The sequence below is a fragment of the Enterobacter cloacae complex sp. ECC445 genome (assembly GCF_021892025.1).
GTDB classification, from domain to species: Bacteria; Pseudomonadota; Gammaproteobacteria; order Enterobacterales; family Enterobacteriaceae; genus Enterobacter; species Enterobacter chengduensis.
Window position 1 is genome coordinate 1 of the sequence record NZ_JAKLRZ010000032.1, and the last position, 57,047, is coordinate 57,047.

The window sequence follows — 57,047 nt, forward strand, 5'->3', positions numbered from 1 at the left end:
TAGCGGGTTCTTATGCCTAAGTTGTAAGTGTCTACCATGTCCCCGAACAAGTGTTCACTATGTCCCCGGACTGTACACCCTCAAGGGAGAGGGGGTTGTCCGTGCAGGTATTATTTGTGGGCATTCCTCAGCCCCGTGGGAGAGGGTCAGGGTGAGGGCATCAGCGCACGAACCCCTCACGTAGGCCGGGTAAGGCGCAGCCGCCACCCGGCAAAGATCTCAGCGCTGCGCGTTCAGCTCAGCAATGTCCTTCGGCGTGGTGCGGCAGCAGCCGCCAATCAGCTTCGCTCCGGCGTCCAGCCACTGGGGCAGATACCCTGCCAGCGTCTCGCACGCTTCGCCGTGGTGGTGCCAGGTTTTGGTCACCGCGTCATAGTGCTCGCCCGAGTTGGGGTAGACCACCAGCGGCAGCGCCGTCAGGCTTTGCAGGTGCTTCAGCGCCGCGGTGGTGTTTTCCAGCGCGATGCAGTTGATGCCCAGCGCGACAATGTGCGGCGAGTTTGCCAGCGCGCTGACCACCTCGCGCAGCGGCGTACCGTCGCTCAGGTGCTCGCTGTCCCGCAGGGTAAAGGAGAACCACGCCCGGGCGCGGGGATACTCCGCCAGAAGGGCCGCCAGCGCCTTAATCTCTGCAAAAGACGGCAGCGTTTCGCAGGCCAGCAGGTCAGCGCCCGCGTCCAGCAGCGCTTCCACGCGCGGGCGGTGGAAGGCGGTAAACTCCTCGGTGCCGCGCACGTAGTCGCCGCGATACTCCGAGCCATCCGCCAGATATGCGCCGTACGGCCCCACGGACCCCGCCACCAGCAGCGTCCCCGCCTGCGGATTTTCAGCCAGATACGCTTCGCGCGCCTTACGCGCCAGCTCCACGCTTTTTCCAACCAGCGCACGAGACTGCGCCTCGTCCAGCCCGCGGGCCGCGAAGCCCGCCGGCGTGGCCTGATAGCTGGCGGTAATCGCCACCTGCGCCCCTGCGCGGTAGTAATCGAGGTGCACTTCGCGGATAAGCTCCGGGTTTTCCATAAGCACTTTGGCAGACCAGAGGCTGTCTGCAAGGTTACACCCGCGCGCTTCCAGCTCCGTCGCCATTGCGCCATCCAGCACCACAAACGGCTGTTTTTCAAGGATGGCGGTAAGCGGATTATTCTGCGACATGTTCAGGCTCCTGCGATGTCATATTTCGGGTCAGGTAGTAGGCACCATAACACAGGGCGACAAACGGAATCCCACAATAAAGGGCAATGCGCTGGCTGGGGTCAAACCACAGGCCGACGCAGGCCACCACGCAGAGGATAAACCCAAGCACCGGCACCAGCGGATACCACGGCGCCCGGTACTGCAGCGCAGAGAGCGGCTGGCCGGACTGCAGATGACGACGGCGGAAGACAAAGTGTGATGCGCAGATGCTGATCCAGACCGCCACTACCGCAAAGCCGGAAATCGCCGAGAGCGCGACAAACACCGTATCCGGCGCGATAACGCTCGAGAACAGCGCCAGCACGCCGCCGAGCATGGACACCGAGAGCGCCGTCAGCGGCACGCCGTTTTTATTCACCCGGGCAAAGCAGCGCGGCAGCGTTTTCTCATTCGAGAGCGACCACAGCATGCGCCCGGAGGCATACAGCCCGGAGTTCGCTGCCGAAAGGATCGCCGTCAGGATCACGAAGTTAAAGATATCTGCCGCGTAAGGAATACCGACCTTTTCAAACACCAGCACGAACGGGCTCTTTTCCACCCCTGCCTGCTGCATCGGGATCAGCGCCGCCAGCACAAACACGGTGCCGATAAAGAAGATAATGAGGCGCGCGATGGTGGTGCGGATCGCCACCGGAATCACCTTGTGCGGGTTTTCCGTTTCGCCCGCCGCAATGCCGATAAGCTCGGTGCCGGAGAAGGCAAAGTTCACCGCCACCATGGTCATCAGAATCGGCAGGCCGCCGTGCGGGAACCAGCCCTCGGCGGTGATGTTGCTTAAGCCCGGCGCGGGCGAACCGTCCTGCATCGGGATAAAGCCAAAGACCGCCGCGCCGCCAAGAATAATAAAGGCAATGATGGTGATGACTTTCACCAGGGAGAACCAGAATTCGCCTTCCGCAAAGAAGCGCGTTGAGATGACGTTGAGGCCAAAAATCACCACGCAGAAGACCACGCACCACGCCCAGACGGGCACCTGCGGGAACCAGTACTGCATGCAGAAGCCTGCGGCGGTAAAGCTCGACCCGAGCGCCACCGTCCAGGTAAGCCAGTAGAGCCACGCCACGGCGTAGCCCGTCGCCGGGCCAAGATAGCGGGCAGCATAGACGTGGAACGCGCCGGTTTCCGGCATCGCCACGGAAAGCTCGCCCAGACACTGCATCACCAGCCAGACCACCAGCGCGCCGATCAGGTACGCCAGCAGCGTGCCCGCCGCCCCGGTCGTGGAAATGATGTATCCGGTATTGAAGAATAACCCTGTCCCAATCACGCCGCCCAGCGAGAGCATAATCAGGTGGCGTGTTTTCATGGTGCGCTTAAGCTGCCCATTTTCTTGTTGTGTTTGCATATTACCTTCTATACGTATGGACATCTAAACATCCAAAGAAGGTGTGTTATACCGCGATTGTTAATAAAAAGCTAGATGACCAGACGCAAACGGGCGCGCCGCGCGCTGAGTCTGGGGTGGGTGGTGAGGATCACGTAGAGAATCGGACGCCAGGCCATAAGCACCTCCGCAGGCAGATACTTACAGCATGGTGCGGAAGAGGGCGAACTTCGTTCAGTCGAAAGTGGTATCCGTGAATAGCGGATTCATACCACAATACTGTCCCGAGGCCGGGTAAGCCGCAGCCGCCGCCCGGCGCGAGGGTTGGTAATTCTCAGAATCAGTTCTATAGTCGAGACAGTTTACCAGTAACCAGGACTGACTGATGCGCTTTAACGGACTGACCAAAGGTTTCTTTATCTTTATTCTCGCCCTTGTGACCTGGGCCTTCTTCGACGTGCTGTCGCCCTACTTCTCCGCGATACTGTGGGCCGCGATTCTGACCGTCATTTTCAACCCGGTAAAAAACAGGCTGCGCACCGCGCTGGGGGATCGCAACGGGCTGGCCTCGCTGTTAACCATTGGCATTATCTGCCTGATCGTCTTCATCCCGCTGATGGTGATCCTCTCCTCGCTCGCCATTGAGCTGAACGTGGTTTACACGAAGCTTCAGGAGAACAACACCCAGTTCCCGGAAGTGGTGGCGAGCATCTTCAACCACCTGCCGGACTGGGCCAGCGGCTTCCTGGCGGATCACAACCTGAACAACGCGGCGCAAATCCAGAAAAAACTCTCCGACGTCGCTCTTCAGGGCGGGCAGTATCTGGCGGGCAGCGCGTTCCTGATCGGCAAAGGAACGTTTGGCTTTGCGATTAGCTTCGGCATCATGCTGTATCTGCTGTTCTTCCTGCTGAAAGACGGCCCCTATCTGGTGCGCCAGATCCTTGACTCCCTGCCGCTGTCTGATTTCGCCAAGCAGCATCTGTTCGCCAAATTTGTCGGCGTCTCGCGCGCCACGGTAAAAGGCACGGCGGCGGTGGCCGTGGTTCAGGGCGTCCTCGGCGGGATCGCGTTTGCTATTGCGGGTATTGACGGCAGCGTGCTCTGGGGCGCATTGATGGCATTCCTCTCCCTGGTGCCCGCCATCGGCTCGGCGATCGTCTGGGTGCCCGCCGCTATCTTCCTGTTCGCCACGCACCAAATCTGGCAGGGGCTGTTCATCGTCGGGTTCTTCGTGATCGTCGTCGGGCTGGTGGACAATATCCTGCGTCCGCTGCTGGTGGGTAAAGACACCAAAATGCCGGACTACCTGATTCTGATCTCCACCCTCGGCGGCATGGAGCTGTACGGCATTAACGGCTTTGTCATTGGGCCGCTGATTGCCGCGCTGTTTATCGCCTGCTGGAACCTCTTCTCGGGACGCGATCACGCCGGAAACGCCGAAGAGCTGGATCCCGACTTCATTGAAGAAGGAAGAAATCCTCCAGATTTGTAAGAGCGTGACGATAAAGAACACACCAGGCGGCACCGTGCCGCCTTTTTTTTCGACTTAAATCAAACGTTTTCTATAATTTGAAGAACGCCATCCTACTCATGTCGTAAAAGGATCATCTGGTGCGAATCGCGACGATAACAAACTGGGCCTATGGTGCCACGGTCTGCCTGACCCTCGCCTCCGGCATCATCATGCTGTTGGCATCCAATGCTGACACGGCAGAGCGTAACGCCGTTGAACAACGCCAGCGATTCGATCGGCTTACGGAAGATGTCGAGACTGACGCATGGGCACAGTCCGATTTAGCGCGCCTTTACGTCATCAAAAAAGATCCCCAAACGTTAAAGGAATACGGTCAGTCAGAGAGTGGCCTGAAGAATATTGAGATACGGCTGGAAAAATTGCGCGATTACGGCGCATCGGATGATGAGCTCTCCCTGCTGCGTGAAGGGATAAAAATCATCGATGAGCTGCAGGACGAACAACAAACCGCGTTGAACAGCATTGAGCAAGGGGAAGACGCGCAGGCCGTTGCCCTGCTCTATGGCGCACCGTACGAGAAGGAGCTGGAGCGCGCGCAAAACCAGATCGATCGTTTTCGTCAGATACTCGACAAGCGCGTCATCGCCTCCGTTCAGGAGGCGACAAAAAAATCGAAAGCGCTGCGGACGGCCTCTGAACTGATGGTCGGCCTGACCGCCCTGCTGTTCCTGTTTGTGCTTGGCTTTATCTTAAAACGCCGCGTGCTGCGCCCCGTGGTGCGCCTGAGCGACGTGGTGCATCGTCTTGCATCCCAGGACTACGCGGTGGAAACGCCCAACTTCAACCAGATTGATGAGATCGGCGATATGGCGCAGGCCATCCGCATATTCCGTGAAAACGGCCTTGCGCGCCAGCGTCTGGAAAAAGAGCGCGATGCCGACTGGGCCATCCGCGAGCTGCTGGCGCGCATGACCCAGCGGCTGCAGGGGTGTGAGAACGTGAACGATGTGATTAACGTGGCGGAGCTGTTTGCGCCGAATATCGCGCCGGGGATAGCGGGCCGGCTCTACGTGCTCGACCGCGATCCGTGGCAGATGCGCTGCGTCGCACAATGGCTTTCGCCGATCGGTGAAGAAACCACGTTCCACCCTGACGAGTGCTGGGCCGTGCGGCGCGGTCAGAGCCATCCTCCGGTGAACGGAGAACCCGATATCGCCTGCTACCATCTTCCGGCATCCCAGGCCGAAAGTGCGCTGTGCGTGCCGCTTATCGCCCAGGGGGAGGCTATTGGCCTGCTCTCCTTCCAGAATATCACGGCGGACAATGCCCCTTCCCGCGCGTATCTGGAACTGATGGCCGAAGCGCTCGGGCTGGCGCTGGCCAACCAGCGTCTGCGCGACGCGTTGCTCGAAAAAGCCCTGTTTGACCCGCTCACCGGCCTGCGTAACCGCCATCATCTGGAAGATACCCTGCAAACCCAGCTGTCGCAGGCCATGCGTAACGATGAACCGGTTAGCTGCCTGATGATCGATATCGACCACTTCAAGACGATTAATGACCGCTTCGGCCATGAGGCGGGGGATCAGGTGATCAAAAGCGTGGCGTCAATTGTTCAGAGGGCGATGCATGACAGCGGTCTGGCATTCCGTTACGGGGGGGAGGAGTTTCTGGTCCTGCTTCCCGGCGCCGATGAAGCAGAGGCCCACGCCTGTGCGCAGAAGATTTACGACGGCGTGCACGATCTGTCGCTTCGTTACGGGCTTACCGAGATTGGGCCGGTGGACGTCTCGGTTGGTATCGCCAGCTATCCAGAGCATGCTCAGAATGACAACCTGCTGCGCGCTGCGGATGTGGCCTTGTACCGGGCGAAAGAGCTGGGCCGGGCGAGGATCGTGAGTTTTGGGATGCTGGAGGCAGGTTAGCCCGATAAACGAATCCCCAGCAGAATAAAAGCAGTCCCTATGTAATGTTCAGATTTAAAAAAACCATCAAGGAAGGCGATCGCATATTTTAAGTCGATTTGTCCTTTCTGTGCCCACTCGCCTGTGCATTTTCACCACAGGCGGTAGCAAGCGAACATTTTTTAAGCGAAAGAAACGCTATTACCGTTCCTTCGCTGGCCTTAAAAAAGTGAGGACTCATTTAACTCACACATACGCGATAACTCAAAACAATCAACTTATTGATTTTAATGAGTTTAACAAAGAAAAGGCGCTAAAACCACGACTGCTTAACAAAATATATAAACTAGTAGGATAACTAAATTATAATTCATATACTTCTGTTAAAAAGTGGAGGCTAAGATGCGAATAATCCTAATGCTGGCATGCTGTTTGGTACAGAGTTTAGCCTGGGCAGGTGAACTGCCAAAGCCCGTTGGAAAACCTATTTTGACGATTTACGGTAATATAGAAAATACCAACGAAGAGGGAAAAGCAGTGTTTGATCTCGCCAGCCTTGAAAAACTGGGCATGGTGAGTTTCGAGACGACATCCCCCTGGTATAATGGCCGCACTAAGTTTGAGGGTGTCCCCATGAGTAAGCTCATGGATTATGTGGGCGCAAAAGGAACAAACGTGAATGTGATTGCGCTCAACGATTACTCTACCGTGATCCCGCTCAGTGACTTTAAAAAATACAACGCCATACTGGCCCTAAAAGTCAATGGCGAATATATGCGCATTCGCGATAAAGGCCCCTCATTTATTGTTTACCCCTATGACAGTCTTCCTGAGTTGAATAATCAGATTTATTACTCGCGATCGGCATGGCAGGTTAGCAAAATGAAGATTGAGTAGCCGTTCAGGAGAACATAATGAACAGGATACTGGTTGGTATCATTTTTTCTCTTTTTATCACGACAGGATATATTGCATACCTTGTTTACGATCGTCAGCAGGAATTGCAAAAACTGACTCAATACACCGAGTCCTGGTCCGTGGCACAACTGGTATCAGAGTATTACCGTTTTGAATCATGGCTTGGTCTATACGCAACCGATACCGATGACGTTACGATAGACCAGGTCCGCATGCGTCTTGAAATTATGCTCAGCCAGAGCGATTTAATGAAAGGAGGCGACCTGGGTCGCTACATTGACAGCGATAAAACGCATCAAGAAATTGCTTTACGCTTAGAAAAGATACTGGCCTATCTGGACAGCCATCTTGAAAAAATGACGCATACGGAGTTACAGGCATACCTGAAAGATATGCATGATCTTGATGCACCGCTTAGCCAGCTTTCTGCCACAGCATTAACAAAAGACATTAATACAGTTAATGAATCAAATAACAAAATACAAATCCTTTATTATATTTATTCGGCACTTTCGTTACTCCTGGTAATATTAAGCTTCATCCTTGGTTTCTTAATGATCTACCAGAATAAAAATATTCTCAAAGCACACATGCAGGTGAAAAGCCTTGCTGACGAGCTTCAGGTATCAAAAGAAACGCTGCAGCTTCAAAACGCCAAGCTGGAATATGATGTTTATCATGATTCCCTCACCGGTATGAAAAACCGCCTGTTCTTCTGGGACGATCTTAACAAAATTAATCTTCAGGCGGATAAAAACCATACTCCCGTCACGGTGATGCTTTTTGATTTAGACCGCTTCAAAGAGGTCAACGATACCTATGGCCATGACACGGGCGATTTGCTGTTGAATCAGGTATCCCGACGACTGACCTCAATGAGCAGCGCCACGGATACGTTTTACCGTTTGGGCGGAGACGAGTTCGCCCTTCTCTCCAGCGGACTGACGGAAACCGCTGCCGTTTCGCGTGCCAAGGAAATCAGCGATCGGATCGGCCAGCCCTACACCATTAATAACCAGCTGATAAAAATTGCCACCTGTGTGGGTATCGTTTTATCTGATAACGAACGACGCTCTGATTACCTGTATAAATTTGCCGATCTGGCCCTCTACGAAGCCAAAAAAGAGGGTTCACAGCAGATTAAAGTCTTCCGTCAGTGGATGCTGCAAAAGTTGCAGGAAAGCAGAACCCTTGAACATGATATGGCCCTGGCGCTCGATCACAATGAGTTTGTTGTCTATTACCAGCCTATTGTTGATTCGTTCAGCAATGACATTTACGGCTATGAGGCACTTATTCGCTGGATGCACCCGGTAAAAGGGATGCTGTCGCCTGATTACTTTATTTCTGTCGCTGAAAAAACCGGGATGATTAATGCGATCGGCAAAATCGTGCTGGAGCTAGCCTGCCGGGAAGCGGTGTCCTGGGCGGTTCCGGCGAGGATCTCGGTGAACGTTTCCCCTATTCAATTGGGTAATAAATCATTTACCACGATGGTGCAGACTATCCTGAAAGAGACAGGGTTACCGGCTAGCCGACTCGAGCTGGAGGTGACAGAGTCTTCACTGTTCAGTGACAGCAATATGCCGATCACGATCCTCAAAAAGCTCCGATCGCTGGGTGTCAAAATTTCCATCGATGATTTCGGGACGGGGTATTCGTCGCTCTCCAGGCTGAGTGAACTCAATTTTGATAAAATCAAAATCGACAAATCCTTTGTGAATCCGATATCCACGCAAGACGATGCGCTTAATATCGTTAAATTGATTACCGGTATGGCCAAGAGCCTCAATATGAGCGTCATTGCAGAAGGCGTTGAAACCGAAGCGCAGCTTGAACGCCTTCAGGCGCTTGGCTGCGATCTGGTCCAGGGATACCTGTTCGGAAAACCCCAACCTGCGATTGACAGCAAGATTAGATACGGTTGAAATGGTGTTGCGGTTTTTTCTGGCCCAACACTATTATTGTGATAGCGAATCAAAGGTTAACAAATGAAAAACGCAGTCCCGGAATATACGCCTGTTGATTTATCTCGTTGGGCCAGGAAGGAGCATTTTGAGGTATTCCAGTCGTTTGCCGAGTGCACAATTAACCAAACGGTTCTGATAGACATCACCGCGCTGCGAAAACATATTAAAGAGGTCGGCTGGAAGTTTTACCCAACGATTATTTTTCTCCTGTCTAAAATCATGAACAGGCATTCTGAGTTCCGTATGGCCATGAAGGACAATGAGCTTGTTATATGGAATGAAATTCACCCGAGCTATACCATTTTCCATCCTGAAACGGAGACGTTTTCGTCCTTGTGGAGCCATTACGATGGCAACATTCACCACTTTCAGAAGACGTATGCAGAAGATACGGCCCGCTATGGCAATAACCTGTCTTACTGGCCTAAGGGAGAGTCACGGGAAAATGTCTTTTTCGTTTCATCGATTCCATGGGTAACGTTTACTAACTTTAATATGAACATTGCTCATATGAAGAACTTCTTTTCGCCGATGTTCACCTTTGGAAAGTACTACGAGCAGGATGGAAAAGTGCTGCTGCCGCTCGCGGTGCAGGTCCATCATTCGGTGTGCGATGGTTTTCATGTGGCAAGGATGTTTAATGAGTTGCAGGATATGTGTGATGGTTTGTTGGGAGGGGCGGGGGAAGCCTGATGCGCGAGAAATCTCTTTGTATGGCGTAGGTATCATTTTATTTGAATTATGGAGGTTCTGTATCTGTTGGCGATCTTAGGGTTGCTTCAAATGGGATGTTGTCCCATTCAGTTCATACAGGAACCATTGTTCAGCGCTGTTCATGAAAATCCTTGATTCAGTTCGCAAAATGACACCTGGAGCATTCATGATTACAAACGAGACAACGTAAAGAAATTTGCTTTTGATCGCTAAATAATAGGAAACTAAACCGCCGTTCCATCAAATCTCCCTGCTTGCGCCGTTCATCCCCTGAGTGGTCGGGGTTGTTTGCGGATTGCGGCGTGGCGATGGCTGTCACAACAAACAAATTTTGATTAAAGGTAATCAAATTGTTGTCGATGGTAATTTAAATGCTGATTAATATATTCAACGGGTAAAAATATGTCCTGGCTTAATTCATTTTTAGTGACGCTTACATCTGTAGAGCCCCTTAATGTGCCCTTCACCGTAATCAGCATCGTTGGCCTGGCCGTTGCCTGCTTTATTTTCTTTTATTTATTTCGGGCCATTAAAATTGTTAACAGCCTGAAAAAATACACCCTGTCAATTAATAGCATTGAAAACAGTTCCCCAGAGGAACAGCTTGCCCATCTTCAAAATCTGTTTAAGCGCCCTGAACTCAAACACGCGTGGAATGAGTTTGAAGAGTCGTTACACCCGCAGAGTGAACTGGAAGGTGGGGAAGAAAAAATCGTCCGCATTCGTGCCACGGCGCCAAGCTCGAGCTACTTCTCAGAGCAACAGCTAGTCGATATTCCACTCAATACTGAATTCTTCAAACACCTGCCCGGTATTTTGACCGGCGTGGGGATTATCGGTACGTTTTACGGCCTGATGATTGGCCTTAACCACTTCGACCCCAGTACTCCAGAACAGGTTACCAGCAGCGTCAATAATTTGCTGCACGATGTGTTGTACGCATTCCTTGGTTCTGCCGTGGCTATTGCCGCCTCTATTTTCGTCACCTGGCTGGAAAAACTGTCCATCGCCAAATGCTATAAGTATCTCGAAAAATTTACCGCTGCGATCGACAAGTTGTACGTTAGCGGCGTGGGTGAGGAATACCTCGCCTCGCTGGTGAAATCCAGCAACGAAAGCGCAACCCAGGCACGCCACCTGAAAGAGAGCCTGGTTACCGATCTTCGTGACATGCTGCTGCATCTCGCCGAAAGCCAGAAAGTTGAAAATGAACGCCTCGCGAATACATTGAGTAACACCTATCGCGAATCAGGCGCGCAATTTGCCGACCAGGTTAGCGGCGCAATCGAAAACAGCCTGAAGTCACCGCTGGATAAAATTGCAGGCGCTGTACAGACCGCCAGCGGCGATCAAAGCGGCATGGTACAGAACATGCTGCAAGATGTGCTGACCGCATTTATGGCAAAGCTTGATACCACCTTTGGTCAGCAATTTACGAACCTCAACGAAATGATGGGACAAACCGTTGGCGCTATCCAGACGATGCAAAGCGGGTTCTCCGCCCTGCTACAGGATATGCGTCAGCTCAGCGACGATTCCCGTCAGGGAAGTGCACAGCTGATTGAACAGCTTCTCTCTGAAATGAAATTCGGGCAAAAGGCGATGCAGGCTGGTATGAATGACATGCTGACGAGCTTACAAGCCTCTGTCGCGAAAATTGGTGCTGAGGGTGAAGGCGCCGGTGAACGGATGGCACGGCAGCTTGAGAAAATGTTTGCCGACAGCGAAGCGCGAGAAAAAGCGCAGGCAGAACATATGTCCGCCTTTATTGAAGCCATTCAGAACTCAGTGCAGCAGGGACAAAGCGCCACTATGGAAAAAATGGCGGCTTCTGTCGAGGCTCTCGGGGAGCAGTTGGGCAGTCTGTTTGGCCAGATAGATAAGGGTCAGCAACAGATATCAGCGAACCAGCAGGCTAATCAGCAATCCCTGCACGAACAGACCCAGCGTGTGATGAGTGAAGTAGACGATCAGATCAAACAGTTGATTGAAACCGTTGCCAGCCAGCATCAGGGAACCACCGAAACGCTGAACAAACTCGCAGAACAGACCAACCGACAGATTCAGGATATGCAAAATGGCGCGGATAAAATGCGTGTTGCCGCCGAGCGTTTTGAACACGCAGGAGATAAGGTGTCGGAAGCGAATCACCTGACCGCTGACATATTGAATAAAGCGCAAACTGCAGGTTCATCGCTCTCCCTTGCTACCAGCGAACTCGCTTCAGTAGTGGCCGATTATCGTAACAATCGCGAAGCCATCAGTAAATCCATTGCCATGCTCGAATTGCTCGCAGCAAATACCCAGTCAGAACAAACCACCCGTAGTCAGTTCATCACCGATCTGAAGCAGCACGGTGAGCGCTTGCAGAGCTATAACCGCGAAGCGCAGACCTTTATGGAAAATGTCAGCGATGTGCTTGGGAAAGGCTTTGAAGACTTCTCAGAAGGTGTTTCACACAGTCTCGATAAGACGCTGGGCAAACTGGACGTCGAAATGGCGAAAGCCTCTACTCTGCTTGCGGGATCCGTCGAACAGATCGGTGAAAGCGTCAGCGAGCTTGATGATGTTCTGTCTCGCGTGCGTGCCTGAGGGGATGACAGCTGATGTTTGGGAATGCATTTGGCGTTAAAAAGCGCCGCAGTGATGAAGCTGAGAAGCCCTTCTGGATTTCTTACGCCGATCTGATGACCGCCATGATGGTGTTATTTCTGGTGGTGATGGTCGCGTCGTTAAGCTCTGTTACACAACGAATTCAACGCGCGGAGCAAGGGGAAAAAGTCAGGGGACAGGATATCGCCAGATTATGTGAGCGCCTGGAGCTGCATGCACGCAGTGTAAACAAAACCATCGTGGTGGATTGCCACGATAACCGCATCAGCTTTGGTGAAGCTGGGCGTTTCGATCACAACCGATTTTTCCTGAATGCCGAAGGACAAAAGGCATTACAGGATGTGGTTCCACTTGTACTTGAAGCCTCCGACAGTGAGGAAGGCAAAAAGTGGTTTAAGCAAATCGTCATTGAAGGTTTTACCGACACCGACGGTTCGTATCTTTATAATCTGCACCTCTCCCTGCAGCGTTCTGAGTGGGTCATGTGCAGTTTGCTTGACAGCCGCAGTCCTCTGCAAAAAAGCATTTCTGCAGAACAGCAAATCCAGATTCGTAAGCTTTTCCTGGCAGGGGGCGTCTCGTTTAATAACGCGAAAGAGAGCAAAGAAGCCAGCCGCCGCGTCGAGTTGCGTATGCAATTCTTCGGGCTGAAAGATAAGCATGCTACTGCAGACGAGGTGGATTTCCCACCAGTTGTGAATAAAGAAGTTTGCCAGCTGGTAATGCCGCAATGACGCCCGCGCTGAGTTCTCTATCGCAGCGTATTGCAGCGAAGCTGTCTTCCAGCCAGCAGGATGACAGTTACCTCCGTAACGATTTCCAGGCATTGGCTTCCGCGGGCCGCGAGATGGAAAAACGGTTTGATAAAGCAGAAAAAATACCGACACCGCCACATGAAATGCGGCTTGCAGCCCTGCGTCGTTTTCGTCTTGCAGAAGAGCTGACAGAACGTGAGTGGCGGATGGTATTTTATGGCCTAGCCGATACAGATCCGCTCTACCCTGACCGCCCAGTATTGCTGGAAGATGATACTTTCTTCCCCCGTGTCGACAGCGCTATCAAAAAACAGATTCAATCCAGGACACTTAAGCGGAAGGACTGGGCGGCGCTTTGTTCAAGTTATTTTGCCTACAAAAACGAATCGCCAGAAATAAACCCACACTGGTGCGTACTGCGAAGTCATATCGCCCATGGATACTACGTGGTAAAAGCCGCTATCCGCAGAGAAAAATCGTGGATGAAAACCATTGAGTTTTACCATGACATTTTTACGCCTCAGGCTGGCGGTGTGATATCCCAACAGCTACTTTCCGGTGAGAGTAACTCTTTATCATCATTAGAGAAAATAGCGCAAATTCCCGACAGCAGCTGGTTGTGGAAGCGTATTTTCACGGTGCTGCTGGCGCAGCTTGATACTCTGGACGATCCTCAATACCTGGACAAAATCAACTGGTTATTGAGCCTGGCCGCGCAGTGGGTACGTTTTCGTGATGATATTATGACGGCAACGCTGACTCGCTATTACCATTCAACCTATCGCGATCAAGCGCATTCAGCCCTTAAACAGGCCGCCCTTGAATACTGGGATAACCCGCAGCTCAAAAGCCAACAGAATAAGTGGCATCAGTATGTTTCTGAACCCGTCGCGGCGATGGTGCGGGGCTGGTTAGCAAAACAGGACCTGATGCACTTCTTTGAGCTACTACGCGGGAACGGCGATGTCGATCAGGCAAGGCTGCATTATTGGCTACGTTTCGCGAATCAGATGGGATTCACCCGTATCGTGATGGGGCCAGATGCCTGGCACGATCGTAGCAGCGACTTTGTGAAATTCCGCGAGGAGAATCGTGGAAGGCTGAGCCATCTGCGCGGTGGGCGTAGTTTCGATAATGCTATGATCATGCAGATAAACGATTACATCTTTGTTGAATTTTCTGGAACGGGAAACGCGATGTATTACTACCGCGTGAATCAGGCTCCATTTAATCCAGAATCTGAGTCGCTTGATATAAAAATACAATTAAAGGACAGAGAATTATGTCCGGATCCTCTCAAACATATGCCACGCGCTGAAGGCTATAACAAAACCCGCATCACCGGCTGGATGCTGAAATACGACGATGAATTGCGTCAGTTGGGTATCCGCTGGATGGCTGAAGAGCCCGTTAAATTTGTTGATAAAAAAGCGCCCTCACCCGCCTCAGTATCTGACATCAAAATTATTAACCCATTGCGGGATACAGCCATACAGCGCCTGGTTGAACACGCTTCATGCATCGTCAGCGATAACCGACAAAAAGGGGGCGTGCTCTCTATACAGCTCAAAGCCCCCGACGACACAACGGAAAGAGAGTTGCTTCGACTCGGTTTCTCCCCCGTGACTAAAGAACCTCATCGCTACTGGATCAAATAATGTTGAAACGTCTGTTAAGTAAACTGACGGGAAACCGTCAGCTGATAGAACGCCACCTGAAGAATCAGTATCTGGTTGAGGAAAACGGACTCAGTTTTCAACAATCCTTGGTTGATGACCCGGATCTCTGGGCGCTAGCATCCTGGCTCGAGCAACTGGCTGAAGAAGATTATCTGATATCACTAACAGACCGATGGTTATTGAGCTGGGATGCATTGTATCGGCTACTGGAGAACGAGGAGCATTCCAGCAGTCTGCCTCTTATTGGTGTCCCAGAGGTATTACCACTACGCGCAAGCCTCAGTTCACGTGGGGCATTAAGCGACAGTGATTTTCGCGTCTGGATTGCGGAATGGTCTTCGATGCCTGCGCGAGAGCCGATTCGTTTCCATCGTACCGGCGCTATTATTACTTATGAAAATCAACATTATTTGTTATCACGGGAAAATTGGCCGCTCTTGAAGGCAGTTGAGCAGCTTAGTACCCAGCAAGCTCAAGCGCCTGGCGAAACCACTAACCAATTGGGATGGGCCGCTATTCGCAAATGTGCGAAACAAGCTGCCGCAAAATTTGATGACTACTTAGAAAAAACGCACGTTATCAAACCAACTTCCTTGTCTCTACGCCTGCGAAAGGCAACGATTGCTGATACTGCCGTCATCGAAATTGAGCCTCACTTCGAAGATCAGCCCGCTAACTGGCTCGGCAGTTTTGACAAGAACGCTCAGGTTCACGATAGCTACCGCATACCCGGAGAAAACGGGGAACTCAGCCATGTCATCATCCCACCTGAAGTGAAAGACGTTCTGAATTCAATACACGCAATCCCAGGCCGTCGGGTGGCCGGTAGTGAAGCGCTTTCCTTTGTTCGCAATCCCTATACTTTCCTGGGCGAAGATGCCGCCAGTGTTATTGCCCCAGAAGAACATGAGCAGGCACTTTTTGATGCCCGTATTTTCTTTCATCACTTCAGGCTTCAACCCCATATCAATGATGAGAATAAGATAGAGACGATTACGCTGGTGCTGGAGCCTGTCTCACCGATACCGCAACCTGAAGTAACATTCCCCTTTTCTGCTCCATGGGAACTGGAAAAATTTGTTGAGGCCGTGGGAATCAGCGTAGCCGCACAAATGCCTGCTGGTTCCTGGCAGGGTTACGAGCTGGAACTAAGTCAATTCACTGAACGGCAATGGCATGATTGCCAGTCGCTGTTGTCGCGCTGGCAACAGGAAGTCGAAGGTAAAGAATTTACCGATGTCCTTGATCTCGGTAAATATGGCGATCGCGTTATCGGCATTGGTGAATTTGAAAAAATATCCTCGCCATGGCTGACCAAAGCGCAAAGTGAAAACTGGCTCCCTGATGGGATCGACTTTTCCGCATTTTCGGTAGAAGTCCTGGATGACTGGCAACCAGATAACCTGCAACATTTCGATGAACTGCAGGAAAGAATCACCCAGGCAGAAGCGACTGGCGAAACGCATATCACCTCCCCCTGGAATGAGACTGAACTGCCATTGGATGCGGCGAAAATCTTCAGCAAGAACTGGGAAAAACAGCAAAATGCAGCTCATGAATCAGAGGGGAACGTTGTTGAAAAAGCGGCCCGGGCCGTGCTCAAAATTGAGCAGAATATTGAAGAAGCTGTTTACATTAAACAGCGGCGAGATTCACTCCTCAATGCACGCCATGTTGAACCTGAAATTCCACTGAGCCTGAAAGAACATATCAGACTCAAAGACCATCAGCGTGAAGGTGTGGCCTGGCTCCAGCAGCTTTTCCTTCGTTCGCCTCAGGAAACTGCAGGTTGCCTGCTCGCGGATGATATGGGGCTTGGGAAAACGCTGCAGATACTGAGCTTTCTGGTCTGGTTCATTGAAAAATTTCCTGACGAGCCACCAAGCCTCATCGTTGCCCCCGTCTCTCTTCTGGATAACTGGGAGCGTGAACTGGACAATTTCTTCTATACAGCCGGAATTCCTGTGATGAAATTGTATGGTGACACCATTAAAGCCGTGAAATACCCGAAACAGGCTATTCCTGCTCATCTACAGTCTCAAGGGATCAAAAATCTGCTCAAACCCGGCTGGCAGGGCGAGGCGAAAATTATTCTCACAACCTATGAAACGCTGCGCGATCAGGAGTTTTCTCTGGGGCGTCTGCCCTGGTCCATTATGGTGTGCGACGAGGCACAAAAAATAAAGAACCCGGCTGCACTAATCACTCATGCCGCCAACGCGATACAAGCAAGATTCAAAGTAGCTTGTACCGGCACACCAGTTGAAAACACACTTGTGGACCTATGGAGCTTATTTGATTTTGCTCAGCCGGGTTTATTAGGCGCACTCAATGAATTTGGAAAACACTATGTTCGCCCTATCGAGAACGAAACAGGTCGTGATACAGGACGTCTTGAACGCTTACGAGCGTTAATAGAACCACAGACATTACGCCGAACCAAAGAAGAGGTTGCGCGAGATTTGCCGCAAAAAATCGAAGTAATCAGCTGTAAGCGACTTCCTTTTTCTGGCTCTCAGAAGCAACTGTATCTTTCTTCGATTGCAAACTGGCAAAAACAACAGGCGCTTAATGAAGGCATTCAGCAGTCAGGTGCGGGAATGCTGGGGTTATTACATCGCCTTAAACTCATTTGCGCACATCCGGCAGTCGTTAACCCGGAGCCTCGGTATCGAGAAGAATCACCAAAGCTTAACTGGATGTTGAAAACGCTGGATGAAATTAAACGCACCAATAAAGACAAAGTGATTATCTTTACGGAGCTGCGAGATCTTCAGCGTGAGATCCAACATGCAGTTCAGCAGAGATTCGGCATCCGCCCGGTAATCATTAACGGGGATACCAGCACGAATAGTCTGAGCCAGAATAGCCGTCAACGATTGATTGATGATTTCCAGGCACAACCCGGCTTTGGTGTGATTATCCTCTCCACGGTCGCTGTTGGTTTCGGGGTTAATGTCCAAAAAGCCAACCACGTTATTCATTTCACCCGCTGTTGGAATCCGGCAAAAGAAGATCAGGCAACAGACCGCGCTTACCGTATCGGCCAGACAAAGGATGTGTATGTGTATTATCCCACGGTAATGGACTCAGAAATCACGACGTTTGAAGAAACGCTAGATGAACTTCTTCAGCGTCGTCGGGCATTAGCCAGAGATATGCTGTGCTCTACCCCGGATCTAAGCAGCGCTGATTTTGATAGTATTTTAAAAAGGACATAACTGCTCAAATTTCGCACTGAAAAGATGCTTAGGTTCATTTCACAGCGAAAAACTATTACTGACCACCTCCACAAGAGGTGTTGTAAATGCAGAGATAAAAAAAAAGCCTCAATAGGTTGAATATATCATTAATATTCTGAAGATTGAGTGGTAATCGCTTATCTATCAATTGGCCGTTTGACAGAACACGAGTGCTAAATTGACGCGATTAGTGGTCGGAATTTCTCAAGCACGGCGCAAGGGAAGAACGTAACTTACTTGAATGTGGGGTAAGCGTCTGAAAAAGTGGTGCCGATAATAGGAGTCGAACCTACGACCTTCGCATTACGAATGCGCTGCTCTACCAACTGAGCTATATCGGCCCTGAGAGGCCGGTTACGAGTGTAACCACGGGGCAAAAGGTTAGATCTATCCGGGTGATGCGTCAATGCCCTTTTGAATCAAACGGCTATTTTTGCATCACCCGTGATTATTTACGCACGAATCGTATCGTCGCCGAAGCCGATCCACTTGTAGGTGGTCAGCGCTTCCAGCCCCATCGGACCGCGCGCGTGCAGTTTCTGCGTGCTGACCGCCACCTCGGCGCCAAGGCCAAACTGGCCGCCGTCGGTGAAGCGGGTGGAGGCATTCACATACACCGCAGAGGAATCCACCTCATTCACGAAGCGATCGGCATTGCGCAGGGTGCGCGTCAGAATCGCGTCAGAATGCTGCGTGCCGTGTTCACGGATGTGCGCAATGGCGTCGTCGAGATCGCTCACGATTTTCACGTTCAGATCCAGCGACAGGAACTCGTCGTCGTACTGTTCCGCTTTTACAGGAACCACGTTTGCCGGGCCATCCTGCAGCAGTGCGAGCGCGTTAGCATCAGCGTGCAGCGTCACGCCGCTCTCCGCCATCTGTTTGCTCAGGGCTGGCAGGAAGGTGCTCGCAATACCCTGGTGCACCAGCAGCGTTTCTACGGTGTTACAGGTGCTTGGACGCTGGGTTTTCGCGTTCACGATAATCTTCAGCGCCGGTGCAATCTCAGCGCTGTCGTCCACCACGATATGGCATACGCCGATACCGCCGGTGATCACCGGGATCGTTGACTGCTCGCGGCACAGCTTGTGCAGGCCCGCGCCGCCGCGTGGGATCAGCATGTCGATGTATTTGTCCATGCGCAGCATTTCGTTGACCAGCGCGCGGTCCGGGCTCTCGATCGCCTGCACGGCCCCCGCCGGTAAGCCACACTCTTCCAGCGCCTGCTGGATGACTTTCACCGTCGCGGCGTTGGTGCGCCAGGTCTCTTTCCCACCGCGCAGAATGGCGGCGTTGCCGGTTTTCAGGCACAGAGACGCAACATCCACCGTCACGTTGGGACGGGCTTCATAAATCACGCCGATGACGCCGAGCGGCACGCGGCGGCGCTCCAGGCGTAAACCGCTGTCGAGCAGCCCACCGTCTATCACCTGCCCTACCGGGTCGGCCAGGTTGCAGACCTGGCGGACATCGTCGGCAATGCCTTTCAGGCGCGCCGGGGTAAGCGCCAGGCGGTCAAGCATCGCTTCGCTCAGGCCGTTTTCACGCGCCTCAGCTAAATCCTGTTCGTTGGCTCGCAGGATCTCAGCGGATTGCGATTCCAGATAATCAGCGATTTTTTCCAGCACGCGGTTTTTCTCGCGGCTGGAAAGGAGCGCCAGTTTGTAAGAGGCGGCCTTCGCGGCAGCGCCCATTTGTTCCAGCATGTTCTGGCTCCTTAACGAATAATCATGTCATCGCGGTGGACGGCAACCGGGCCATATTCATAGCCCAGAATGGCGTCGATCTGCTGCGAATGGTGGCCCGCGATGCGGCGCAGGGCATCGCTGTTATAGCGGCTGACGCCGTGGGCGATGTCGCGACCTTCGAGGTTACGGATGCGGATCACTTCACCACGGGAGAAGTTGCCTGTCACGCTTTTAATTCCTTTAGGAAGTAATGAACTTCCTCGTTCCAGAATCGCGGCGGTTGCCCCTTCATCCACGACGAGTTCGCCCGCAGGCGGCGCGCCAAATATCCAGCGCTTGCGGTTTTCCAGCGGAGATTCCTGGGCGTGGAAGCGGGTGCCGACGGAGAGGCCTTCCATCACGTCACCAATCACGCCCGGGCGGCTGCCCGCTGCGATGATGGTGTCGATACCGGCGCGGCACGCCACGTCAGCGGCCTGCAGCTTGGTTCCCATGCCGCCCGTTCCGAGGCCGGACACGCTGTCACCGGCGATGGCGCGCAGCGCATCGTCGATGCCGTGAACGTCGGTAATCAGCTCGGCTTCAGGGTTGGAGCGCGGATCGGCAGTAAACAGCCCCTGCTGATCGGTCAGAAGCAGCAATTTATCCGCACCGGCCAGAATGGCGGCCAGCGCGGAGAGGTTATCGTTATCACCCACTTTAATTTCAGCGGTGGCGACGGCGTCGTTTTCGTTAATAACCGGAACGATATTGTTGTCCAGCAGCGCGCGCAGGGTATCGCGGGCGTTGAGGAAGCGCTCACGGTCTTCCATATCCGCGCGCGTCAGCAGCATCTGCCCGACGTGGATGCCATAGATGGAGAACAGCTGTTCCCAGAGTTGAATAAGGCGGCTTTGCCCCACGGCGGCCAGCAGCTGTTTGGAGGCGATCGTCGCGGGGAGTTCGGGGTAACCCAGGTGTTCACGCCCGGCGGCAATCGCCCCGGAGGTCACAATCACAATACGATGCCCTGCGGCATGTAACTGAGCGCACTGACGTACAAGCTCAACAATGTGGGCGCGATTTAGGCGGCGCGATCCGCCTGTTAACACACTGGTACCGAGTTTTACCACCAGCGTCTGGCTGTCACTCATGATTCTCTGCCGTTCAACGATAAGGGAAAGTAATGTCAAACGAACGTTTTAACAGGACTCAGCCCCGTTGCCAACTGCCTTAGCACATCGCGAAACACTTTGTTGCGCGGGATCAGGAAGCGTAGCGGGAGAATTTGACACTTTTATTACCGAAATAATAAATCACAGTTTTTTAAAATTATTCTTAGTTTGTCATAAAAGTTTCATTCCAGAACGATAAAACCCTTCCTGTTTTTTCACGGGACTTAAGCATGAGCTTATCGTCCAGCGAATTTTTTAGCGCGTTTATAAGACAGGATCGAAAATGAAAAAGAGCACTCTGGCATTAGTGGTTATGGGCGTGGTTACTTCTGCATCCGTTCACGCAGCTGAAGTTTATAATAAAAACGGTAATAAACTGGACGTGTACGGCAAAGTGAAAGCCATGCACTATATCAGCGATGACGACACCAAAGATGGTGACCAGACGTACGTTCGTTTCGGCTTTAAAGGCGAAACTCAGATTAACGATCAGCTGACGGGCTATGGCCGCTGGGAAGCTGAGTTTGCCGGTAACAAAGCCGAAAGCGACTCTACTCAGAAAACGCGTCTGGCATTTGCCGGTATTAAAGTGAAAGACTTCGGCTCTCTGGATTACGGACGTAACCTGGGCGCGCTGTATGACGTTGCCGCCTGGACAGATATGTTCCCTGAGTTCGGCGGCGACGGTCTGGCACAGACCGACAACTTCATGACCAAGCGTGCCTCCGGTCTTGCCACCTATCGTAACACCGACTTCTTTGGCGTGGTGGACGGCCTTGATATGACCCTGCAATATCAGGGCAAAAACGAAAACCGTGACGTGAAAAAGCAGAACGGGGACGGCTTTGGTACGTCTCTGAGCTATGACTTCGGCGGCAGCGATTTTTCTGTAATCGGCGCTTATGCCAGCTCCGATCGCACCAACGCGCAGAACCTGCTGGCTCGCGGTGAAGGTAATAAAGCGGAAGGCTGGGCAACCGGTCTGAAATATGATGCCAACGATATTTATCTGGCCACCATCTATTCTGAAACCCGTAATATGGCCCCTATTTCTGGCGGTTTCGCAAATAAAGCGCAAAACTTCGAAGTAGTCGCCCAGTATCAGTTTGACTTTGGTCTGCGTCCATCCGTGGGTTATGTTCAGTCTAAAGGCAAAGACATCGAAGGGATTGGCGATGAAGATATCGTGAAATACATTGATGTCGGCGCGACCTATTACTTCAACAAAAATATGTCTGCCTTTGTTGATTATAAAATCAACCAGATTGACGACGATAATAAACTGGGCGTGAGCAGCGATGATATTGTTGCCCTGGGCATGACCTACCAGTTCTAATATTTTCCGAATAAGAAAATCCCGGCAGATGTGCCGGGATTTTTTTGCCCGGTGGCGCTGCGCTTACCGGGCCTACGGGATAGTGCATTGTATAGGCCGGGTAAGGCGAAGCCGCCACCCGGCGCTGTAACACCATCAGGCTGTCAGCTTCACCGCTTCGCTGGAAAAGTCATCCGCGGGCTCGAACTTGAGATCCAGGGTTGCCAGCAGCGCGCCTGCCTTAGCGTGGAACTCTTTAAGCGTGTATTCCAGGCGGTCAATCACTTCCTGATCTTTAATGGTCGTGGCCTGCCAGTTGCCGTCTTTATTAAACAGGCCAAACTGGTAGCTATACGTAAAGCGTTTTTCCTCTGCTTCCATTTCCATCCACCAGCCCCAGAATTCACGTTTTTCGGGTGCAGGCTTCACGTTGACGCATACAGCCAGGCAGTCGAAAAAAAAGCGATTCTCTTCACACTGCTCTTCTCGAATATACGGGCCGAGAGCCATAAACTTCTTAATCAGCCTACTTTTCGGGTGTCCACTCGGTAACGTCATTGCGATCTCCTTTTGTGAAGCCACTGTTTTACCAAACCAGCGAAATTTAGCAATCTATTAACACACTCTCTGGGCGATCCAGCGCGTAATCTCTTTCAGCGCTTTGTCGAAATTCTGATAGACCGGGCTGAACGGCACTTCAAGCAATTTGCCATCGGCAGATGACGAAGTGATTAAGCGCGACTCCTCTTCCGGACTGAACGGATCGTTTTTCCAGAAACCGGACAGCATCGGCGTTGGGCAGCGACGCCCCAGTAACCCCTGCGTTTTTAATGAGTAACGGTTGAGCTCAACGCGCAGCGCTTCGTCTGATGCATCATGCATGCCAAGACGGCTTGCCAGTACGTCCAGGTACATCTCAGGCACGCTCCCCTGGCGTGCGGGATCGCTTAACAGGGCGTGAACAACCGGCCCCAGGCAGGCGACGGCTTTCAGGCGAGACGATTCAAGGTAGGCCAGACGCACCGCGACGTTTGCGCCAAAGCGGAAGCCAAATGCCGCCACGCGGGTGTGGTCAACCCACGGAATGTTTTCCAGCGCTTTTAGCGCATGCTGGTGCAGCAGGCTGGAATCCTGGGTCAGCTTCCATTTGGATGAGAAGCCGATTGAGGGCATATCCAGCGTCAGCATCGCGATCCCTTTTGGTGCGAAGTAGCGCTCATACAGGCTGTAATAATCGATTTGCAGCGAATCCAGCCCTCCGCACATAAGGACGGTCGGGAACGGACCTTCACCTTCAGGCATATGCAGGAACCCGGTTACGGACGTCCCCCCGGGAATGGTGAACTCCAGTTCGCGCATCTGGCCCGGCAGGCGTTGAGCCGCTTCTTCATAGGCTCGGTTCGCCAGCGCCTGAGCCTGCTCAGCCAGTTCATCACCTTTTAAATGCGGGTAGGCGGCAATGGCGTAGAGATTGGCCGCATGGAGCCAGTGCTTGCCGCTGCGCGTGGCGTCCTCTTCCTGGCTGGCTTTTTGCTGCCAGAGCATTGCCTGCTTAGACCATTCGTAGATCCAGTTTCCACCACGGTAGCCGACCACCGTGTCGTAGAGTTCGCTGTCGGTGCGCTCCGACTCACTCATGACGATACGCGCCTGCACGTCAAGGATTTCACGCGGATCAATACCGCGCCAGATCCACATCAGGCGGTTAATCATGCGATACCAGTGGGGCACGTTTTTACCGTCTAACGCGGACTGGACGGCAGGCTGGATACCCGGATTAAAGCGACGCACCAGCGTCGACGTTTCAGGGTGTTTGAAACGGGGTTTGAAGAGAGTCTCGGTGAGATTCGCCTGCGTCATTGCGTTGCCTCCATGGATACGTCATATGAAGACTATTGTAACGCGTGACAGGCCAAAAAGAACAACGCCCGACAGAGCCGGGCGTGTAAAGTTACGTGCGGGTATTAACGGCCTGAAATAGGTGGCACAAAGACCACGCCCATATCCCATGGCTGTTCAATCCAGGTATCCTGCGGGATATCAATGACGTAATCGTCAACAAGCGGGCGGCCAGCAGGCTTCGCGAAGATCGTGACGAAATGTGCTTTCGGATACATTTCGCGGATAGCGACCGCGGTACCGCCGGTGTCCACCAGATCGTCGATAACGATAAAGCCTTCACCGTCGCCTTCCGCGCGTTTCAGCACTTTCAGCTCACGCTGGTTGTCGTGGTCATAGCTGGAGATGCAAACGGTATCGACATGACGAATACCCAGCTCACGTGCCAGCAGCGCCCCCGGTACCAGACCGCCACGGCTGACGGCAATAATGCCTTTCCACTGTTCGGAAGGCATCAGACGCGCAGCCAGCTTGCGTGCGTGAATCTGCAACATGTCCCAGGTGACGACGTATTTTTCGCTCATGTGAAGTGTCCCAGCCTGTTTTTATACGGCTTAAAAAGTGTTCGAGGGGGAAATAGGTTGCGCGAGATTATAGAGATCTGACGCACTAAAAACCAGTGTTCAGCGCCTTCTGCCTGAGTTTTTACATGCTTTATGCTACCAGCCAGCAGAGAAAGTGGTATTCTCAGATTCATCTCGCAAGCCTGACTTGTGGTAACTATTAACCTGCTAACCCTGTGGCCTGCAACCCTATTTGCAGCGCCTCGACAAGGAGACTTATCGTGTCTGAACTGTCTCAATTATCTCCGCAGCCGCTGTGGGATATTTTTGCCAAAATCTGCTCCATTCCTCACCCTTCCTACCATGAAGAACAGCTTGCCGAACATATTATGGGTTGGGCGAAAGAAAAAGGTCTGCACGCTGAACGCGACCAGGTTGGCAACATTCTGATCCGTAAACCCGCTACCGCAGGCATGGAAAATCGCAAACCGGTTGTGCTGCAGGCGCACCTGGACATGGTGCCACAGAAGAACAACGATACCGTTCACGACTTCACCAAAGACCCGATTCAACCGTACATCGACGGTGACTGGGTGAAAGCGCGCGGCACCACTCTGGGCGCGGATAACGGCATCGGTATGGCCTCTGCGCTGGCGGTGCTGGCCGACGATAGCGTTGAGCACGGTCCACTGGAAGTGCTGCTGACCATGACCGAAGAAGCGGGCATGGACGGCGCGTTCGGTCTGCAGGCGAACTGGCTGCAGGCGGACATCCTGATCAACACCGACTCCGAAGAAGAAGGTGAGATCTACATGGGCTGCGCGGGCGGGATTGATTTCATCTCTACTCTGCCGCTGTCACGCGAAGCGATTCCTGCGGGCTTCCAGACCTTCAAGCTGACGCTGAAAGGGCTGAAAGGCGGCCACTCCGGCGGTGATATTCATCTGGGTCTGGGTAACGCCAACAAGCTGCTGGCACGATTCCTGGCAGGCCATGCGGCCGAGCTGGATCTGCGTCTGGTAGACTTCAACGGCGGTACCCTGCGTAACGCGATCCCACGCGAAGCCTTCGCCACCGTGGCAGTACCGGCGGCAAAAGCCGACGAGCTGAAAAAACTCTCCACCGTATATCTGGATATCCTGAAAAACGAACTGTCGGCGAAAGAGAAAAACCTGACCGTGGTGCTGGAATCCGTCTCCACGGACAAAGCCGCCCTGACCGCGCAGTCTCGTGAAACCTTCGTTCAGCTGCTGAACGCAACGCCAAACGGCGTGATCCGCAACTCAGACGTGGCGAAAGGCGTGGTGGAAACCTCCCTGAACGTGGGCGTGGTGACCATGAGCGACGACAGCGCGGAAATCATCTGCCTGATCCGCTCGCTTATCGACAGCGGTAAAGAGTACGTGGTGAGCATGCTGGAATCTCTGGGCGCGCTGGCGGGAGCCAAAACCTCTGCCAAAGGCAGCTACCCGGGCTGGCAGCCGGATGCGAGTTCTCCGGTGATGGCGCTGGTGCGCGAAACCTACCAGCGTCTGTTCAACAGCACGCCGAACATTCAGGTGATTCACGCGGGTCTGGAATGTGGTCTGTTCAAGAAACCGTATCCGGATATGGATATGGTGTCTATCGGGCCAACCATTACCGGTCCGCACTCGCCGGATGAGCAGGTTCATATCGAAAGCGTTGGCCATTACTGGACGCTGCTGACTGAACTGCTGAAGGCGATTCCTGCGAAGTAATACCCTCACCCCAGCCCTCTCCCAAAGGGAGAGGGTGAAAAACGTAGGCCCGGTAAGCGTAGAGCCACCGGGCTTTTTTACAATCCCAATACCAGCTGTCGCTCTAGCTGCGGATCCAGCAGCGTGACGTGCAATCCCACCAGCCTCACCCCTCGCCCGCCCCGGCGTTCTTCCCATGCTTTTTTCGCCGTCGCGATAAGATCGTCTTTATTCAGACGCGGCCAGACGTGCTCCTGCGTGGTCTGCTGGAAATCGTTAAATTTGAGCTTGATGCCCTGACGGGCGATGAGCAGGTCCGGCTTCACCTTGCTTAAGCGTCGCTCCAGCTCCGGGTAAAGCTGTTCTGTGATAATACATTCGCATTCGGACCAGTCATGAATATCTTCGCTGAGGGTGCGCTCAACGCCGACGGATTTTCGCAGCCTTTCGCTGTTTACATCGCGATCGTCAATCCCCTGGCTGCGCTCCCACAGCACGCGGCCAAACTTTCCAAAACGCTTGAGCAGCATGGCGAGATCGCTTCGCTGCACGTCTTCGCAGGTGCGTAGCCCCATGTTTTCCAGCTTTGCGGCGGAGACTTTCCCGACGCCGGGGATTTTACCGAGCGGGAGCGTTTTTAAAAATGCAGGCACCTCTTCCGGCGTAATGACGTACTGACCGTTGGGCTTATTTAAATCGGAGGCGATTTTGGCAAGGAATTTAACGGGCGCGACCCCCGCCGATGCCGTCAGATTCAGCTCGTTGAAAATCGTCTGGCGGATCTCCTGCGCCATCAGCGTGGCGGAGCCGTGACAATGCACGCTGTCGGTGACATCCAGATAGGCTTCGTCCAGAGACAGCGGCTCAATCAGAGAGGTATAGCGGGCGAAGATCTCCCGAATATGGAGGGAAGCCTCTTTGTAGGCTTCAAACCGGCCGGGAAGAAGCGTGAGATGAGGGCAAAGCTTCAGGGCCATCGCCGTCGGCATGGCGCTGCGCACGCCAAATTTGCGCGCGGGATAGTTGGCGGTGCTGATAACACCACGCTGAACGCGGCTGCCGCCAATGGCGATGGGAATATCCCGCAGCGCCGGGTTGTCTCGCATCTCCACTGCGGCAAAAAAGCAGTCCATATCGACATGGATTATTTTGCGCATAGTAAGCCCTCACTTATCACTGGATAAGTATACAGTAAATAAATGAGGGTTGAGAAGTGTGACTGAGAATTGTCGGGTGGCGGCTTTGCCTTACCCGACCTGGAAGACTAAATAATGCGTTGTTTATCGCGCGCCATGCGTTTTTTGCGCGCATCGCACGGTTCCGGGCAGTCGCAGACCTTTTCCATCCCAAGGGAGGAAATACCGCCGCAGCTGCCCTGAATAGCTTTCCGCTTAACGATCCAGCCTAACGACATGCCGAAGATGACAAGCACAAAAACCACGAAGGTTGCCAGAAACGTGAGCATTATCAGCCTCCAAAGTCATCAAGCATGATGTTCTCATCTTCGACGCCGAGATCTTTCAGCATCTTGATCACGGCGGCGTTCATCATCGGCGGACCACACATATAGAACTCGCAGTCTTCCGGCGCCGGGTGCTGCTTGAGGTAGTTTTCATACAGCACGTTGTGGATGAACCCCGTGTAGCCCGTCCAGTTATCTTCCGGCTGCGGATCGGAAAGCGCCACGTGGAAGGTGAAGTTCGGGTTATCTCGCGCCAGCTGTTCGAACTCATCATCATAGAACATCTCGCGCAGGGAACGCGCCCCGTACCAGAAGCTGATTTTTCGCTTGCTGCCGAGACGCTTGAGCTGGTCAAAGATGTGCGATCGCATCGGGGCCATACCGGCACCGCCGCCGATAAAGACCATTTCCGCGTCGGTATCTTTCGCGAAGAACTCGCCGAACGGACCGGAGATGGTCACCTTATCGCCAGGCTTCAGGGACCAGATGTATGACGACATCACGCCCGGCGGCGCATCCGGCACGTTTGGCGGCGGCGTGGCGATACGCACGTTGAGCATGATAATGCCCTTCTCTTCCGGGTAGTTGGCCATCGAGTAGGCGCGCAGCGTCGGCTCTTTTACCTCAGAGACAAAGCGGAAGAGATTGAACTTGTCCCAGTCGGCGCGGTACTCGTCCGGCACGTCGAAGTCCGCATAGGCCACGGTATGCTCAGGACACTCAATCTGAATGTATCCCCCGGCGCGGAACGGAACATCTTCCCCTTCCGGTACGCGCAGCTTCAGCTCTTTAATAAAGGTGGCTTTGTTATCGTTAGAGATAACCTCGCACTCCCATTTTTTCACGCCGAAGATCTCTTCCGGCAGCTCAATCTTCATGTTCTGGCGCACCGCGACCTGGCAGGCCAGACGGCAGCCCTCTTTCGCTTCACGCTTCGTGATATGCGCCAGCTCGGTCGGCAGAATATCACCACCGCCCTCTTTTACCGTCACGCGGCACTGTCCGCAGGAACCGCCGCCGCCGCAGGCTGAGGAGACAAAAATGCCGTTACCGGAGAGCGTGTTGAGCAGCTTATCTCCCGCAGGCGTGCGGATCTGATTCTGCGGATCGTCGTTAATATCAATCACCACGTCGCCGGAATTCACCAGCTTCGCCCGCGCCGCCAGAATCAACCCTGACAGCACCAGTACGATTAGCGTGAACATCACCACGCCAAGAATAATTTCCATCTTTTAGCCCTTATAGCTGCACGCCGGAGAAGGACATAAAGCCTAGCGCCATCAGCCCGGTGGTGATAAAGGTGATCCCTAAGCCACGCAAACCCGCAGGCACGTTGGCATATTTCATTTTCTCGCGGATCCCCGCCATGGTGACAATCGCCAGCATCCAGCCGATGCCGGAGCCGAAACCGTACACCACGGACTCACTGAAGTTGTAATCACGCTGAACCATAAACGAGACGCCACCAAAGATGGCGCAGTTTACGGCGATCAGCGGCAGGAAGATCCCCAGCGCGTTGTACAGCGACGGGAAATACTTATCGAGGATCATCTCGAGTATTTGTACCAGCGCCGCGATCACCCCGATAAAGGTGATAAAGTTCAGGAAGCTGAGATCGACCCCTTCCACCAGCGCGCCGTCCCGCAGCACAAAGTTGTAGACCAGATTGTTAATGGGTACAGATAAGCCGAGCACCACGGTAACCGCGATTCCCAGACCAAATGCCGTCGACACTTTTTTGGAAACCGCAAGGAACGTACACATGCCGAGGAAAAACGCGAGCGCCATGTTTTCAACAAACACCGCCCGCACAAACAAACTCAGGTAATGAGCCATCGTCGGTTACTCCTTTTCCTGCTGCTCTGGTCTCAACGTACGAATCAGCCAGATCAGCAAACCGATAATGAAAAATGCGCTAGGGGCCAGCAGGAACAGGCCGTTGGGCAGATACCAGCCGCCGTTTTGCACCGTGTCCAGCACCGTGATGCCAAACAGCTTGCCGCTGCCAATCAGCTCACGCAGGAACCCGACCGTCAGCAGGATCGCGCCGTAGCCCAGGCCGTTGCCGATCCCATCCATAAAGCTCGCGAGCGGCGGCATTTTCATGGCGTAGGCTTCCGCGCGGCCCATCACGATACAGTTGGTGATGATCAGGCCGACAAACACCGAAAGCTGTTTTGATGTTTCGTAGGCAAAAGCGCGCAGCAGCTGATCGACCACGATCACCAGCGAGGCGATGATCGCCATCTGGACGATGATCCTCACGCTGTTGGGGATGTGGTGGCGGATCATCGAGATAAACATGCTGGAGAACGCCGTGACCAGCGTGACCGCCAGCGTCATCACCACCGCCGTTTCCAGCTTGGTTGTCACCGCCAGGGCTGAACAGACGCCCAGCACCTGGAGCGTGATCGGGTTATTGGCTAACAGTGGGCCAATGAGCACCTTTTTAACTTCTTTCAGTTCACCGGTATCAGCCATTGTTCAGCGCTCCTTCACGTACGTTTTTCAGGAAAGGACCAAAGCCCAGCTCGCCCATCCAGAAATCAAAACTGTGCTGCACGCCTTTTGAGGTGAGCGTGGCGCCGGAAAGCCCGTCAACGGCGTAGTCGTCGCCCGGACGCGCCGCCCCTTTCATCACCTTCAGCGCAGGCTGGCCGTTATCGTCGAGCACTTTCTTGCCGACAAACTGTGCCCGCCAGTTAGGGTTTTCCACTTCGCCACCCAGTCCCGGCGTTTCGCCCTGATCGTAATAGGTGATGCCTTTAACCGTGCGGCCATCGGTGTCCAGCGCCACAAAGGCATACATCATGGACCACAGCCCGTTACCGTAAATAGGCAGCACCACTTCCTGAATACGTTTTTGAGCATCGCGAACCAGATAGATTTCGGCAAGGTTGCTGCGACGCTTAATCCCGGCGGGATCGTGCGATGCCTCCAGCGTCAGGCTCATCTGCGGATCTTTCAGCGCCAGCGCCTGGTTGAAGGTTGCCGGGTCTTTATCCAGCAGTTCACCGGTTTTTAAATCCACCAGACGCGCTGAAATACGTTCGGCAAAGACGGCCGAAACGTCGTCTGCGCTCATCCCGTCCTGCATCAGCCCGGCGACGGCCAGGATGTTGCGCTGTTTATCCAGCGCACGCTGCTTCTGCTGCAGAGGTTTTAACCCTACGGCAGAACCGGCCACGACAATCGAACAGACCAGACAGAGCACCAGCACCACCAGCAGCGTTTTGCTGATGCTGTCGTTATTTTTAACTTCAGCCACGCGCCTTCCTCCGCTTGATATTGGCCCGCACCACCAGGTAATCGAAGAGTGGCGCAAACAGGTTGGCAAACAGAATGGCCAGCATCATCCCTTCCGGGTACGCCGGGTTGACCACGCGGATGAGGACACACATCGCGCCAATGAGCACGCCATAGCTCCATTTACCTTTGTCGGTAAACGAGGCCGAGACGGGGTCCGTCGCCATGAACATCATGCCGAACGCGAAGCCACCCAGCACCAGATGCCAGTACCACGGCATGGAGAACATCGGGTTGGTGGTCGAACCGATGAGGTTAAACAGGGTGGCGGTCAGCACCATGCCGATCATGACGCCCGCAACAATTCGCCACGAGGCCACGCGACCGAAAAGAATGATCGCGCCGCCCAGCAAAATCATCAGGGTCGAGACTTCCCCGATGGAGCCCGGTATGTTGCCAATAAAGGCATCAAACCAGGTAACGGGCTGACCCGTTGCGTTGTTCACCAGCGTTTCGCCGCCGCGTGCCGCCCACTGGGAAAGCGGCGTCGCGCCGGAAAAACCGTCCGCCGCCGTCCAGACCAGGTCGCCCGAGATTTGCGCCGGATAGGCAAAGAACAGAAACGCGCGTCCCGCCAGCGCCGGGTTGAGGAAGTTCCGCCCGGTGCCGCCGAAGATCTCTTTGGCAATCACCACGCCGAAGCTGATGCCCAGCGCCGCCTGCCAGAGCGGCAGCGTCGGGGGAACAATCAAGGCAAACAGAATCGAGGTCACGAAGAAGCCTTCGTTGATCTCATGTTTACGGATGATGGCAAACAGCACTTCCCAGAAGCCGCCCACGATAAAGACCGTGATGTAAATCGGCAGGAAGAAAACTGCGCCCAGCGTCATCATGCTGATCCAGCCCGCATCTGCAGCGAAGCTTACCCCCAACGACTGGGCCAGACGGTAGTGCCAGTCAGACTGAATCACCTGCGCCAGCTGCTGGGCATCGTACATGTGGTGCAGCGCCGGAATGGTCTGCAGGCCAACGTTGTACATGCCCCAGAACATCGCCGGGAAGACCGCAAACCAGACCAGAATCATCATCCGCTTAAGGTCGATGGCGTCGCGAACGTGCGCCGCCCCTTTCGTCACCAGCCCCGGCGTGTAGAAAATCGTCGTTGTCGCTTCGTAGAGCGGGTAGTACTTTTTGAGCTTTCCTTCGGTAAAGTGCGGCTCAATTTTTTCAAAGAGGTGTTTTAAGCCCATCGGTTATCCTTCCTGCTCAATGCGGGTTAACACCTCGCGCAATACGGGTCCATATTCGTATTTACCCGGACACACATAGGTACACAGCGCCAAATCTTCTTCGTCAAGCTCCAGACAGCCCAGCGCCTGCGCGCCGTCGGTATCGCCCGCAAGGAGATCGCGCAGCAGCACGGTGGGCAGAATGTCCAGCGGCATCACGCGCTCGTAGTTGCCAATGGGGACCATAGCGCGCTCCCCGCCGTGCGTGCTGGTGGAGAAGTTAAAGAGCTTATGACGCAGGAAGTGGCCCAGCGTGGTGCGGGTGACGGAGTATTTTTCTGCGCCGGGCAGAACCCAGCCAAACAGCTCTTTCTCACGCCCTTCCTGCACAATGCTGACCTGCAAATGGAAGCGTCCCAGGTACGCGTGCGCGTTGGCAGCATGGCGCCCGCTGAGGACCGAACCGGAAATCAGGCGGTTTTCGCCCGCTTTCGTTTCACCCGCCAGCAGCTCGTTGATGTCTGCGCCCAGCAGCGTCTTCACCAGACGCGGGTTTGCCGCCTGCGGCCCGCCGATGGCGATGACGCGTTCCGCGTTAAGCTCACCGGTGGTGAAGAGCGTACCGATGGCGATGACGTCCTGATAATTAAGGTGCCAGACCCGTTTCGTCAGGCTTACTGGCTCAAGGAAATGGATGTGCGTCCCGACCAGCCCCGCCGGATGGGGGCCCGAAAATTCATTAAACGTGACCTGCCCCTGCGGATGGCCGCCGAGCTTGCCGCCGCCGGCCTGGCAAACGTGGACTTTTCCGGACGTCAGGCGAGTTAACACGGTCAGCCCGGCATCAAAGGCTTTGCGCTGCGCCAGGATAACCGGCTGCGGGTCCACGCTGAGCGGGTTGGTGTCGATTGCCGTAACGAAAATTGCGGCCGGTTCCGTCCCCGGAACGGGGGATTTGCTGAAGGGACGCGTACGAAGCGCGGTCCATAAGCCGGACGCCAGCAGCTGATCCTGAACGGCGTCACGGCTCAGCGACGCGAGGTCTGCGGCCTCGTAATGGGCGAACTCACGCTTTTCATCGCCCTCAATGCGGATAACCACCGACTGCAGAACGCGCCGTTCGCCACGGTTGATGGCCACAACGGTGCCGCTCGCGGGGGCCGTGAACATCACGCCGGGATTTTTTTTGTCCTCAAAGAGCGCCTGCCCGTTGATAACGCGATCGCCCTCCTGTACCAGCATTGAAGGACGCATACCGAGGTAGTCGTCGCCCAAAATGGCGACATGACGGACACTTGCGCCTGTCGAAACGTGCTGCGCTGGCACGCCTGCAATCGGCAGATCAAGTCCTTTTTTGATTTTAAACATGTGGTTAGCAGGTTTCCATGAACAACAATCCAGTGGCCGCAAAGTGTAACATTTTCCCCCTCTCACGGGCAGGGAATCCGCCGTCGCGCGCGCCAAATTGCGAGCTAATGCGCAAAGTTCCTGGAGCCATCGCCATTTTGATGGTTTATAACGTAAAACTAATTTGTAAACTCACCGCCCGGCTCTTGCGAAAATCTATGGCGGTGCTAATGTGAGCGCTCCTAACAGAATAATCTGATTTCGGGTCTCTTTTGCCGTCCTGGCAAGTTGGTCATGGTTTTATCAAGGAACTAGTAGTATGCGTAAAATCGCATTGTTCATTGCGATGCTTCTGATTCCGTGCATGTCGTTTGCCGGACTGCTCAGCAGTAACAGCTCAACGACGCCGATCAGCAAGGAATATAAACAGCAGTTAATGGGATCGCCGGTTTATATTCAAATCTTCAAGGAAGAGCGCACTCTCGATCTGTTTGTGAAAATGGGCGAGACATATCAGCTGCTTGATAGTTACAAAATTTGTAACTACTCCGGCGGGCTGGGGCCAAAACAGCGTCAGGGCGATTTCAAAAGTCCGGAAGGGTTTTATAACGTTCAGCGTAGCCAGCTCAAGCCTGACAGCCGCTTCTATAAAGCCATTAACATCGGCTTCCCGAACGCCTATGACCGTGCTCACGGTTATGAAGGTAAATACCTGATGATTCACGGTGCCTGCGTGTCTATCGGCTGTTATGCGATGACCGACTCCGGCATTGATGAGATTTTCCAGTTCGTCACGGGCGCGCTGGTCTTCGGGCAGCCTAACGTACAGGTCAGCATCTATCCGTTCCGCATGACCGATGCCAACATGGCGCGTCACAAGTACTCCTACTACGCGGATTTCTGGAAACAGCTGAAGCCGGGTTACGACTACTTTGAGCAGACCCACAAGCCGCCCGTTGTCTCGGTTGTGGATGGCCGTTACGTGGTCAGCAAACCGCTGAGCCACGAAGTCGTCCATCCACAGCTGGCGTCAAATTACACGGTCCCCGAGACAAAATAGCACCCACTCGCCTGGCATAATCTTTTGCCAGGTTTCGTTGCCCGTCAGCGGCTGCGTTGCGATAACAGTGACCACATCGTTCGGTGTGGTCTCCTTCTGAAAGTCTATTTCCACATCCTGATCGAGCAGCGTCGCAACGCCAAACGGCGCGCGGCGGGTGATCCAGAACAGATTCGTCGAACAGAACGCCATCACATAGCGACCGTCAGAGAGGAGCATATTGAACACGCCTTTTTCACGCAGTTCAGATGCCAGCGTCGCGATGTATTTGAACACGGCGGCCATATTGCCTGGGGTGCGGGGGTAACGCTCCGTCAGCTTGTGCAGCAGCCAGCAGAAGGCTTTTTCGCTGTCGGTTTCGCCAACCGGACGGAAGTTGCCCGTCTCCAGGGACTTATAGCCCGTCAGTTGCCCGTTGTGCGCGTAGGTCCAGTTACGGCCCCACAGTTCACGGGTAAACGGATGGGTATTTTCCAGCGCCACTTCGCCGCGGTTTGCCTGGCGAATGTGGGCAATCACCGAGCGGGACTTAATGGGGTAGTCCTGCACCAGTTTGGCAATCGGTGAGTTAAAGCTGGGCTGTGGATCTTTGAACGTGCGACACCCTTTGCCTTCGTAGAAGGTAATGCCCCAGCCGTCTTTATGCGGCCCGGTTCCTCCACCGCGCTGAACCAGCCCGGTGAAACTAAAGCAGATATCGGTTGGCACATTGGCGCTCATCCCGAGCAGTTCGCACATAGATCACCTCCACTCCACAACTGCGGGGGGCACCGGTGCCCCCCAGCGAAGCCTTACTTAACCATCTCTTTTTCGATCAGCTGGATCAGGATGTGGATCACTTTGATGTGAATTTCCTGAATGCGGTCAGCATAGCCGAAGTGCGGAACGCGAATTTCAACATCCGCCGTACCGTCCATCTTACCGCCATCTTTCCCGGTCAGGGTGATGACTTTCATCCCTTTTTCACGCGCGGCGGCGATTGCCTTAATCACGTTGCCGGAGTTACCGGAGGTAGAGATACCCAGCAGCACGTCGCCTTCACGGCCTACCGCTTCAACGTAGCGGGAGAAAATATGGTCGTAACCGAAGTCGTTGCCGACGCAGGAGATGTGGCTCACGTCGGAAATCGCAATCGCCGGGTATCCTGGGCGGTTTTCGCGATAGCGTCCGGTCAGCTCTTCTGCGAAGTGCATCGCATCGCAGTGGGAACCGCCGTTACCGCAGGAGAGCACTTTGCCACCCGCTTTGAAGCTGTCGGCCAGCAGGACCGCCGCGCGCTGAATAGCGTGAATATTGGCATCATCTTTCAGAAAGTTAGCCAGCGTTTCCGCCGCTTCGTTCAGTTCGTTACGAATAAGATCCTGGTACATGAGGATAATCCTTCAGTATTGATGAAATAACACAGTGGAGTGTACCGGATAGCGGGAAAAGCGAGAAGCTAAAGCCATGCGAAACGACCGGCGTTTTGCTTTTTCGTGCCTCTTAAAACGCAAACAATGTGAACCAGGTTGTAATTATTTTGTAAACACATTGCTAAAGGAAATGACATCAACTACAACCATATCATCACAAGTGGTCAGACCTCCTACAAGCAAGGGAGCTTTTCTTTATGATGATTTTGAGCATTCTCGCAACCGTTGTTCTGCTCGGTGTGCTGTTCTATCACCGCGTAAGTTTATTCCTGAGCAGCCTGATTCTTCTGGCCTGGACGGCTGCGCTTGGCGTCGCTGGTCTTTGGAATATCTGGCTTTTAGTCCCTCTTGCCATCATTCTTCTGCCGTTTAACCTGGCCCCGATGCGTAAGTCAATGATCTCCGCGCCGGTGTTTAAAGGCTTCCGCAAGGTGATGCCGCCCATGTCGCGAACTGAGAAAGAAGCGATTGATGCGGGCACCACCTGGTGGGAAGGCGACCTGTTCCAGGGCAACCCGGACTGGAAAAAACTGCACAACTACCCGCAGCCGCGCCTGACCGCCGAAGAGCAGGCCTTTATTGACGGCCCGGTAGAAGAAGCGTGCCGCATGGCTAACGACTTCGCGATTACCCATGAAATGGCAGACCTGCCGCCGGAACTGTGGGCGTACCTGAAAGAGCACCGCTTCTTTGCGATGATCATCAAGAAAGAGTACGGCGGTCTGGAGTTCTCCGCCTACGCTCAGGCTCGCGTACTGCAAAAGCTGTCGGGCGTCTCCGGGATCCTGGCGATTACCGTTGGCGTGCCTAACTCCTTAGGCCCGGGCGAACTGCTGCAGCATTACGGTACCGAAGAGCAGAAAAATCACTACCTGCCGCGTCTGGCGCGCGGACAGGAAATACCGTGCTTCGCGCTGACCAGCCCGGAAGCGGGCTCCGATGCGGGCGCAATTCCTGACACCGGCGTGGTCTGCATGGGCGAGTGGCAGGGCGAGCAGGTGCTGGGCATGCGCCTGACCTGGAACAAGCGCTATATCACGCTGGCACCCATCGCCACCGTGCTGGGTCTGGCCTTCAAGCTCTCTGACCCCGAAAAACTGCTGGGCGGCGAGGAAGATCTGGGCATTACCTGTGCGCTGATCCCAACCTCTACCCCAGGCGTTGAAATTGGTCGCCGTCACTTCCCGCTGAACGTGCCGTTCCAGAACGGTCCTACCCGCGGTCAGGACATCTTTGTACCGATTGACTACATCATCGGTGGCCCGAAAATGGCCGGCCAGGGCTGGCGTATGCTGGTGGAATGTCTGTCGGTGGGTCGCGGCATTACCCTGCCGTCGAACTCAACCGGCGGTCTGAAGTCGGTGGCGATGGGGATTGGTGCTTACGCCCACATCCGCCGTCAGTTCAAAATCTCCATCGGCAAGATGGAAGGTATCGAAGAGCCGCTGGCGCGTATCGCGGGTAACGCCTACGTGATGGACGCCGCCGCGACGCTGATTACCTACGGCATTATGCTCGGCGAAAAACCGGCCGTGCTGTCGGCAATCGTGAAGTACCACTGTACCCACCGCGCGCAGCAGTCAATCATTGACGCGATGGATATCGCAGGCGGTAAAGGCATTATGCTCGGCGAAGGCAACTTCCTGGCGCGCGGCTATCAGGGCGCACCGATTGCCATCACCGTGGAAGGGGCAAACATCCTGACCCGCAGCATGATGATCTTCGGTCAGGGCGCCATTCGCTGCCATCCGTACGTGCTGGAAGAGATGGCCGCTGCCCAGAACAACGACGTGGATGCCTTCGATAAGCTGCTGTTCAAACATATCGGTCACGTGGGCAGCAACAAGGTGCGCAGCTTCTGGCTGGGCCTGACGCGCGGCCTTACCAGCGCCACGCCAACCGGCGATGCGACCAAACGTTATTATCAGCATCTGAACCGTCTGAGCGCCAACCTGGCCCTGCTGTCCGACGTTTCCATGGCGGTGCTGGGCGGCAGCCTGAAGCGTCGCGAGCGTATCTCTGCCCGTCTGGGCGACGTGCTGAGCCAGATCTTCCTGGCCTCTGCGGTCCTGAAACGCTACGACGACGAAGGCCGTCAGGAAGCGGATCTGCCGCTGGTTCACTGGGGCGTGCAGGATGCGATGTATCAGGCAGAACAGGCGATTGACGATCTGCTGGCGAACTTCCCGAACCGCTTCGTGGCGGGCGCGCTGCGCGCGGTGATCTTCCCGACCGGCCGTCACCATCTGGCGCCGTCCGACAAGCTGGACCACAAGGTGGCGAAGATCCTGCAGGTACCGAGCGCAACCCGCTCCCGTATCGGTCGCGGTCAGTACCTGGCCCCTACGCCACATAACCCGGTGGGTCTGCTGGAAGAGGCGCTGCTGGACGTGATGGCCGCCGACCCAATTCACCAGAAGATCTGTAAACAGCTGGGCAAAAACCTGCCGTTTACCCGTCTGGACGAACTGGCAAAACAGGCGCTGGCAGGGGGCATTATCAATAAAGATGAAGCTGCTCTGCTGGTGAAAGCCGAAGAGAGCCGTCTGCGCAGCATTAACGTGGATGATTTCGAACCGGACGAGCTGGCGACGCAGCCGGTAAAGCTGCCGGAGAAGCACCGCAAACCTGAAGCGGCATAACGCGTTTCGCTTAGACAAACCCCGCCTCGCGCGGGGTTTTTTATTGCCACATTTTCTCGTAATGACGTGCTACAGTGTCAAAAAGGGGTCGTTTGAGGAGTCTGTATCGTGCCTGGCTTGAAGATTTCGATTTTGCAGCAACCTTTAGTGTGGATGGATGGCCCTGCCAACCTGCGCCACTTTGATCGTCAACTGGAAGGCATTACCGGGCGTGATGTGATTGTCCTGCCGGAGATGTTCACCACCGGCTTCGCCATGGAAGCGGCAAAACAGTCAATGCCGCAGGATGAGGTGGTCGCGTGGATGCATGCCAAAGCGCAGCAGACCCACGCGCTGATTGCGGGCAGCGCCGCCCTGCAGACCGAACGCGGGCCGGTGAACCGTTTCCTGCTGGTGGAGCCGGAAGGAAAGGTGCATTTTTACGATAAACGCCACCTGTTCCGCATGGCGGATGAGCATCATCACTATGAAGCGGGTAACGAGCGCGTGGTGTTCGAGTGGCGCGGCTGGCGTATTCTGCCGCTGGTCTGCTACGACCTGCGCTTCCCGGTGTGGTCGCGTAACCGCAACGATTATGACCTGGCGCTGTATGTCGCCAACTGGCCTGCCCCGCGCTCCCTGCACTGGCAGTCGCTGCTGGTGGCGCGCGCGATTGAGAACCAGGCGTACGTGGTGGGCTGTAACCGCGTGGGGACGGACGGCAACGGGCATCACTATCGCGGCGACAGCCGGGTGGTGAATCCGCAGGGCGAGATTATTGCCACCGCCGAGCCGCATCAGGCAACGCGCATTGATGCCGAGCTGTCATTGACGGCATTGAAGGAGTATCGGGAAAAGTTTCCGGCGTGGCAGGATGCGGATCCGTTTAGCATTGGGTGAAATTGTCCCCTCACCCCGCCCCTCTCCCAATGGGAGAGGGGGGATAAAATATTAACTCACGAGCGCCTGCCCGTCCTTGCGGCTCTCCGTCGCGGCCACGTAGTGCCCTTCCGGCAGACGGTAAATCACCTGCGCACCGCCGAAGTTATAATCCTGCAGCGGATCTTCCACCACGATCTGGTGTCCGCGTTCGCGCAGCGCGGCGATCGTATTGCGATCGAAGGTCGATTCAACGATCACCTCCCTGCCCTGCACCACGCGCCAGCGCGGCGCATCGATTGCCGCCTGCGGGTTTTGCCCGTGCAGCATAATGCGCAGCGCCATCTGCATGTGCCCCTGCGCCTGCATCGGACCGCCCATTACGCCAAAGGACATCAGCGGCTGGCCGTGGCCGTCCATCGCAAAGCCCGGAATGATGGTGTGGAACGGACGCTTGCTGCCCGCCAGCGCGTTCGGGTGATTGGGATCCAGCGAAAAACCACAGCCCCGGTTTTGCAGGCTGATCCCGGTGTCCGGCACCACAATCCCTGAACCGAAGCCCATATAGTTGGACTGAATAAACGAGACCATCATCCCGCTGGCGTCGGCGGTGCTGATGTAGACCGTGCCGCTCTGCGTCGGGGAACCGTAGGAAAAATCGGACGCCTTATCACGATCGATAAGCGCCGCGCGCGCCTTCAGATAATGGTCGCTCAGCAGCTCTTTCGCCGCGAACGTCATGTGATCTTCATCCGCCACGTAGCGGTCGAGATCCGCCAGCGCCAGCTTCATCGCCTCAATGGACAGGTGCAGAGACTGAACGGAATCCGGATGATGCTTCTCAATGCCGCACTGCTCCAGAATGCCGAGCGCAATAAGCGTGGCGATCCCCTGGCCGTTTGGCGGCAGCTCCTGCACCGAGCCGCCCGCGAAGTCGCGCGACAGCAGGTCTACCCAGTCCACGCGGTGGCTGGCGAGATCCTCAGCCGTCAGGTGCGCGCCGTGCTCTTTGGCGAAGGCGGCAATTTTCTGCGCCAGCTCGCCGCGGTAAAACGCGTCGCCGTTGGTTTTCGCAATCAGCTCCAGCGAGTTTGCCTGCGCCGGATTACGGAAGATCTCCCCCACGCGCGGGGCGCGGCCTTCCGGCGCAAAGCAGGCGCTGAAGCCGGGCTGATCTTTCAGCTTGCTATAGCCGCGCTGCCAGAGATGGCCAATCAGCGGCGAGACCGGGAAACCGTTGCGCGCGTAGTCGATGGCCGGCTGCGCAAGGGTAGTCAGCGGCAGCGTGCCGAAGCGTTCCGCCAGGGCGACCCAGCCGGATACCGCGCCCGGCACGGTCACCGCGTCCCAGCCGATTTCCGGTACCGCCGTTTTTCCGGCAAACAGATCCGCGTGCCAGCTGGCAGGCGAGCGCCCGGACGCGTTCAGGCCGTGCAGCTTTTCACCGTCCCAGACGATGGCGAAGGCGTCGCTGCCGATCCCGTTGCCGGTCGGCTCAACCACCGTGAGCGCCATCGCGGCGGCAATGGCCGCATCCACGGCATTCCCGCCCAGCTGCAGCATCTTCATGCCCGCCTGCGCCGCCAGCGGCTGCGACGTGGCAACGGCGTTATGGCCCAGCATCGGCGGGCGGCGTGATTCGTAACCGGACGTAAAATCAAGCGCTTTGGTCATCATGACTCCTTAGTCGTGGCGCGGATCGAGCGCGTCGCGCAGCCCGTCGCCGAGTAAATTAAAGCCCTGCACGGCAAGGAAAATCGCCACGCCGGGGAAAACGGACATCCACGGCGCCTGCTCAAGAAAGCCCTTTGCGGTGTTGAGCATGGAGCCCCAGGACGGGTTGGGCGGCTGCTGTCCCAGCCCTAAAAACGACAGGCTGGCTTCGGCGATAATCGCCGAGGCGATCGCCAGCGTGGCCTGCACCAGGATCGGCGACATCACGTTCGGCAGAACATATTTGATGATGATCCAGCGATCCGGCAGGCCAATCGCCCGCGCGCCGTCGATGTACTCTTCGTTGCGGATGGCGATCACCTGCCCGCGCGTCAGGCGGGCGAAGATCGGCATCGCGGAAAGGCCGATGGCGATCATGGCGTTGGTCAGGCTTGGGCCTAAAAATGCCCCGAGCGCGATCGCCATGATCAGGAACGGACAGGCCAGCAGCGCTTCAATGAACCGCGAGATGACGCCGTCCCACATCTTCTGGAAATACCCCGCCACCAGCCCCAGCGGCACGCCGATGACCACCGCGATAACAACCGACATACAGCCCGCCATCAGCGAGGTTCGCGCCCCCCAGATAATGCGGGATAAAATGTCGCGCCCCAGCTCGTCGGTGCCGAACCAGTACATCGCCGACGGCGCTTTGCGCACCGCCAGGAAGTTGGCTTTAACCGGATCGAACGGGGCAATCCACGGCGCCAGCAGCGCCACCAGCACGAAGAAGCCCACCACAAGCGCGCCAATCACCGCGCTTTTATTGCCGAGGAATTTTTTCAGCACCCGGTTTTGCGCGCGCGGCAGCGCGGGCACAGCGGTTTGCGTCGTCAGTTCCGCCATGGTTAACCTCGCATTTTCGGGTTGATAAGGACGTAGAGCACGTCGGCCAGCAGGTTCAGCATCAGGAAACCGATCGCCACGATCAGCACCACGCCCTGCACCACCGCATAGTCGCGGTTAAATACCGAGTCGACGATCATCTTGCCGAAGCCGGGAATGGTGAAGACCTGCTCGGTCAGCACCGCCCCGCCCAGCAGCTCGCCAAACAGCAGCGTGGTAAGGGTGATTACCGGCACCAGCGCGTTGCGAAACGCGTGCTTTAAGATCACCGCCTTCGGCAGCAGCCCCTTTGCCCGCGCGGTGCGGATGTAATCTGCCTTCAGCACGGCAATCATCGACGCGCGGGTGTGGCGCATCAGCGTTGCCGCGAGGCCGGTGCCGAGCACGGACGCAGGCAGCAGCAGCGTGCGCAGGTTCTGGAGCGGATCTTCACTGAACGGCACGTAGCCGGACGCGGGAAGCCACTGCAGGTTCACCGAGAAGACCAGAATCAGCAGGATCCCCAGCCAGAAGTGGGGAATCGAGATCCCCGAGATCGCCACGAAGTTCGCCCCGTGATCGACCCAGCTATTTTTGTTCACCGCCGCGAGGATCCCCATGCTGATGCCAAACACCAGCGCGATAATCATCGCCAGCAGCGACAGCTCCAGCGTGACCGGCAGCTTGCTGGCAATCAGCTGCGTCACCGGTTCGTGCGTGCGCAAGGAAACGCCCAGATCCCCCTGCAGCGCCCGCGTCAGCCAGTGGAAATACTGCACGGGGATCGGCGCATCAAGGTTCAGCTCCGCGCGCAGCTGTGCAATAACCGCCGGATCGCGCTCCTCGCCGGCCATGGCGATCAGCGGGTCGCCGGGCAGCAGCTTTTGCAGCCCGAACACCATCATGCTCACCAGCAGCAGCGTCGGGACGGCCAGCAGCAGACGTTTGCAAATCAGTTCCAGCATGGGTTCTCCTCGGGACGGTTATTTCGCCAGCGTCAAACCCGCCAGACGCACGATGCCGTCCGGGTACGGCTTAAAGCCCTGCACGCTTTTGTTGAGACCGAAAATGCGCGGCTCGAAGTAGAGGTAGGCAATCGGCATGTCGGTTTGCAGCTGCTTCACCACCTTGTCGTACAGCGGCTGGCGCGCGGCCAGGTCGGTGCTCTGGCGCGCCTGCGTCAGCCACTCATCCACCTGCGCGTTGCTGTAGCGGCCGTCGTTGAGGGTGCCTTTGCTGTTGATAAAGCCGTAGATGCTGCCGTCGGGATCCGGGCGCCCCGACCAGCCGGAGAAGCTCAGCTGATAGTCCCCGCTCTGCTGGCGATCCAGCAGCGTGGCGAATTCGGTCATCTGCAGGTTCAGGTTAAATCCGGCCTCGGCGACCATCGCCTGCAGCACCTGGCCAACCTGCTGGGAGGTTGGGTTGTTCGGCACCAGCAGGTTGACGGTCAGCGGCGCGGTGACGCCTGCCGCCTTCAGCAGCGCTTTGGCCTTGTCGACGTCACGCGGGGGAACCGGCAGGTTGACGTGATACGGGCTGACCGGTGAAAACGCCTGGTTTGCCGGGGTGTAGAGCCCCTCGAAGACCACCTGGTTTAAGGCATCGCGGTCGATAGCCTGCGAGAAGGCTTCACGCACGCGGGCGTCCCTGAACGGATCGTTTGCCGGCACCTTGCCGTTGTTGATGTTAAACGTAATGCCCTGATAGCCCAGGCCCGTTACCTTCGCCAGCGCCAGCTTGCTGTCGGCTTCGACGGTTTTCACGTCGCTGGCGGCGATGCCTTCGGTCAGGTCAAGATCGCCCGCGCGCAGGTTCGCGAGGCGCACGGAGGCGTCCGGGATCGGCAGATAGATAATTTTGTCGAAGTGGTAAGCGTCTTTGTTCCAGTAGTTGTCGAAACGGGTCAGCACGATGCGGTCCTGAGACACGCGGCTGTCGAACTTGTACGGGCCGGAACAGACCGGATGGGCGGCAAAGTCGGGCTTTTTCGCCGCTTCAGGCGCCATCATCGCGCCCGCACGGTCGGTGAGCTGCATCAGCAGCGCGGCATCCGGCGTTTTCAGGTGCAGGGCAATCTGCATCGGGCCGGTAACCTCTATTGATTCCACGGAGGAGATCTCGCTTTTACGCAGGGAGCCTTTCAGGGTCAGAGCGCGGTCGAGGTTGTATTTCGCGGCGGCGGCATCGAATTTCTCACCGTCGTGGAAGGTGACGCCTTCGCGCAAATTCAGGGTCAGGGTTTTGCCGTCGTCATTCCACGCCCAGTCTTTCGCCAGACCGGGGACGACCTTCAGGTTTTCATCCACGTCCACCAGCCTGTCGCACAGGGAGGCGAACACGAAGCGGCCATAGTAGGTGCGCGCCAGATGCGGGTCGAGCATGTCCGGGTCGGCGCCGAGACCGATCCGCAGCACGCTTTCAGAATGGGCGGGCAGCGCCGCGCCAAGCAACATAACACTTCCCAGTACGGTCAAAAGAGAATTACGCATTGTCATTATCATGAGTTCCTTGAAGGAAGGGAGGAGTGAGTGGCCGCGTGTTCAAACAGCGCGCGGCGGCGCAGAAAAGCGGCGGATGGCGGTGCAATCTGGATAACGCTGCGATCGCGGTTAATCTCCTGCCAGCGGTGACAGGCAACCTGGCGTCCGCCATCCAGAACCTGATTGATTGGCTCGACCTGGCGGCATTCATCGGTAACGTACGGGCAGCGGGTGTGGAAGCGGCAGCCGGACGGCGGGCTGGCCGGGTTGGGCAGATCCCCCTGCAGCAGCGGCGCGACGCGCTCAACGCCCGGCTGCATCTGCGGCGCCGAGGCGATCAGCGCCTGAGTATAGGGGTGCAGCGGCGCGTCAAAAATCTCGTCGACGGTGGCAAGCTCAACGATTTGCCCAAGGTACATCACCGCCACGCGGTCGCTCATGTGGCGGATCACCGCCAGACCGTGGGCGACGATCACCATCGTCAGCCCCAGCTGGTGCTTCAGGCTCTCCAGCAGATTAACCACCTGCGCCTGCACCGACACATCCAGCGCAGAGACGGGTTCATCCCCCAGCAGCAGCTTCGGGCCCGAGGCGAGCGCGCGCGCAATGCCGATACGCTGGCGCTGGCCGCCGGAAAACTCGTGCGGATAGCGCCCGGCCCAGGCGGCAGGCAGGCCAACGGTCTTGAGAAGCTCCGCGACGCGATACTGCCGGTCCGCTTTTTTCATGTTCTGGTGCAGCCACAGCGGCTCGCCGACAATCTGCTCCACGGTCATGCGCGGGTTCAGCGAGGCAAAGGGATCCTGAAAGATAATCTGCAGCTCGCGCCTGAGCTGGTTGAGGCGTGCCCCCGAGGCATGCGTGATCTCTTCCCCCTGGTAAAACACGCGCCCTTCGCTGGCGGCCAGCAGGCGCAGCACCAGACGACCCAGCGTGGATTTCCCGGAGCCAGATTCGCCGACAATCGCCAGCGTTTCGCCCGGCATCACGGCAAGCGAAACGCGATCGACCGCCGTAACAAACCGTGCCGGGGCGAAAAGTTTTTTCGGGCCGGGGAAAAGCTTGCTGAGGTCCCGGGCTTCAAGAATGGGCGTGGTCATGCGGTCTCTCCCAGGGCAACGTGGTGTTCGAGCGGCACGCGGAAGCAGGCGACCTGATGGCCCGCGCCGAGCGTGTTGAGCGACGGTTTTTCATCATGGCAGCGGGACTGCGCAAACGGGCAGCGGGTGGCAAAGCGGCAGCCTTTCGGCATGGACTCCGGCAGCGGGACCGAACCGGGAATGGTGGAGAGCTGGCCTTTACGCGCGCCCAGCGAGGGGATCGAGCCCATCAGGCCGATGGTGTACGGGTGCTGCGGGTCGGCGAAGATCGCCTCCACGCTCCCCTGCTCCACCACCTGTCCGGCATACATCACCGCCACCTGCTGGGCGACTTCGGCCACCACGCCCAAATCGTGGGTGATCATCAGCACCGCCGTGCCGGTTTCCTCTTTAAGGGTGTTCAGCAGGGTCAGGATTTGCGCCTGAATGGTGACATCCAGCGCGGTGGTCGGTTCATCGGCAATCAGCAGTTTGGGATGGTTAATCAGCGCCATCGCAATCATCACCCGCTGGCGCATGCCGCCGGAAAGCTGGTGGGGATACGCCTTGAGGCGCATTCCGGCCGCCGGGATTTGTACCTTCTCAAGGATTTGCAGCGCGACCTTCATCGCCTCCGCGCGCGAGACGTTCTGGTGCCGCATAACCGCTTCGCTGAGCTGATCGCCCAGCGTAAACGCCGGATTGAGCGAGGTCATCGGCTCCTGAAAGATCATCGCCAGCTCGCTGCCGCGCAGATCGGCATACTCCCGCGGCGAGAGCTTTCGCAGATCGTGGCGGCGAAACCGCATCTCACCGCTGACAATCTGCGCGCTTGCGGGCAGTAATCCCATCAGCGCTAACGAGGTGATACTTTTTCCGCAGCCGGACTCCCCCACCAGCGCCAGCGTTTCGCCCGCTTTGACCGTCAGGGAAATGCCGTCCAGTACGCTTACCGGAGAGCCGGCAAATTTAACGTTGAGATTATTCAGCCGGAGTACGGGCGTGGCGTCCTTAAAGGGTATTGTCGTCATGGCGTGAAGTCGTCCTCAAGGTGGATCGCCTGAATCAGGGCGGTTTGCAGGCTGAGCAGGTGTTCGCGCATGGCGGCTGCGGCTTCATTGGGCTGGCGATGGATAATCGCAGACATAATCTTGTGGTGGTGGTCGTTATAGCTGTCGACGCGTTCGGGGGTGCGGGCTAATTCACGCAGATGCTGCCAGCCCGGTTCGCGCCGCACGGCATCAATGGCATCAAACAGGCCGAGCATCAGGCGGTTGCCCGCCGCCTCGGCAATCGCCCGGTGGAAGGCGCTGTCCCAGAGTTCGTTGAGATCGCGGTCGTCCGGGCTGACCTTGTCGATGCGTTCCAGCATGCGCTGCATGAGCGCGAGGTTTTCCCTGGTGGCACGCAGTGCCGCAAGCCGGGCTAAGCCGGGTTCGAGCTGAAGACGAGCTTCCATCACTTCCAGCAGGTTGGTCTGCTGAACCAATCCCTGCAGGGCCAGCGGTTCTACAGGTGCCGCCGGGCCAATAAAGGTCCCTTTGCCCTGCTTGCGCCAGATGCGCCCTTCTTCTTCCAGCACGTCCAGCGCACGACGCACTTCACGTCGTCCTACGCCGAGTGTTTCCGACAGCTCACGTTCCGTGGGCAGCGGTATGCCTGGTGTTGACTCATGCTGGTTGATAAGCCCGCGCAGCTGCTCAAGCGCGGTGCTGGAATTGGCCAGAAACCGTGACGGTTTTTCCATATTGGTTCGCTCGCTTTCATCATGACTTTATTTTTATTAACGATAAGCTATTGATATGGAATGACGCTTATCGTGCTAATGATTAAGCAATAACCAAACCAATTCGTAATTGGTTCGGCTTTTTTTTGGGCGCGAGGGAGATAAGCCAATGATCCTGCGTGAATTATTTTTACAGAAAGAGACAGCGTAGCTGAGGTAGGAAGAAAGGCACGGCGGCGAAATGCACAATATCAGTGCAAATAACGCACTGCACTCGTGCAATTGTTAATTAATTGCACTATGGAGATTAACTTTTTGTTAACGATAGATGAAGGAATAAGATCGCAGAATGCTGAAACGACGAAGGCCTGAATCATTTCTGATTCAGGCCTTCTGAATAGTGGCGGAACGGACGGGACTCGAACCCGCGACCCCCTGCGTGACAGGCAGGTATTCTAACCGACTGAACTACCGCTCCACTGTTCCCGTTTGGGGAACGAGGCGCATATTACGGTGCGCCTCCGATCTCGTCAACGCTTTTTCTCACGTTTTGAATCGTTTGCTGCAAAAATCGCCCAAACGATGATTTTACAGGCATTCAGCCGTTTTTTCAGGCACGCCACAAACAGCTGCCGCCCTTCTTCTGCACCAGATCAAGCCGCGATTCGTGGTTAAGAAGCTCTTCATCACTGGCTAAAATAACCCGCAGCCGGCTCGCCTGACGGACAACACGCTGAATACCCGCTTCGCCCTGCGTCTGCTGAGACTCATTTTCCATACTGAACTTCATTGACGTCTGCCCGCCGGTCATCGTCAGATAGACATCGGCGAGGATCTGGGCATCGAGCAACGCCCCGTGGAGCGTTCGCTTGGTATTGTCTATCTCATAGCGCGAACAGAGTGCATCAAGGCTGTTACGCTTGCCCGGGAACATCTTCCTTGCCAGCGCCAGGCTGTCCGTCACCTTACAGAAGGTGTTCGTCTTCGGGATATCACGATTAAGCTTGCTGAATTCATAGTCCATAAAGCCGATATCGAACGAGGCGTTATGGATGACAAGCTCGGCGCCCTTGATGTATTCCAGGAACTCGTCAGCGACATCCGCAAACGTCGGCTTATCCAGCAAGAACTCATCGGCAATACCGTGAACGCCGAACGCTTCGGGATCCACCAGCCGATCGGGCTTAAGGTAGACGTGGAAGTTGTTCCCCGTAAGACGACGGTTCACCACTTCAACGGCGCCGATCTCGATGATCTTGTGCCCTTCGTAGTGCGCGCCGATCTGGTTCATACCGGTGGTTTCGGTATCGAGGACGATCTGGCGAGTAATTGCAGTGCTCATAGCGGTCATTTATGTCAGACTTATCGTTTAACTGAACGTTTCAAATACAGGAAGTCTACCAGAGATGCGTAAACAGGTAGAAATTTTCACCGATGGATCTTGTCTCGGCAACCCGGGTCCCGGCGGCTACGGCGCGATTATGCGCTATCGCCAGCACGAAAAAACCTTCAGCGAAGGCTATTTTCTGACCACCAACAACCGGATGGAGCTGATGGCGGCCATCGTGGCGCTGGAGGCGTTAAAAGAACACTGCGACGTGGTGTTAAGTACCGACAGCCAGTACGTGCGCCAGGGTATCACCCAGTGGATCCACAACTGGAAAAAACGCGGCTGGAAAACTGCGGATAAAAAGCCGGTTAAAAATGTCGATCTCTGGAAGCGGCTGGATGCGGCATTAGGTCAGCACCAAATAAAATGGGAATGGGTAAAAGGGCATGCTGGTCACCCTGAGAACGAACGCTGCGACGAACTGGCGCGCGCGGCAGCCTCTAACCCTGCGCATGAGGACGCGGGGTATCAGCCTGACGCCTGATCAGGGCTTTCTGTATTGCCGCGTGGCGCCAACGGTCTGGCGGATCGGCGTTTTCGATTTGCTCTGCTTCATGGGATTCAGCGTAAGGGGAATGGTTCGCTTACGCGCGACGATAAACTGCATGCAGCCCAGAGCAGGGAGATGGGTGCTCAGTACAACGCCCCCCTGCCGCGCCCAGGGCAGCACCTGAAAACCGCCGTAGCAGAGCACTTCGAAGTTCAGCAGCGAAAGCCAGTCGAGCTGGCGCATCAGGGTGAACATCCGGCTGTTGTAAGGTGGCGTCCGGCGCAGCACGGGCACCAGCTTACGCAGCCCCATCAGGCTCAGCGGGTTAAATCCACTCAGTACCAGCCAGCCGTCATCAATCAGCACGCGATCGGCCTCGCGCAGCAGACGATGCGGATCGCTGCACCAGGGTAACGTGTGTGCGAGCAAACACGCATCGACGGATTTTTCTGCAAACGGCAGATGCAGCGGGTCTGCTTTAACCTGAACCGGCGATCCGCCGAGAGAGACGTTAACCTGATGCGAGATAGCGCAGCTTTCGGTATTGATTTCCGCGCTGAGATTGCCAATCTTAAGCAGGTGAAAGCCATACATTTTCGCGAGCCAGGGCTTAAGCTGTTGCTCTAACGCCTCGCGATAGTATTCACCCCAGGGCAATTCTGCCCAACGTTCCGGTGCTGCGACAGCCTGAGGTATCCTTGCCGGTTTCATCAACACACCCGCCACGCTATTAGAGGTAATGTATGAATCTTATCAGTATTTCCGCTTTTGAGGACAATTACATCTGGGTTTTGGTTGACGATGAACGTCGATGCGTCATTGTCGATCCCGGAGAAGCGGCCCCGGTTCTGCGCGCAATAAAGGAGAACGGCTGGCAGCCAGAGGCCATTCTGTTGACGCATCACCATAACGACCATACTGGCGGCGTGCCTGAACTGCGCGACCACTTTCCGCATCTTGTGGTTTACGGACCGACTGAGGCACAAGATAAGGGGATCACGCAAGTAGTCGAAGAAGGCAAAAAAATCCTCATACGCGAGTGGGAGTTTTCCGTATTTGCTACACCGGGTCACACTTTAGGACATCTGTGTTTCTACAGTAAGCCTTATCTTTTTTGCGGCGACACGCTGTTCTCCGGCGGCTGCGGAAGGCTGTTTGAAGGCACGCCAGCGCAAATGCATCAGTCTTTACAGAAGATTAACGCCCTGCCCGACGACACCGTTATTTGTTGCGCCCATGAGTATACATTAGGAAATATGAAGTTTGCGGTAAGCCTCTTACCCGAGGATCGAGCGATTCAGGATTATTATCACAAAGTGAAGGAGTTACGTGCAAAAAACCAAAAAACACTCCCCGTAATTCTGAAAAATGAGCGCCAGATTAATTTATTTTTACGAACAGATGATATTGATTTAATTAATAAAATTAACCAAGAAACAAATTTGCAACAACCAGAACAGCGATTTGCATGGTTAAGGTCAAAGAAAGATAACTTCAGATAATTGCGGGTTGCCTTTTCAAAATTTCGCCGTTATCATCGCTCGTCTTTTAAGCAACTATTGACACACACATGAAGGCAAAAGCGATATTACTCGCCTCTGTCCTGCTTGTAGGTTGCCAGTCGCAGAACGGCAGCAACGTACAACAGCACGCACAGAGCCTTTCTGCAGCTGGTCAAGGGGAAGCAGGGAAGTTTGCAAGTTCGGCGCGCTGGATGGACGATGGAACATCTTTCGCGCAGGATCAAGACTTGTGGACCTCTATTGGCGACGAGCTAAAGATGGGAATTCCGGAAAATACCCGGATTCGCGAACAGAAACAGAAGTATTTAAGTAATAAGAGCTATCTCCACGATGTAACGTTACGGGCAGAGCCGTATATGTACTGGATAGCCGGGCAAGTTAAGAAACGTAACATGCCTATGGAGCTGGTACTCCTACCCATAGTGGAGAGCGCTTTTGACCCACACGCGACGTCTGGCGCCAATGCCGCAGGCATTTGGCAGATCATTCCGAGCACCGGGCGAAACTATGGTCTGAAACAGACCCGCAACTATGATGCGCGTCGCGATGTTGTCGCTTCAACGACAGCCGCTCTCGACATGATGCAACGTCTTAACAAGATGTTTGACGGCGACTGGCTGTTAACGGTCGCAGCGTATAACAGTGGCGAAGGTCGTGTACTGAAGGCAATGAAAGCGAATAAAGCACGGGGTAAATCCACCGATTTTTGGTCGCTCTCACTGCCACAGGAAACGAAGATTTACGTACCGAAGATGCTGGCCTTGAGCGATATTCTCAAGAACAGCAAGCGTTACGGTGTGCAACTGCCAACACCAGACGAAAGTCGTGCACTGGCGCGCGTTCGCCTCAGCAATCCGGTTGATATCCAACAGGTTGCTGATATGACGGGTATGTCGGTAAGTAAATTGAAAACCTTTAATGCTGGCGTTAAAGGCTCAACCCTGGGGGCAAGTGGCCCGCAGTATGTAATGGTTCCGCAGAAACATGCCGATCGGTTACGTGAGTCTTTAGCTTCTGGTGAAATCGCCGCCGTTCAGTCAACGCTGATCGCGGATGCATCATCGGTCAATAGCCGCAGCTATAAGGTTCGTTCAGGTGATACGCTTTCGGGCATTGCATCACGTCTCGGCGTGACGGCGAAAGATCTGCAGCAGTGGAATAACCTGCGCAGTTCAGGTCTGAAAGTGGGTCAAACTCTGACGGTAGGTGCAGGCAGCAGCGCACAGCGTCTCGCCAGCAATAGCGATAGCATTACCTATCGCGTGCGCAAGGGCGATTCGCTGTCCAGTATCGCAAAACGACACGGTGTGAACATCAAGGATGTGATGCGCTGGAACAATGATACTGACAATCTGAAACCTGGCGACCAGCTGACGCTGTTTGTGAAGAATAGCGCCACGCCAGACTCCTGATAACGCGATCGAAAGATAAAAAGGCACCGATTCCCCTCGGTGCCTTTTTTGTTTATCCCGCCTTTTGCGCTTCAGCCATGATGGTGTCGCTGGTAAATGAGCCATCGTCCTGCAGTTCAAAGTACGCCTTTACCTCCGCGGACGCGCTTTCCTGATAGAGCCTGATCGCCTGGCTTAATGCTTCCGGGGTGCGCATACGCGCGATCCAGGAGCTAAACTCCAGCGGTAAGCGGTCGGTAATCAACGCGCGCGCGATCAGCCCCGCTTCAGTAATAAGCGACAACCACTCTCCGCTGGCGTAGTTTTGCACGTGCGAAGTATCGCGCAGCGCTTCTACCGTCTGCAGCCAGATATTGCGCACCGGATGTCCGGGTGACATCACATCCATAATAATGAAGGTGCCGCCCGGCTTCAGGACACGTTTAACCTCGCGTAATGCCTGGCCGACATCATGCCAGTGGTGCGCGGAATACCGGCTAATCACCACCTCAAACGACGCATCGTCAAACGGCAAGGATTCGGCATAGCCCTGCCGCGTATCAATGTTGTTCAGCCCTTTCGCTTTCGCCGCCTCGGCAACGACGTCCAGCATCTGGCTGGATAAGTCATACGCGGTAACGTGCGCGACCTGCTGCGCGGCCGTAAAGCTGGCATGCCCTGCCCCACAGCCTAAATCCAGCACGTGCGCCTGCGGGAACGCTGCCAGACGTTCACCGAGACGCGCCAGATCGCGACCGGAAGCGTGTACGGCGCTGCTCAGATAGGCGCTTGCCTGAGAACCAAACTGTTTTTCTACGTTGTCATGATGGGAGCGTGTTGTTGTCATCGTACTGTCCTTTGTGAGTGATAAATAAAGGGCAGCACCCGCGAAGGCCTGCCCCACGGCAGACCTGACGCACCATTATTTATCAGGTTTGCCGGGACTGAATTCAACGAGTAGAGGGTTGTGGTCGGAGGCGCGCGTCACCAGAACAGAGGCGTCGTGCACGTTCAACCCACGATAGAAGACAAAATCGAGAGGACGACCAAAGGCTTTTTTGCGCTGGTCATCGCTAAAACGCACTTCACGCAGCGACATTTCGCGCGCAAAGCGATACAGCGCATTCATGCGCGGGCGGCTCCAGGCATTGAAATCGCCTGCCATAATGATGGGCCCGCTGTGATGCGCTATCTGATCGCCGATAGGAAGTAACTGCTTACTATAAACATCCACGCCCAGGCTGAAGTTTACCGCGTGGATGTTCACCACCATCAGCATTCGGGTATCCGGCAGCGGATAGACCGTCACCAGCGCCGATTTCGCCAGACGCAATATAGGCTCGCGCTCACGCAGCGGGCAGCAGTAGACCGGATGCGCAGCAGAAAGCGTCATCACGCCTGAGGGGTGTTGTGGCAGGACAAATGCAGGCACCTGGTCGGCGGCAAGATAGTTGGTCGTGGCAAACCGTACCAGCTCAGGGGTGGTTTGCGCCTCCTGGAGCAGAACCAGATGGGCATCTTTGCCAAAATTCTTGAGTACCGATAACCACTCGGCGCGCTGCTGCTTGAAGATATTCCACACCAGCACGCGGATTTTTTCATCGCTGCTTAACGGCGTGCCGGCGGGTAATGCCTGGCTTATGCTCGCAAACGATCCCGGAGGCAAGATCCTCTCCGCGGGCATTCCGGCAACATAACGCATGGCATAGGTATTTTTTCGCACTTTTGGAAACAGCCTCTGTAACATGAACCAGTCCGGAAAACGGACTGGTTCTAATGTTATAGGGACTTTAGGTCATACTTTCAACGCAATTTCTGAGAAACCGCTTTCCAGTTTTGTAAGCAAGCGCTTACTGATGTTACCCCAGCGCGACGCGGGGGGGCTTATCAAGGCGCCCACTCAGGCCTATCAGCAGGAAGGCGACCAGAACAATCACCGCGCCAATCCATGGGGTCTGGGTTAATCCGAAGTGTTCGACCGTTTGCCCACCAATGAGGGAGCCCAGCGCGATCCCAATATTAAAAGCGGCAATGTTCAGACCGGAAGCCACATCCACCGCATTTGGCGTATAAAGCTCGGCTTTCTGTACAACGTAGACCTGAAGCCCGGGCACATTGCCAAAGGCGAAAATCCCCATGACCAGTACGGTGACCAGCGCGGCGTACTGTATCGAAGCCGTGAACTGAAAAATCATCAACAGAACAACCAGCGCGGCGAAGATGAATTTCAGCGCCGGTACCGCACCATGCTTATCCGCAAGCTTGCCGCCCCAGATATTGCCAATGGCCACGGAAATACCGTATCCCAGCAAAATCCAGCTCACGGCGTTGGGGGAGAAGCCTGCCAGGTCCTGCATCATCGGAGCAAGGAAGGTGAAGGCGGTGAATACGCCTCCATAGCCAAGCGCCGTAACCGCGTAGATGATCAGCAAACGCGGATGCGTAAGGACCTTCAATTGATCGCTCAGGCTTGCGCTGGCCCGGCCAGGAATAGTCGACGGCACCAGCAGCAGGCTGGTCACCAGGGCAATAACGCCCAATAAGGAGACGGCAAGGAACGTTTCACGCCAGCCGAAGTGTTGTCCGATAAACGTTCCCAACGGTACGCCCGTGACGAGTGCAACCGTCAACCCACCGAACATGATCGCAATGGCTGAAGCCGCTTTCTCTTTGGGAACCAGGCTGGTTGCAATGGTGGAACCAATCGAGAAGAACACACCGTGCGCGAGGCCGGTCAACAGACGAGCGATCGCCAGGGTGCCGTAGTTCGGCGCCTGCCAGGCCAGCATGTTTCCGGCGGTGAACAGCACCATTAATGCAACTAATAGCTGCTTACGTGGGAAACGTCCGGTGAGGGCCGTCAGCACGGGCGCGCCGACGGCGACGCCCAGAGCGTAGATAGAGACCAGCAACCCGGCGGAAGGCAACGAGATCGCAAGCTGATTAGCAATGGTGGGAACCAGTCCCACAATAACGAATTCGGTCGTGCCAATTGCAAAGGCACCGATCGTCAGGGCAAGTAGCGCCAGTGGCATAAAATACTCCGTATCATCAGGATTAAGATGACAGGCAGTATGGGCCAGTGCTTAAATAACAAAAATGATCAAAATATCAATAGAATTTTGCGGGTGGTGCAATAATGAAAGCAACGTCAGAAGAGCTGACAATCTTTGTCGCCGTCGTTGAAAGCGGCAGCTTTAGCCGCGCGGCCGAACAGCTGGGACAGGCTAATTCCGCCATAAGCCGATCGGTAAAAAAGCTGGAGATGAAGCTGGGCGTGAGCCTGCTCAACCGAACGACGCGGCAGCTGAGCCTGACGGAAGAAGGAGAGCGTTATTTCCGCCGCGTGCAGTCGGTACTGCAGGAGATGGCCGCGGCGGAGACGGAGATTATGGAAACCCGCAGCACGCCGCGTGGGTTGCTGCGCATTGATGCGGCCACGCCGGTCGTGCTTCACTTTTTGATGCCGCTGATCAAGCCTTTTCGCGAACGCTATCCTGAGATGACGCTTTCTCTGGTCTCTTCAGAGACGTTTATTAACCTCATTGAGCGTAAAGTGGATGTGGCTATCCGGGCGGGGACCCTGACAGATTCAAGCCTGCGTGCCCGCCCTCTGTTTGCCAGCTACCGCAAAATTATCGCATCGCCAGAGTATATTGCCGAACATGGTAAACCGGAGACGGTTGAAGAGCTGAAGCAACATATCTGCCTGGGCTTTACGGAGCCGGTTTCGCTGAACACCTGGCCTGTCGCCTGTCATGATGGCCAGCTCCATGAAATTACCTGCGGGTTATCCTCTAACAGCGGGGAAACGCTGAAGCAGCTGTGTCTTGAAGGAAACGGCATCGCGTGCCTGTCTGACTATATGATTGACAAGGAAATTGCACGAGGTGAACTGGTGGAGCTGATGGCGGATAAACGTTTGCCGGTCGAGATGCCCTTTAGCGCGGTGTATTACAGCGACAGAGCGGTGAGTACGCGGATTCGCGCTTTTATTGACTTCCTGAGTGAACATATAAAAACAGCTCCCGGAGGAGCTGTGTGAGGGTTCAGACTACAGAGGGTGGGTCAAACTTAATCCCAGTCAGGGGCTAAACCTTCCGGGCTGACCAGGCGATCGTTGCACTCCAGCGCTGCGATCGCTCTTTTATCGTCCGCATCCAGATGAAGATCCGCTGCCAGCAGGTTGCTGGCGAGGTTTTCACGTTTAGTGGATGATGGGATCACCGCGTAACCTTCACCCATTGCCCATGCCAGAATGACCTGTGCAGCGGTCGCGTTATGTTTCTCCGCGATGCGCGTAATCACCTCATCTTTCAGAGCCTTACCATAGGCCAGCGTCATGTATGAGGTGATGTGGATCCCATGCTGTTTTGCCCAGTCCACGACTTTGCGGTTTTGCAGGTAGGGAGATAGCTCGATCTGGTTGGTCGCAATATTTTCTGCGCCAACAGCGGCAATGGCTTTTTCCATCAGCGGAATGGTGAAGTTGGAGATACCAATTTCACGGGTTAAGCCCTGCTTTTTCGCTTCCAGCAGCACCTGCATGTATTCTTCGACTGAGACGGCATCATTCGGTGATGGCCAGTGGATCAGCGTCAGATCTACATAGTTAGTACGCAGTTTTTTCAGGCTCTCTTTCAGGCTAGGGATCAGCTTGTCCTTACTGAGGTTTTCAATCCAGATTTTCGTGGTGATAAACAGTTCATTACGCGACACACCGCTCTCTTCAAGGGCTTGTCCGACGGCAGCTTCGTTTTCATAGATCTGTGCCGTATCAACGGCGCGATAGCCAAGCTCGAGTGCGGTTTTAACCGATGCGATAACAACGTCGTCTTTCAGGCGGAAAGTGCCCAGACCAAATGCAGGGAGAGTCATACTGTTCCTCAATCATTATGTTCGTAAACTGAGGAAGATTATCGCTGGCGTTGTTATAGAGAAAAAGAGCGCAAAACGCAGAGGATTTTTGCTAATTTCGCAATAATTAAGCAATAGATAAGAAAAAAGCCCTGAGCGTTAGCTCAGGGCTTTTAATAAGTGGCGGAACGGACGGGACTCGAACCCGCGACCCCCTGCGTGACAGGCAGGTATTCTAACCGACTGAACT

48 protein-coding genes and 2 tRNA genes are annotated in these 57,047 nt (G+C 55.1%); 18 read left to right on the plus strand and 32 right to left on the minus strand.

Going from position 1 to position 57,047, the window contains the following annotated elements; genetic code table 11:
• Window positions 1–219 precede the first annotated feature (219 nt).
• Both mmuM and mmuP read right to left on the minus strand, forming a co-directional pair.
• On the minus strand, window positions 220–1,152 hold the full coding sequence (mmuM, locus tag L6R44_RS21270) for a homocysteine S-methyltransferase (RefSeq protein WP_032638380.1): 933 nt from the start codon (window positions 1,150–1,152) through the stop codon (window positions 220–222).
• A complete protein-coding gene (gene mmuP / locus L6R44_RS21275; RefSeq protein WP_237425350.1) occupies window positions 1,139–2,539 on the minus strand; it encodes an S-methylmethionine permease in 1,401 nt (466 codons plus the stop codon). Before mmuP ends, mmuM begins: the two co-directional genes overlap by 14 nt.
• A gap of 364 nt (window positions 2,540–2,903) precedes the next feature.
• On the opposite strand from mmuP, the gene L6R44_RS21280 reads away from it, so the two are divergent.
• The 9 genes from L6R44_RS21280 to zorD all read left to right on the plus strand — a co-directional run bounded on the left by L6R44_RS21280 (window position 2,904) and on the right by zorD (window position 17,766).
• Complete coding sequence (locus L6R44_RS21280; protein WP_237425351.1) at window positions 2,904–4,013, plus strand: AI-2E family transporter; 1,110 nt, start codon at window positions 2,904–2,906, stop codon at window positions 4,011–4,013.
• A gap of 119 nt (window positions 4,014–4,132) precedes the next feature.
• A complete protein-coding gene (locus L6R44_RS21285; RefSeq protein WP_237425352.1) occupies window positions 4,133–5,917 on the plus strand; it encodes a diguanylate cyclase in 1,785 nt (594 codons plus the stop codon).
• Window positions 5,918–6,298: 381 nt separating this feature from the next.
• A complete protein-coding gene (locus L6R44_RS21290; RefSeq protein WP_032638373.1) occupies window positions 6,299–6,793 on the plus strand; it encodes a molybdopterin-dependent oxidoreductase in 495 nt (164 codons plus the stop codon).
• A 17-nt stretch (window positions 6,794–6,810) separates the two neighbouring features.
• Entirely contained in the window at window positions 6,811–8,742 is a 1,932-nt protein-coding gene (locus L6R44_RS21295) for a putative bifunctional diguanylate cyclase/phosphodiesterase (RefSeq protein WP_032638371.1), read from the plus strand.
• Between the two features lie 63 nt (window positions 8,743–8,805).
• A complete protein-coding gene (gene catA / locus L6R44_RS21300) occupies window positions 8,806–9,477 on the plus strand; it encodes a type A chloramphenicol O-acetyltransferase (RefSeq protein WP_237425353.1) in 672 nt (223 codons plus the stop codon).
• Between the two features lie 423 nt (window positions 9,478–9,900).
• Window positions 9,901–12,090 carry a type I Zorya anti-phage system protein ZorA1 gene (gene zorA1, locus L6R44_RS21305; protein WP_237425354.1) on the plus strand — a complete coding sequence of 730 codons (2,190 nt, stop codon included), beginning with the start codon at window positions 9,901–9,903 and terminating at the stop codon, window positions 12,088–12,090.
• Window positions 12,091–12,104: 14 nt separating this feature from the next.
• Entirely contained in the window at window positions 12,105–12,845 is a 741-nt protein-coding gene (zorB1, locus tag L6R44_RS21310; RefSeq protein ID WP_237425355.1) for a type I Zorya anti-phage system protein ZorB1, read from the plus strand.
• The gene (gene zorC, locus L6R44_RS21315) at window positions 12,842–14,524 is read left to right on the plus strand and encodes a type I Zorya anti-phage system protein ZorC (protein ID WP_237425356.1); all 1,683 of its coding nucleotides are present in this window, start codon (window positions 12,842–12,844) and stop codon (window positions 14,522–14,524) included. Before zorB1 ends, zorC begins: the two co-directional genes overlap by 4 nt.
• Window positions 14,524–17,766: a type I Zorya anti-phage system protein ZorD gene (zorD, locus tag L6R44_RS21320; protein WP_237425357.1), complete on the plus strand. Its 3,243-nt coding sequence runs from the start codon at window positions 14,524–14,526 to the stop codon at window positions 17,764–17,766. The genes zorC and zorD overlap by 1 nt, the downstream gene beginning before the upstream one ends.
• Before the next feature lie 286 nt (window positions 17,767–18,052).
• Here zorD and L6R44_RS21325 read toward each other — a convergent pair.
• The 3 genes from L6R44_RS21325 to proB all read right to left on the minus strand — a co-directional run bounded on the left by L6R44_RS21325 (window position 18,053) and on the right by proB (window position 20,608).
• Window positions 18,053–18,128, minus strand: a tRNA-Thr gene (locus L6R44_RS21325).
• 111 nt (window positions 18,129–18,239) lie between these two features.
• Window positions 18,240–19,493: a glutamate-5-semialdehyde dehydrogenase gene (gene proA, locus L6R44_RS21330; protein ID WP_032638331.1), complete on the minus strand. Its 1,254-nt coding sequence runs from the start codon at window positions 19,491–19,493 to the stop codon at window positions 18,240–18,242.
• A gap of 11 nt (window positions 19,494–19,504) precedes the next feature.
• Window positions 19,505–20,608: a glutamate 5-kinase gene (gene proB / locus L6R44_RS21335; RefSeq protein ID WP_028017715.1), complete on the minus strand. Its 1,104-nt coding sequence runs from the start codon at window positions 20,606–20,608 to the stop codon at window positions 19,505–19,507.
• Window positions 20,609–20,912: 304 nt separating this feature from the next.
• Between proB and phoE the strand changes: the two genes are divergently transcribed.
• Complete coding sequence (phoE, locus tag L6R44_RS21340) at window positions 20,913–21,965, plus strand: phosphoporin PhoE (protein ID WP_032638328.1); 1,053 nt, start codon at window positions 20,913–20,915, stop codon at window positions 21,963–21,965.
• Between the two features lie 135 nt (window positions 21,966–22,100).
• On the opposite strand, the gene crl is transcribed toward phoE, so the two are convergent.
• The 3 genes from crl to gpt form a co-directional block, all read right to left on the minus strand.
• Window positions 22,101–22,502: a sigma factor-binding protein Crl gene (crl, locus tag L6R44_RS21345; protein WP_237425358.1), complete on the minus strand. Its 402-nt coding sequence runs from the start codon at window positions 22,500–22,502 to the stop codon at window positions 22,101–22,103.
• A 57-nt stretch (window positions 22,503–22,559) separates the two neighbouring features.
• On the minus strand, window positions 22,560–23,804 hold the full coding sequence (gene frsA / locus L6R44_RS21350) for an esterase FrsA (protein WP_237425359.1): 1,245 nt from the start codon (window positions 23,802–23,804) through the stop codon (window positions 22,560–22,562).
• 104 nt (window positions 23,805–23,908) lie between these two features.
• Window positions 23,909–24,367, minus strand: coding sequence for a xanthine phosphoribosyltransferase (gene gpt / locus L6R44_RS21355; protein WP_003863205.1), 459 nt, complete (start codon window positions 24,365–24,367; stop codon window positions 23,909–23,911).
• 260 nt (window positions 24,368–24,627) lie between these two features.
• Here gpt and pepD point away from each other — a divergent pair, with 260 nt between their 5' ends.
• The gene (gene pepD / locus L6R44_RS21360; RefSeq protein WP_237425360.1) at window positions 24,628–26,085 is read left to right on the plus strand and encodes a cytosol nonspecific dipeptidase; all 1,458 of its coding nucleotides are present in this window, start codon (window positions 24,628–24,630) and stop codon (window positions 26,083–26,085) included.
• 77 nt (window positions 26,086–26,162) lie between these two features.
• On the opposite strand, the gene dinB is transcribed toward pepD, so the two are convergent.
• The 8 genes from dinB to L6R44_RS21400 form a co-directional block, all read right to left on the minus strand.
• Entirely contained in the window at window positions 26,163–27,221 is a 1,059-nt protein-coding gene (dinB, locus tag L6R44_RS21365; RefSeq protein ID WP_032638320.1) for a DNA polymerase IV, read from the minus strand.
• 107 nt (window positions 27,222–27,328) lie between these two features.
• The gene (nqrM, locus tag L6R44_RS21370) at window positions 27,329–27,529 is read right to left on the minus strand and encodes a (Na+)-NQR maturation NqrM (RefSeq protein WP_032638318.1); all 201 of its coding nucleotides are present in this window, start codon (window positions 27,527–27,529) and stop codon (window positions 27,329–27,331) included.
• 2 nt (window positions 27,530–27,531) lie between these two features.
• Window positions 27,532–28,755 (minus strand): NADH:ubiquinone reductase (Na(+)-transporting) subunit F, encoded by a 1,224-nt coding sequence (gene nqrF, locus L6R44_RS21375; protein WP_237425361.1) that lies wholly within the window; start codon window positions 28,753–28,755, stop codon window positions 27,532–27,534.
• 10 nt (window positions 28,756–28,765) lie between these two features.
• Entirely contained in the window at window positions 28,766–29,362 is a 597-nt protein-coding gene (gene nqrE, locus L6R44_RS21380) for an NADH:ubiquinone reductase (Na(+)-transporting) subunit E (protein WP_008500255.1), read from the minus strand.
• A gap of 6 nt (window positions 29,363–29,368) precedes the next feature.
• On the minus strand, window positions 29,369–30,007 hold the full coding sequence (locus L6R44_RS21385; RefSeq protein ID WP_045330387.1) for an NADH:ubiquinone reductase (Na(+)-transporting) subunit D: 639 nt from the start codon (window positions 30,005–30,007) through the stop codon (window positions 29,369–29,371).
• Window positions 30,000–30,794, minus strand: a complete 795-nt coding sequence (locus tag L6R44_RS21390; protein WP_237425362.1) for a Na(+)-translocating NADH-quinone reductase subunit C — start codon at window positions 30,792–30,794, stop codon at window positions 30,000–30,002. The genes L6R44_RS21385 and L6R44_RS21390 overlap by 8 nt, the downstream gene beginning before the upstream one ends.
• The gene (locus L6R44_RS21395; protein ID WP_032638308.1) at window positions 30,787–32,022 is read right to left on the minus strand and encodes an NADH:ubiquinone reductase (Na(+)-transporting) subunit B; all 1,236 of its coding nucleotides are present in this window, start codon (window positions 32,020–32,022) and stop codon (window positions 30,787–30,789) included. The genes L6R44_RS21390 and L6R44_RS21395 overlap by 8 nt, the downstream gene beginning before the upstream one ends.
• 3 nt (window positions 32,023–32,025) lie before the next feature.
• Window positions 32,026–33,369 carry a Na(+)-translocating NADH-quinone reductase subunit A gene (locus L6R44_RS21400; RefSeq protein ID WP_237425363.1) on the minus strand — a complete coding sequence of 448 codons (1,344 nt, stop codon included), beginning with the start codon at window positions 33,367–33,369 and terminating at the stop codon, window positions 32,026–32,028.
• Window positions 33,370–33,667: 298 nt separating this feature from the next.
• Between L6R44_RS21400 and dpaA the strand changes: the two genes are divergently transcribed.
• Complete coding sequence (gene dpaA, locus L6R44_RS21405; RefSeq protein ID WP_008500261.1) at window positions 33,668–34,408, plus strand: peptidoglycan meso-diaminopimelic acid protein amidase; 741 nt, start codon at window positions 33,668–33,670, stop codon at window positions 34,406–34,408.
• Here dpaA and L6R44_RS21410 read toward each other — a convergent pair.
• Window positions 34,379–35,146: a class II glutamine amidotransferase gene (locus tag L6R44_RS21410; protein ID WP_010427885.1), complete on the minus strand. Its 768-nt coding sequence runs from the start codon at window positions 35,144–35,146 to the stop codon at window positions 34,379–34,381. The two genes, dpaA and L6R44_RS21410, sit on opposite strands and share 30 nt — an antisense overlap.
• Window positions 35,147–35,199: 53 nt before the next feature.
• Window positions 35,200–35,778, minus strand: a complete 579-nt coding sequence (lpcA, locus tag L6R44_RS21415; RefSeq protein ID WP_010427884.1) for a D-sedoheptulose 7-phosphate isomerase — start codon at window positions 35,776–35,778, stop codon at window positions 35,200–35,202.
• Window positions 35,779–36,017: 239 nt separating this feature from the next.
• On the opposite strand from lpcA, the gene fadE reads away from it, so the two are divergent.
• On the plus strand, window positions 36,018–38,462 hold the full coding sequence (gene fadE / locus L6R44_RS21420) for an acyl-CoA dehydrogenase FadE (RefSeq protein ID WP_032638301.1): 2,445 nt from the start codon (window positions 36,018–36,020) through the stop codon (window positions 38,460–38,462).
• A 108-nt stretch (window positions 38,463–38,570) separates the two neighbouring features.
• The gene (locus L6R44_RS21425) at window positions 38,571–39,341 is read left to right on the plus strand and encodes an amidohydrolase (RefSeq protein WP_032638299.1); all 771 of its coding nucleotides are present in this window, start codon (window positions 38,571–38,573) and stop codon (window positions 39,339–39,341) included.
• 51 nt (window positions 39,342–39,392) lie between these two features.
• Here L6R44_RS21425 and L6R44_RS21430 read toward each other — a convergent pair whose 3' ends face one another.
• The 9 genes from L6R44_RS21430 to dnaQ form a co-directional block, all read right to left on the minus strand.
• A complete protein-coding gene (locus tag L6R44_RS21430; RefSeq protein ID WP_237425374.1) occupies window positions 39,393–40,994 on the minus strand; it encodes a gamma-glutamyltransferase family protein in 1,602 nt (533 codons plus the stop codon).
• Between the two features lie 9 nt (window positions 40,995–41,003).
• Window positions 41,004–41,879: an ABC transporter permease gene (locus tag L6R44_RS21435; protein WP_237425364.1), complete on the minus strand. Its 876-nt coding sequence runs from the start codon at window positions 41,877–41,879 to the stop codon at window positions 41,004–41,006.
• Window positions 41,880–41,881: 2 nt separating this feature from the next.
• Complete coding sequence (locus L6R44_RS21440; RefSeq protein WP_008500268.1) at window positions 41,882–42,823, minus strand: ABC transporter permease; 942 nt, start codon at window positions 42,821–42,823, stop codon at window positions 41,882–41,884.
• 18 nt (window positions 42,824–42,841) lie between these two features.
• On the minus strand, window positions 42,842–44,356 hold the full coding sequence (locus L6R44_RS21445) for an ABC transporter substrate-binding protein (protein WP_237425365.1): 1,515 nt from the start codon (window positions 44,354–44,356) through the stop codon (window positions 42,842–42,844).
• A 2-nt stretch (window positions 44,357–44,358) separates the two neighbouring features.
• Entirely contained in the window at window positions 44,359–45,441 is a 1,083-nt protein-coding gene (locus L6R44_RS21450) for an ABC transporter ATP-binding protein (protein WP_237425366.1), read from the minus strand.
• Complete coding sequence (locus L6R44_RS21455; RefSeq protein WP_032638287.1) at window positions 45,438–46,451, minus strand: ABC transporter ATP-binding protein; 1,014 nt, start codon at window positions 46,449–46,451, stop codon at window positions 45,438–45,440. Before L6R44_RS21455 ends, L6R44_RS21450 begins: the two co-directional genes overlap by 4 nt.
• Window positions 46,448–47,167, minus strand: a complete 720-nt coding sequence (locus L6R44_RS21460; RefSeq protein WP_032638285.1) for a FadR/GntR family transcriptional regulator — start codon at window positions 47,165–47,167, stop codon at window positions 46,448–46,450. Before L6R44_RS21460 ends, L6R44_RS21455 begins: the two co-directional genes overlap by 4 nt.
• 380 nt (window positions 47,168–47,547) lie before the next feature.
• Window positions 47,548–47,624 (minus strand) — tRNA-Asp (locus L6R44_RS21465).
• A gap of 132 nt (window positions 47,625–47,756) precedes the next feature.
• Entirely contained in the window at window positions 47,757–48,488 is a 732-nt protein-coding gene (gene dnaQ / locus L6R44_RS21470) for a DNA polymerase III subunit epsilon (RefSeq protein WP_055703371.1), read from the minus strand.
• Between the two features lie 64 nt (window positions 48,489–48,552).
• On the opposite strand from dnaQ, the gene rnhA reads away from it, so the two are divergent.
• Window positions 48,553–49,020, plus strand: a complete 468-nt coding sequence (gene rnhA, locus L6R44_RS21475; RefSeq protein ID WP_023310485.1) for a ribonuclease HI — start codon at window positions 48,553–48,555, stop codon at window positions 49,018–49,020.
• Here rnhA and L6R44_RS21480 read toward each other — a convergent pair whose 3' ends face one another.
• Complete coding sequence (locus L6R44_RS21480; protein WP_237425367.1) at window positions 49,021–49,737, minus strand: class I SAM-dependent methyltransferase; 717 nt, start codon at window positions 49,735–49,737, stop codon at window positions 49,021–49,023.
• 32 nt (window positions 49,738–49,769) lie between these two features.
• Between L6R44_RS21480 and gloB the strand changes: the two genes are divergently transcribed.
• Both gloB and mltD read left to right on the plus strand, forming a co-directional pair.
• Window positions 49,770–50,528: a hydroxyacylglutathione hydrolase gene (gloB, locus tag L6R44_RS21485; RefSeq protein ID WP_237425368.1), complete on the plus strand. Its 759-nt coding sequence runs from the start codon at window positions 49,770–49,772 to the stop codon at window positions 50,526–50,528.
• Window positions 50,529–50,596: 68 nt separating this feature from the next.
• The gene (gene mltD / locus L6R44_RS21490; RefSeq protein ID WP_237425369.1) at window positions 50,597–51,961 is read left to right on the plus strand and encodes a murein transglycosylase D; all 1,365 of its coding nucleotides are present in this window, start codon (window positions 50,597–50,599) and stop codon (window positions 51,959–51,961) included.
• Window positions 51,962–52,013: 52 nt separating this feature from the next.
• Here the strand turns inward: mltD and L6R44_RS21495 are convergent, their stop codons facing one another.
• The 3 genes from L6R44_RS21495 to L6R44_RS21505 form a co-directional block, all read right to left on the minus strand.
• Window positions 52,014–52,787 carry a class I SAM-dependent methyltransferase gene (locus L6R44_RS21495; protein WP_237425370.1) on the minus strand — a complete coding sequence of 258 codons (774 nt, stop codon included), beginning with the start codon at window positions 52,785–52,787 and terminating at the stop codon, window positions 52,014–52,016.
• Window positions 52,788–52,862: 75 nt separating this feature from the next.
• Window positions 52,863–53,663: an endonuclease/exonuclease/phosphatase family protein gene (locus tag L6R44_RS21500; RefSeq protein ID WP_032642466.1), complete on the minus strand. Its 801-nt coding sequence runs from the start codon at window positions 53,661–53,663 to the stop codon at window positions 52,863–52,865.
• 136 nt (window positions 53,664–53,799) lie between these two features.
• A complete protein-coding gene (locus L6R44_RS21505; RefSeq protein WP_237425371.1) occupies window positions 53,800–54,975 on the minus strand; it encodes an MFS transporter in 1,176 nt (391 codons plus the stop codon).
• Window positions 54,976–55,079: 104 nt separating this feature from the next.
• On the opposite strand from L6R44_RS21505, the gene yafC reads away from it, so the two are divergent.
• Window positions 55,080–55,985, plus strand: a complete 906-nt coding sequence (gene yafC / locus L6R44_RS21510; protein ID WP_237425372.1) for a DNA-binding transcriptional regulator YafC — start codon at window positions 55,080–55,082, stop codon at window positions 55,983–55,985.
• A 29-nt stretch (window positions 55,986–56,014) separates the two neighbouring features.
• On the opposite strand, the gene dkgB is transcribed toward yafC, so the two are convergent.
• Complete coding sequence (gene dkgB, locus L6R44_RS21515) at window positions 56,015–56,818, minus strand: 2,5-didehydrogluconate reductase DkgB (RefSeq protein WP_237425373.1); 804 nt, start codon at window positions 56,816–56,818, stop codon at window positions 56,015–56,017.
• Window positions 56,819–57,047 lie beyond the last annotated feature (229 nt).

Bases quoted from the DNA above. Each gene is read 5' to 3' on its own strand.
- mmuM (WP_032638380.1), bottom strand. From the start codon at position 1,152: ATGTCGCAGAATAATCCGCTTACCGCCATCCTTGAAAAACAGCCGTTT.
- mmuP (WP_237425350.1), bottom strand. From the start codon at position 2,539: ATGCAAACACAACAAGAAAATGGGCAGCTTAAGCGCACCATGAAAACA.
- L6R44_RS21280 (WP_237425351.1), top strand. From the start codon at position 2,904: ATGCGCTTTAACGGACTGACCAAAGGTTTCTTTATCTTTATTCTCGCC.
- L6R44_RS21290 (WP_032638373.1), top strand. From the start codon at position 6,299: ATGCGAATAATCCTAATGCTGGCATGCTGTTTGGTACAGAGTTTAGCC.
- L6R44_RS21295 (WP_032638371.1), top strand. From the start codon at position 6,811: ATGAACAGGATACTGGTTGGTATCATTTTTTCTCTTTTTATCACGACA.
- catA (WP_237425353.1), top strand. From the start codon at position 8,806: ATGAAAAACGCAGTCCCGGAATATACGCCTGTTGATTTATCTCGTTGG.
- zorA1 (WP_237425354.1), top strand. From the start codon at position 9,901: ATGTCCTGGCTTAATTCATTTTTAGTGACGCTTACATCTGTAGAGCCC.
- zorB1 (WP_237425355.1), top strand. From the start codon at position 12,105: ATGTTTGGGAATGCATTTGGCGTTAAAAAGCGCCGCAGTGATGAAGCT.
- zorC (WP_237425356.1), top strand. From the start codon at position 12,842: ATGACGCCCGCGCTGAGTTCTCTATCGCAGCGTATTGCAGCGAAGCTG.
- zorD (WP_237425357.1), top strand. From the start codon at position 14,524: ATGTTGAAACGTCTGTTAAGTAAACTGACGGGAAACCGTCAGCTGATA.
- proA (WP_032638331.1), bottom strand. From the start codon at position 19,493: ATGCTGGAACAAATGGGCGCTGCCGCGAAGGCCGCCTCTTACAAACTG.
- proB (WP_028017715.1), bottom strand. From the start codon at position 20,608: ATGAGTGACAGCCAGACGCTGGTGGTAAAACTCGGTACCAGTGTGTTA.
- phoE (WP_032638328.1), top strand. From the start codon at position 20,913: ATGAAAAAGAGCACTCTGGCATTAGTGGTTATGGGCGTGGTTACTTCT.
- crl (WP_237425358.1), bottom strand. From the start codon at position 22,502: ATGACGTTACCGAGTGGACACCCGAAAAGTAGGCTGATTAAGAAGTTT.
- frsA (WP_237425359.1), bottom strand. From the start codon at position 23,804: ATGACGCAGGCGAATCTCACCGAGACTCTCTTCAAACCCCGTTTCAAA.
- gpt (WP_003863205.1), bottom strand. From the start codon at position 24,367: ATGAGCGAAAAATACGTCGTCACCTGGGACATGTTGCAGATTCACGCA.
- dinB (WP_032638320.1), bottom strand. From the start codon at position 27,221: ATGCGCAAAATAATCCATGTCGATATGGACTGCTTTTTTGCCGCAGTG.
- nqrM (WP_032638318.1), bottom strand. From the start codon at position 27,529: ATGCTCACGTTTCTGGCAACCTTCGTGGTTTTTGTGCTTGTCATCTTC.
- nqrF (WP_237425361.1), bottom strand. From the start codon at position 28,755: ATGGAAATTATTCTTGGCGTGGTGATGTTCACGCTAATCGTACTGGTG.
- nqrE (WP_008500255.1), bottom strand. From the start codon at position 29,362: ATGGCTCATTACCTGAGTTTGTTTGTGCGGGCGGTGTTTGTTGAAAAC.
- L6R44_RS21385 (WP_045330387.1), bottom strand. From the start codon at position 30,007: ATGGCTGATACCGGTGAACTGAAAGAAGTTAAAAAGGTGCTCATTGGC.
- L6R44_RS21395 (WP_032638308.1), bottom strand. From the start codon at position 32,022: ATGGGCTTAAAACACCTCTTTGAAAAAATTGAGCCGCACTTTACCGAA.
- L6R44_RS21400 (WP_237425363.1), bottom strand. From the start codon at position 33,369: ATGTTTAAAATCAAAAAAGGACTTGATCTGCCGATTGCAGGCGTGCCA.
- dpaA (WP_008500261.1), top strand. From the start codon at position 33,668: ATGCGTAAAATCGCATTGTTCATTGCGATGCTTCTGATTCCGTGCATG.
- L6R44_RS21410 (WP_010427885.1), bottom strand. From the start codon at position 35,146: ATGTGCGAACTGCTCGGGATGAGCGCCAATGTGCCAACCGATATCTGC.
- lpcA (WP_010427884.1), bottom strand. From the start codon at position 35,778: ATGTACCAGGATCTTATTCGTAACGAACTGAACGAAGCGGCGGAAACG.
- fadE (WP_032638301.1), top strand. From the start codon at position 36,018: ATGATGATTTTGAGCATTCTCGCAACCGTTGTTCTGCTCGGTGTGCTG.
- L6R44_RS21430 (WP_237425374.1), bottom strand. From the start codon at position 40,994: ATGACCAAAGCGCTTGATTTTACGTCCGGTTACGAATCACGCCGCCCG.
- L6R44_RS21435 (WP_237425364.1), bottom strand. From the start codon at position 41,879: ATGGCGGAACTGACGACGCAAACCGCTGTGCCCGCGCTGCCGCGCGCG.
- L6R44_RS21440 (WP_008500268.1), bottom strand. From the start codon at position 42,823: ATGCTGGAACTGATTTGCAAACGTCTGCTGCTGGCCGTCCCGACGCTG.
- L6R44_RS21445 (WP_237425365.1), bottom strand. From the start codon at position 44,356: ATGACAATGCGTAATTCTCTTTTGACCGTACTGGGAAGTGTTATGTTG.
- L6R44_RS21450 (WP_237425366.1), bottom strand. From the start codon at position 45,441: ATGACCACGCCCATTCTTGAAGCCCGGGACCTCAGCAAGCTTTTCCCC.
- L6R44_RS21455 (WP_032638287.1), bottom strand. From the start codon at position 46,451: ATGACGACAATACCCTTTAAGGACGCCACGCCCGTACTCCGGCTGAAT.
- L6R44_RS21460 (WP_032638285.1), bottom strand. From the start codon at position 47,167: ATGGAAAAACCGTCACGGTTTCTGGCCAATTCCAGCACCGCGCTTGAG.
- dnaQ (WP_055703371.1), bottom strand. From the start codon at position 48,488: ATGAGCACTGCAATTACTCGCCAGATCGTCCTCGATACCGAAACCACC.
- rnhA (WP_023310485.1), top strand. From the start codon at position 48,553: ATGCGTAAACAGGTAGAAATTTTCACCGATGGATCTTGTCTCGGCAAC.
- L6R44_RS21480 (WP_237425367.1), bottom strand. From the start codon at position 49,737: ATGAAACCGGCAAGGATACCTCAGGCTGTCGCAGCACCGGAACGTTGG.
- gloB (WP_237425368.1), top strand. From the start codon at position 49,770: ATGAATCTTATCAGTATTTCCGCTTTTGAGGACAATTACATCTGGGTT.
- mltD (WP_237425369.1), top strand. From the start codon at position 50,597: ATGAAGGCAAAAGCGATATTACTCGCCTCTGTCCTGCTTGTAGGTTGC.
- L6R44_RS21495 (WP_237425370.1), bottom strand. From the start codon at position 52,787: ATGACAACAACACGCTCCCATCATGACAACGTAGAAAAACAGTTTGGT.
- L6R44_RS21505 (WP_237425371.1), bottom strand. From the start codon at position 54,975: ATGCCACTGGCGCTACTTGCCCTGACGATCGGTGCCTTTGCAATTGGC.
- yafC (WP_237425372.1), top strand. From the start codon at position 55,080: ATGAAAGCAACGTCAGAAGAGCTGACAATCTTTGTCGCCGTCGTTGAA.
- dkgB (WP_237425373.1), bottom strand. From the start codon at position 56,818: ATGACTCTCCCTGCATTTGGTCTGGGCACTTTCCGCCTGAAAGACGAC.